A 57,671-nucleotide genomic window follows, 5' to 3' on the forward strand; every position below is an offset into this window, starting at 1 on the left:
AGGCGGACTCGATGATCTCACCGTCGCGCCAGTACAGCAGCTTGGCGCGCTCGTTGCTGGCGGGACGGAACACCTCGATGGTGCGCGGCTTGAGCCAGAACTCCATGTCCAGCAATTGGGCGTCGAAGATGTCGGGCGGCGGCTCGATCTCCCCCGAGCCCGAACCGAGGCCGGACGGCGCCGACTGCGACGACGCCGACGGCATGCCGGGCGCCGGCCGCGCCTGCGTGATGACGGCCGGGGCCGCCACGCGCGCCGCCGGCGGCTTGGCGGCCGCGCTGGTACTGGCTTTGCGCGCGCCGCTGTCCGACGCACATCCTATCAACGGTACGGACAACACCCCCGCCGCCGTCAACCCCAAGCCCTGCTGTAAAAACTCTCTGCGCGATGCCATAGCTATTCCGTAAAACTCGATAGGGATACTATAGCGTAAGCAGGGGGAAATGAAAAACACGGCAGCGCCGCCGCGTCAGCTCTCCTGGCTAGCGCACCGCCAGCCGCACCGCCCTTTCGGGCAGGACCACACCATTCGCCAGTGTCCGCTCGGGCACGACCATGGTCACCCAGCCGCTGACCCTCTCGTCGTCCAGCAGCTTGATCTCCATTTTCAATTGCCGGTCCAACGCCACGAAGGTATCCGGCGCGGCCACGACGATTCGATGCCACTGGCCGTCGTCGACGCGGGCATACATATGCATCCCCCTGGGCGCGATCGACAAGGTCTGGCCGTTCGACAGCGCATAGGCGCGCCGGTAGCCGTCGTAGTCCTGCGCCCACATGCTGCGATAGCGCTCCGGCATCTCGATGCGCGACTGGTCGCCGGCCTGGCTTGCCTTGTAGGGCACCGGGACCGACTGCTGTTCCGGCTGCGGGGGCTCGATTTGCTGCTGAGCCTGCACCGCCGACGCCACCGTCAATACCGCCGCCCCCATCGCTAACTTCACCACGTTCACCCGTTTCATGATGGCTCCTTTATATTAAATCCGAGGCTATATTTAAGCAGCCACACGGAAAACCGCAAATGCAAACTCGCTATCAGGCCTGCGGCGGCATCGGTATTTAATATGAGTCAGGGCCCAAGACGACACGGGATAAACGTATCGAAAGCCGGTGCCGCCGTTACGCGGCCACAGCCACCGGCTCCGGCTGGAGCAAGGCCGCGCGCGGCTCGTCGAGCAGATAGCCTTGCGCCAGCAGCGGCACGCCGGCGGCCTCGCCCAACTGCCGCAGCACCGTCAGCGTCTGCGGCGTTTCCACGCGCTTGAACAGCACCGACACGTTGGCCTCGGCCGAGCGCCGTAGCAAGCTGAGCAGATTCTCGGTGTCGTGCAGCTCGCGCGCGTCGAGCTTGAACACGTCGGGACGCAAACGGTCCAGCACCTGCAGGCCGTCCTGCGCGCCGGCCACATTGACGGCGAAACGGAAACCGTTGCGCCGGTAATTGTCGGACACGTAGTTCAACAGCCAGCCCTGCTGCGGCGTGGCCGCCGGCAGTTGCAACACGATGCGCGCCAACGGCAACTCCAGCGCGTCGAGGATGCGCCGGAACGCGTGTCCGTGGTTGCTGCTGACGGCGCTGAGCAGGCGGTCGTGCACGTTCAGGTACAGATCGGCGTCGGCGTTGGGCGCCGTGTCGGCCTGGCGGAAGAAATTTATCGAATGCAGCATGCGGCACAAGCGGTCGAGCTCGATCGACTCGTCGTCGCTGGCCGCGTGGTCGAGCAGCTTCCACAGCGACAGGCCCATGTCCTGCGCCGACACGCTGCGCGCCAGCCCCTCGTAGGCGTGGATGGCGCCGGTCTCGAGCTGACGGACCGGCTGGAAGGCGCTGCTCATGGTGCAATTGAAAAACCGCCCCTGCGCCTTGCCCTCGTGATCGAGCCAGATGCTGGTGGCGGCGCCGGTCGCGTCGGATAAACGCGCCAGATATTTTTGCAGAACGGGAAATGACATGGGTTCCTCGACGGATACAGGCAATGTCGACAGCGTATGCGGGCGCGGGGAAAAGCAGAACGAATGCTTTCACCTATGGATATGCCAAAACATTCCTTCCGCCGGCCCGGGGGCGCGGCTATTGTGGGGCATCGTCAACCACACCCCCTGACCCATGTGCCAACTACTCGCTATGAACAGCAGCAAGCCTGCCGCCGTGGATTTCTCGTTCGCGGGCTTTGCCGAACGGGGCGGCCGCACGGGCGAACACAAGGACGGTTGGGGCATCGCGCTCCACACCAGCACCGGCTGCCGCCTCTACACGGACTTCCTGCCGTCGATCGATTCGCCGTTGGCGGCGCAGTTCAAGCAAAACCCGATCAAGGCGAAAAACGTCGTGGCGCATATCCGCAAGGCCACGCAGGGCCGCATTTCGCTGGAAAACAGCCATCCGTTCACGCGCGAACTGTGGGGCCAGACCTGGTCGTTCGCCCACAACGGCGATCTGAAGCTGTTCAATCCCAACCCCAGCCTGTACGCGCCCTGGGGCGACACCGACAGCGAGCGGGCTTTCTGCCACCTGCTGTCGGGCCTGGCGCTGCGGTTCGAACAGGCGCCGCCGCGCCACCTGCTGTACCGGACGCTGGAAACGCTGGCCGGGGAGATCGCCGACTACGGCACCTTCAACTTCATTTTGTCGAACGGCGAACTGCTGTTCGCGCATTGCAGTACGGACCTGCATTTCGTGGTGAGGGAATATCCGTTTTCGGTGGCGAAACTGATCGATTGCGACCTCAGCATCGATTTCAGCAAGCACAACCACCTGGACGACCGCATCGCCGTCATCGCCACGCAGCCGCTGACGTCGAACGAAGCGTGGACCAGGCTGGCCCCGGGCGAGCTCAAGTTGTTCGTCGGTGGCGAGGAAGTGGGGTCGGCGCCCGCGAGGCGCGAGGAATGGCGGTTGGCCGTGTGCTGCTGAGGAGGCGGCGGCGAAGCATGCATGGCGGATTACGCCTTCGGCTAATCCGCCCTACGTGTCTCCGGGATAGGCATATTCCGTGGACATGGGCGTAATCCGGCCACAACAACCAACATAATCTGGAAACACGTAGGGCGGATTAGCGAAGCGTAATCCGCCATCGACGAGCCGCCAACGACGCACGCATGACGGATTACGCCGAATTACAATTACAAAACCGCTTACGCTTGGCCGCGTCCGGGGCGCCGGCCTCGTCAAGCTGCTTCCAGAAGAACACCGTCTCCACGCCATAAGGCGAGCGGACCTTGCCCGCATCCACATAGCCGCGCCGTGCGAAAAACGCCTGCCCGGTGGCCGTGCTATGCAGCTGCAAGGCTTTGACACCCCAGCTACAAGCCTGTTCCTCGACCCGCGCCAGCAGCGCCTTGCCGACGCCCAAGCCGCGCGCTTCCGGCAATAGATAGCACAAAGCCAACTTGCCCGCGCCGGTCAGCAAAGCAACGCCGACCACGACGCCTTCGCTGACCGCGACCAGCGAAAAATTGGTGGGCGAACTAAACCAGTTGGCCACCATCTGCGGAGTTTTGTTGCCCAACCAAGCGTCCAGGATCGCTGGATCGTTTTTATGGTCGAGCTCACAGCACTCCGTGATAGAACGGCGCAAAACGTTGCACGCCGCGTCCGCATCTGTCGAAACAGCAATACGAACTTCAAGACTCCGAATTTCAAGACTCATGTACGCTCACAAATATTCCCGATAGCAAAATGAAGCGTTCTAACGCCTTCTCAGTGCCTGATTCGACTATACACCAAGCTGCCAAAGCCGTTGCGGACGCACCAGGATTCAGTGTCGCGGCGCCGGTTTTCCCTATGACAGCCTAGTGGCTGGCCCTGCTTTTGCCCACGAATGTTTTCAAAAATCGTTATACGGTTTTTAACGAAAACTTTGCGCGATCCCTACGGTCTAAGCATATTACAAAAAATTCGTATCTTTTCCGGGCGAAATTTTACACCATGGGCGTCTGTTATTACGAAAGCTTATTATGACCAACAAAAATCCTGCTCGCCGTCTCGTTGTCACCTCGTTCCTGGCCGCATCGGCGCTTTTCATGGGCCTGCCGCTGCAAGCCAGCGCCGCCGAACCGGTGCTGCTGAACGCCTCGTACGACGTCGCGCGCGAATTATTCAAGGATATCAACCCCGTATTCGTGGCCGAGTGGAAGAAGACCACCGGCGAAACCGTCAGCGTCAACCAGTCGCACGGTGGCTCGTCCAAGCAGGCCCGCTCGGTCGCCGACGGCATGGAAGCGGCCGTTGTGAGCATGAACCAAGCCAATGACATCGATATGCTGGCCGATCGCGGGCTGGTGGTGCAGGACTGGGCCACGAAGTTCCCCAACAACGCCGCGCCGTTCTACTCGACCATGGTATACCTCGTCCGCAAGGGCAATCCGAAGCAGATCAAGGACTGGGCCGACCTGGCCAAGCCGGGTGTCAAAGTCGTCATCCCGAATCCCAAGACCGCCGGCAACGGCCGCTACACCTATCTGGCGGCCTGGGGCTCCGTGGTGAAAAAAGGCGGCACAGAGGCGCAAGCGCGCGACCTCGTCACCAAAATCTTCAAGAACGTGCCGGTGCTGGACGCTGGCGGACGCGGCGCCACCACCACCTTCACCCAGCGCGACATCGGCGACGTGCTGGTGACCTTCGAAAACGAGGTGAACATGGTGCGCGCCGAGTTCGGCGACAACTTCGAGGTGGTCTATCCGTCGATCTCCATCCTGGCCGAATCGCCGGTGGCGGTGGTCGACAAGGTGGTCGACCGTCGCGGCCTGCGCAAGCAGGCCACCGGCTACCTGAATTTCCTCTACACCGAGGCGGCGCAAGACATCATCGCCAAGCACTACTTCCGTCCGCGCTCGGAGAAAGCCTTCAAGAAGTACAGCGCCAACTTCCGTCAAATCAACATGTTCACGGTGGATGACGTCTTCGGCGGCTGGAAAGCGGCCCAGAAGAAGCACTTTGACGACGGCGGCGAATTCGACAAGATCTACCAGAACAAATAAGGTTATACGGATCGATTCGTTTGCAAAGGCCGTGAATGCCCGTAATCTGGACATGTAGTAACTAACCAGACAAAGGATGCACGATGGCCATTTCTGAAATTAACGTACGTAACCAGTTCCGCGGCAAAATCAAGGAAATCATCTTCGGACCGGTCGTGTCGGAAGTCGACGTCGAGACCCAGCACGGCATCGTCACCTCGGTGATCACGTCGCGCTCGATCCACGACCTGGACTTGAAAGTGGGCAGCGAAGTGATCGCCCTGGTCAAATCCACCGAGGTATCGATCGCCAAGATCAGCAGTTGAACCATCCAGGGCCGCAGCGCCCTGCGAGACCGGCCGCCGCCGCAGCCTGAAACCGATAAAAGCCCCGAGCGTTCCCCCGCCTCGGGGCTTTATTTCTGGCTGATACAAAATAATAGAATCCGTAGGTTACATACAATAGACGAGAAACCACTTTAATGTTATCGTCTATCCTTCGTATTGCCGCATAGCTAGACTTAGTTTTGCGTCGCGCCTTCTTCAGGCGCCCGTTTCACTCCTCACTCCCAAGAATACCTAACATGCTCAAGAAAATTGTCGCTGTATTGCTGAGTACGTTCACCGCGGCAGCGCTCGCAGTGCCGCTCGGCTCACAGTCCGTGCTGGTCGTCGAAGACGCTACCGGCAAGGTCCTGCTCGAAAAGAATTCCAACGTTCAAGTCCCGATCGCCTCGCTGACCAAGCTGATGACCGCGATGGTGGTGCTCGACTCCAAACCGGATATGAAAGAACCCATCAGCATCGACCAGTCCGACGTCGATATGCTGAAGCACAGCACCTCGCGCGTGCCGGTCGGCGCCGAGATCGCCCGTGGCGACGTGTTGCAGTTGGCGCTGATGTCGTCAGACAACCGCGCCGCCGCATCGCTGGCCCGCACCTATCCGGGCGGCCCGGCCGCGTTCAAAGCGGCGGTCAACGCCAAGATCCGCGCGCTGGGTTTGACCCAGACCGTGATCGAGGAGCCGACCGGTTTGTCGCCACATAACCGCTCGACCGCGACCGATCTGGTCAAAATGGCAAAGGCCGCTTCGGCCTATCCGGAGATCGCCCGCATCACTACCGACACCAAGGACATCATCAAGATCAAGGGTCGCCAGGTGGAATATCACAACACCAACCGCCTGGTCGGAGCGAAGGGTTGGGATGTGGGTTTGTCGAAGACCGGGTATACCGAAGAGGCTGGTCGCTGCCTGATCATGCGCTTTAAGTCTGGTGGGAAGAACAACACTTTGGTGTTGTTGAATGCGAAAGCAAATTCGGCGCGGTTGATGGATGCGTTTAATATCCGCCGCTTTATTTCGGGTCCGATTGAGAAACCAAAAGTATTAAAGGCTGCGGCGAAAACCAAGAAGAAAGTTATCAAGGCTAGCAAACGGAATCGTCGGGCTATGTGATTTTTTGCTGTTGTGGCACGTTGAAAACCGGACCTTGGGTCCGGTTTTTTTTCGTCTGGTGGACTGGCGCTTCGCGGCGGCGGTGTCGGCGGTGCTTGGCGGATTACCGCGTTCCGCCTAATCCGCCCTACGTGGATCCGTTGTTACGCGTCTTTCCCATGCCGGATTTTGGTGTTTTCGTGCTAATTTTTGGCTTAGCAAAGGCGGCAGAGCACTCTCAGCACTGGTTTCAGGCCTTCTAATTATCGAGGAGGTTGCGGAGGCCGCTGGCGCGTTGGGTGCGCTGGGCGATGGCGTCCAGCAGGACTTGGCCGTTGGGGGTAAGTAACGTAAAGTAGTCGCGGGCGCGGGTGATGCCGGTATAGATCAGCTCGCGGGCCAGCATGCCGCCGCTGTCTTTTGGCAGTACCAGCACGGTATGCCTGAACTCGGAACCTTGCGATTTATGCACCGTCATGGCGAACGCGGTTTCCACATTTCGCAGCCGCGTGGCGAGCACGCTGCGGACGTTTTCGCCTTCCGAAAAGTACACGCGCAGCGCGCCGGGACGCGCCGGATCCGGCAAAGTCAGGCCGATGTCGCCGTTGAAAACGCCGGTGCCGTAGTCGTTGCGGGTGACCATGACCGGGCGCCCGACGTACCATTCGCCGGTCCTCTTCAGCAATCCGGCCGATTGCAATCTTTTCTCGATGACTTCGTTCAGGCCGGTCACGCCCCACTCCCCTTCCCGCACCGCGCACAGAATGCGGAAGGTTTCGAAGCTATTCAGGACAGATTTCACCCAAGCAAGTCGTACGATCTCCTCGCCTTCCGGCGCACCCTCGGCGATCATTTTGAGGTAATCCTGATAACCACCGGCGGCCCCTCGGCGGCCCGCCAAAGCGAGTTGCAGCAGGTCCGCCGGTTGCGCGGGATCGATCCAGGCGACCTTTAGTTCTTCGCTCTCGCGCAGGACATGGACCGACGCGGCGGCGTCGCCGGCGTTGACAGCCAGCGCCAACGCGCCGATCGGACCACCAAAGCGGCGGCTTTCGCGCAACATCACCGTCTGCTGCGCGATCGGACCACCGTTGCCGGCGAAGCTGGCGGGCAATTCCTGTCCCGTGCTTTCTAGTACGTATGTCAACGTTTCGGCGCCGTAGGCGCCGGCTTCGGCGTTGTGGCACAGGTCGCCCAGCACCGCGCCGGCTTCGACGGAAGCGAGTTGGTCCTTATCACCCAGCAGTATCAAGGTAGCGTTCGGGGGAAGCGCGGCCAGCAGCGCCGACATCATCTCCAGGTGAATCATTGACGCTTCATCAACAATCAGCACGTCGACATCGAGCTGGTTGCCGGCGTGATGCTGGAACGCGCGCGTATCGGGCCGCGCGCCCAGCAAACTGTGCAAGGTTCGCGCCGCGCCCAGTTCACGCTCCGGCATCACCTCGCGCACCCGCTGGTCCAGGCCGGCCAGCGCGACGTCGATCGATTGTTTCAGCCGGGCCGCCGCCTTGCCGGTCGGCGCCGCCAGGGCGACGCGCAAGTCGGAATGCCTGCCGCCGCTGGTGGCGAACAGCAATGCCAACAAGCGGGCGACGGTGTAAGTCTTGCCCGTGCCGGGGCCGCCCGTGATGATGCCGAGCTTGCCACGCATGGCCACCGCGCACGCCACTTTTTGCCAATCGACGCCGCCGCCGCGCGCCGCGTGGGGGAAAAGGATGTCGAGCCAGCGGCGCACGCCGGCCACTTCGCTGTCGGCGTCGATGGCGATGACGCCGCCAAGCGCGCGGCTGCGCACCGCTTTGGCGACCAGCGTTTCGTCGCGCCAGTAGCGGCGCAGATACAGGCGTTCGCCGTCCAGTACCAGCGGCTGCTGGAAATCGAGGTCGCCGACCGGCCACACCTGGTCGCAACCGGCCAGCAGGGTCCGCCACGCTGAAGCATTTTTCGGCCAGGCGCCCACCGCTTCACGCAGATCGCGCCATTCATCGCCCGTCCAGCCCAGCAAGGCGGCAGGGTCGGCCGACAATTCATCCAGCAACAAGCAGCTGTGCCCGCGCCCTTCCAGCTCCGACAACAGCACGCAAGCGGCCATCAACTGGGGTGAACTGCTGCCAACGGAGGCGATAAAGCGTGCAAAAGCCCCACTCAGCCGGCGCAGGTGTCCGCTTTCGGTCAGCGCGTCGATTTGTGCGAACAACGGCGCGGAAGCGTCGTTTGCCGGCCGTGTTTCAATACTCATGTTGAGCCTCGCCATGCGCCGGACCGGAGTAGCCGAGCAATTGATCCAATCCGTCCAATAGCGCCGGGTCCGGCGCCATCCAGTAGCAGCCCCGTGTTTGCGTGTTGGCGATGCCGCGCAAGAACAGGAAAACCGCCCCGCCCAAATGTTCCGCCGGATCGTAGCGCCCGCCAAGGCGGCTTTGCAGCAACCGGTGCAGCGCCAACATATATATAGCGCCCTGGATATCGTAGCGATGCTCAGCGATCGCCGCGATCAGCGCCGGCTCGTGATAGGCGGCGTCACCCGCGCCCAAAGCGTTCGACTTGTAATCGAGTACCCAGAATTTTCCCTCGTGCTCGAACACCAGGTCGGCGAAGCCTTTCAGCATGCCGTGCAGCTGGCGCTCCGGCAGCGAGGGCCGTGCCGCGCCGTCCAGCAAATGGGCGACGCACAACTGGTCCAGCGCGCCGGTGTCGAGGCGCTCGCTCGGGAACCAGAATTCCATCTCCGGCAGCGGCGCCTCGATGCGGCTGAGCGGCGTATTCACATACGGCAGCTTGGTCGTTGCGATCTCGCGCAGCCAGGCCAGCGTGTCGCCAAGGCGGTTGCCCCAACCCGCGCGCTCCACCCTGCGCGTCAGGCGCGCCTCGAAGTTCTCCTGCTCGACGATGGCGAAGCCCTCCTCGCCCATCCATTCCAGCTGCTCGTGCAGGAAGTTACCCGGTACGGAACCGCGCGGGAAGCGATGCCACGGCGCGTCCTCGACCCGCACCGGCAGCACGATGCCCGGCACATCGCCGTCTTCGAGCAAGGTGGCCTGCGATCCGTCGCGCGGCACCGGCGCCGCGCCCACGTTGTCGGAGGAGCCGATCATGCCGGTCGGACCGGTGCGCCGCGCCAGCGAGCTGAAACTGCCGACCGACCAGTCACGCTCGAAACGGCCGGTGTAGTGCAGGGGCTCCAGCAATGGTGGGCGGTGTTCGATCCTGCTCAAACGCGTGGGCGGCTGCGGCGTCATGTCCAGGGTGACGATGCTGATCGCCGCGCAGCCTTTGCACGTATGCTCCCAACGCTCCATCACCAGATCGGACGGCAGCGCCTCGCCGCCGGTGAGCAGGTAGCCGAGCGCCGATTCGTGCAAGGTGTTGTCGCCGGCCTTGCGGCTGGCCTGCGCCGTCACGCCCAGCCACAGGAAGTGGCGCGCGCGCGTCAGCGCCACATACAGCAGGCGCAAATCCTCCTGCAGGCGCGCGCGCTCGACCAGCTCCATCGCCGTCTCGGTCAGCGCCATGTCGATCTTACGCACGCCGTCGTCGTCGCTGAATTCGAAGAAGCTGCGGTTGCGCCGCTCCACCTTGCGCGCCGTGACGGCGAACGGCAGGTACACCAGCGGATACTCCAGGCCTTTCGATTTGTGGACCGTGACGACCTTCACCAGTTCGGCGTCGCTTTCCAGGCGCAGCACGCGCTCGTCGCCGGCGCCCTCGCCGCCCTCGATCTGTTCGGCGAGCCAGCGTATCAGCGCCTGTTCGCCATCGAGCTGGCGGCTGGCCGATTGCAGCAACTCGGCCAGATGCAGCAGATTGGTCAGACGCCGCTCGCCGCCCGGCTGCCGCAGCAGCGCCGCCGGCAATTGCAGCTCGTGGATGAAACGGCGCAGCATCGCCAGCACGCCCTGGCGCTGCCAGACGATATGCAGCGCCTTCAACTGCTCGACGCGCTCCTCCCATGCCAGTTCGTCCGATGTCATCAGCGCCAGCTGCGCCAGTTCCAGTCCCGCCGTGCGGGTGGCGTAGGCCGCCCGCGCCAGCGCACCGTCCAGCGGATTGGCGACCGCCGACAGCCAGCGCAGCACGTCGGCCGCCTCCTCGCTGTCGGTCACCGAATCCTTGTCCGACAAATAGACGCTGGCGACCTGGCGCCGCTGCAGCGCGCGGCGTATCGCCGCCGCCTCCTTGCGGTCCCGAACCAGCACCGCGATGTCGGCCGGCTTCAGGCGCTCGAATCCATCCGGGCCGTCGAAGCCGGCGCGTTCGTCGTTCAGCTTCGCGACGATGTCTTCGGCGCAGTGGTGGGCGAAGAACTCGCGGTAGCTGTCGGCTTTCAGGTCCTGCGCGGCGCTGCACGCCACCACCAGCGCCGGCACGTCGCCGTCGGCGTCGACCATGCGCTCCTTGCGGCCTTTGGCGCCGACCGCCTCGAACGGCAGCGGATTGACGCGCGTGCCGGGATCGCGGAAGCGGAACGCGCCCCGTCCGAAGCCGCCCTGCGCCGGCCCGCCCTCGGCGATCATGAACAGATGGTTGACCGCGTCGACCACCGGCTTGGTGGAACGGTAGTTGGTGCCAAGCTGGTAATGACGCCCGGTCGTGGCCTTGCGGGCGGATAGATAGCTGTGGATGTCGGCGCCACGGAACCCGTAGATCGATTGCTTCGGATCGCCGATCAGGAACAGCCCCGTCTCCGGGTCGTTGTCCGCCACCCGGTACAGCAGATTGAAGATCTGGTACTGGTTCGGCGCCGTATCCTGGAACTCGTCGACCATCGCCACCGGATACTGCCCGGTGATGCGCTTGCGCAGCGCGTCCGCGTTCTCACCCTGCAACGCGGCGTTCAGGCGGTCCAGCATGTCGGCGAAACCGAACTGGCGGTTGCGTTTTTTCAGCTCGTCCATGCGGTTGGCGACCGACGCGGCGGCGTGACGGTACAGCGCATGCGCCATCGGTTCCAGTTCGTCGAGCGCCCGCTTCAGCACCTCGGTGGCGTCGAAGTCCTCCGGGATGGCGGCGCTGAAGCCTTTGGAGAAGGCGTCCTCGATGCCCCATGGCGTGAGCCGCTTCCAGGCCGTGTCGGTAATTTCGGGAAGGACCGCGCCGGGATCGAGCGCCCACGCGCGCAGGCCGTTGAACCAGCCGGCCAGCGAATCGGGCCGCATCTTGTTACCGTTGAAGCACTTGGGCGACATCTCGCGGTGCTGGGCGATCCACTGTTCCATGCGGTTGGCACGCTCGTTCCAGCCGGCCTTCAGACCGACCAATTGCGCCAGCTGCTCGCGCTGAACGGCGCCGATCAATGCCCCCAGCGACTGCGTCGCATCGACGTCGCCGATGATGTCGGCGCGTTTGACCAGCTCACGGATCGACTTCTTCATCACGCCAACATCGCCCCAGCAGGACAGCAGCGCTTCCAGCGACACGGCGTTGAGCGGATAGACTTGCTGCCGCCAGTAGTCGTGGGCGGCGTCCTCGAACAGCGCCTGCTCGTCGCTGACCAGTTCCTCGTCGAACAGGCTGCCGCTGTCGAAGGCGTGCTCGCGCAGCATGCGCTGGCACCAGGCGTCGATGGTGAAGATGGCCGCTTCGTCCATCGTCTCCGCCGCCAGCATCAGCCGGTGCGCGGCCTGCTGCCGCTCGGCGTGGCTCGGGTACGATTCGAGGATCGCGTCCAGGTAGTCGTCACGGGTGTCGCCGCCGTCCATGTCCTCGAAGCGGCGCACGTAGGCCGCGGCCTCCACCAGCCGCTCGCGCACCCGGTTCGACAACTCGCGCGTCGCGGCGCGGGTAAAGGTCATCACCAGGATATCGGCCGGCAGCAGCGGGCGGCGGTAGCCGTTCTCGCCGCCATGGCCCAGCACCAGCCGCACATACAGCGCGGCGATGGTCCAGGTCTTGCCGGTGCCGGCGCTGGCCTCGATCAGGCGCGAACCGTGCAGCGGGAAGGTCAGCGGAGCGAGTTGATTGGTTGACTGAAGCGCGTCGGTGCTCATGACTGGCTCCCGGCCTCGATGGCCTCGATCGTGATGTGGTGTTCCAGCCAGTTCGCCAACGGGCCGTATAAAGCCTCGGAGACATCGGCGAAATCCGGCTGCGCGCTCAGCGCCGCGAAGTCGGGCCACAACCGGGCGAGGCACAGCTCCTCGTTTTCGCCGGAGATTTCAAAGCCGCCGTCGTAGACCGCGCGCGGATCGCCGCCCTGCGCCAGCGCCAACGCGGTTTTGCAGGCGGTCGGCAACGGACGGTTCATGCCGTCGCGCCACAGGCATACCAGCTCGCGCAGCGCTTCCAGCGCCTCGTCGCGCGGCAGCGCTTTCATCGTCACGATGGCGTCGCGCGCCACCAGGTAGCCTGTCACCGGCATTCCCGCCGCCGCCGCGGCCAGCTGCCGCAGCCACATGGCGATCAATTTGTCGCCGCGCGGCTTGCCCTGCTTGTCCGTCACCTTGGACGACATCTGCGTCAACCATACCGTCTCCAGGCCATTGCTGCGCAGTTGGTCGATCCAGTCGTCCACGCGCACGCCGGCCAGCACCAGGCTCAATGCCACCTTGGCGGCGGGTTTCGGATAGTGCTCGCGCAAGGTGAGCCAGGCGCAGCGCACCGGCACCAGCGCCTCGACCAGTTGGCGCTGATACTGCTGGCCGATCAAACCGATGGGCAGCACGCCTTCGCGCGCCAGCCTTTCGGCGCGTTCGGTCAGCTTGTCGTAGACTTCCTCGATCTGTTCCGCGTCGGCGCCGTCGTCGAGCATCGTGTCTTCGAGCAGATAGCGTTCCAGCGCATTGAGCGAAAACGGTTCCTCGTCCTCGCCCACCAGCGCCGATACACCGAACATCACGCCCAGCCGCTGGCGAAAGAAGAAGCGCACCGGCTGACGCACAAAATTATTCAGGCTGATGAGTTTGAGGCTGAATTTATCGTCGATGTCGAACGGCGGCAGCTCGGACGATGCCGCCGCCCCCTCATCGCCGTCCTCTCCGGCCCTATGCGCCTCGCGCCACTCACGCGCATAGGTCAACAGGCCACCGGCCTCGAAATAGCGGCGACTGAACGGCTGCAACGCGTGCTCGGTGGTGCGCGCGTGCAGATCCAGCTGCCAGCCGCTAACCAGGTAATCGCGCAGCTGCGACACCAGCACCGACGCCGGCTGCTCGCTGTTGTCGCGCACATTGCGTCCGACCCAGCTGATATACAGCTTGTCGCGCGCCGCCAGCAACGCCTCCAGCATCAGGTAACGGTCATCGTCGCGGCGCGAGCGGTCGCCGGGACGCGCCATGCCAGGCTGCGCCAGCAGATCGAAATCGGCCTTCGGCGCCCGGCGCGGGAAGTCGCCATCGTTCATGCCGAGCAGGCACACCACGCGGAACGGCACGGCGCGCATCGGCATCAGGGTGCAGAAGGTCACGCCGCCGGAGACGAATTGGTGGTTCAGGGTCGGCTCGTCCATCAAACCTAGCCACGCCTCGCGCAGCACCGCCAGCGGCACCGCTTCGTCGAACTGCGCGCCCTCGCAGGTTTCCAGCCAGTTGTTGAGGGCATCGTCCAGCTGCGCCAGGGTCAGGCGGTCGCCCTCCTCGCCGGCGCTGAAGAACGCCGCCAGCAAGGCGCGGGCCTGCACGCCCCACTCGGCCGGCGAGCGTGCCTGCGCCAGCACCGCGCGCCAATACAGCAGCGCCTCGACCAGTTGCGCCAGCGAGCCGGCCAACGCGGCATCGAGACCGCCGACTTCAGAAAACGGCTCGATGCCGGCGAAGCTGGCGCCGATATCGCCTCCACCGCCACTCGCATAACCGAGCAGCATGCGGCGCACGCCGAAGATCCAGGCGTTCTGTTCACCCGCCGGGCCGAGTCCCAGGCCGCTGCGGTGCTCCTGGTCCAGTCCCCAGCGCACGCCGGCGCCTTCGATCCACAGCCCCAGTGTGGGCAAATCTTCCTCGCCCAGGCCGAAGCGCGAGGCCAGCGCCGGAACGTCCAGCAGGTCGCGGATTTCGCTTTGGCGGCAGCGCTGCTGCGGCAACCGCAACAGCCACTCCAGCGCCACCAGCAGCGGGTTGACGCTGCGGTCGTTGACGTCGCCGATCTCGAACGGAATGTAGCGCGGATCGCTGCGGCGGTGCTGCGCGAAGACCGCGTGGATGGCGGCCGAGAAGGTGTCGATGTCGGGCACCATCACCACCACGTCGCGCGGACGCAATGGCTGCTCGCCGTCCCCGGCGCCGGCGAACATCTTCAACAACTGGTCGTGCAGCACCTCCACCTCGCGCTGCACGCTGTGGGTGATGTGGAACTCGATCGAACGGTCGTCGTCCGATGGCGGAACATGCGGGTGCTCGGACAGCGGCAGCAGATCGCGCACGGCCGCCTGCACCTGGGACAACAGGGTCCCGCCATCGCCCTCGCTGAACAAGTCGATGCGCAGCGGCGCCACGTGGTCGTCGTCGCCGGACTCACTGGCAATGGCCGCCGCGCTGGCCGAGGCCTCGTCGAATTCATCGAGCATGCGGACGAAGTCCCGTCCCTGACGCCCCCAGCTGGCCAGCAGCGGATGGCTGTGCGCATGCAGTTCCTCGAGCGGGATCCGACCCAGATCCTGGCCGTTGCGCAGTTGCTGGCGGCGGTGCGCGGAGCGCAGCAGGTCGCGTCCCTCGATGATGTCGCCCCAGTAGAACTGGCAGGGATTGGGCACGGCCAACACCACTTGCGCGTAGCGCGCCAGCGACGCGAGCGCCTGCAGGCTCTGATACGGCAGCGCCGAGACGCCGAAAATGACGATGCGGCGCGGCAGGCGGCCCAGCGGGGCTTCGCCGGCGGCGCTGGCGCGCACGAATTCCGTGTGCACCGTCGCGCGGCCCAGGTCCCGCTCCTCCGGATCGACATCGGCGATCACCGCGCGCCACAACTGGCCCTGCCAGCGCTGGTCGTCCGGCAGCGGCACGGCTTCGTTGCGCGCGTTGCGCAATTGATCGCGGCCGTGCGCCCAGTCGTCCAGCCAGTCGGCGCGGTACACCTGGTACTGGTCGAACAAGTCGGCCAGCCGCTCGGCCAGCTGCAAGCGCCGCTCCGCCTCGCCGTCGGCAAGGAAGTGACGCAACGGCGTGAACACGGGATCGGCCAGCAAGGTGGGCAGCAGGCGCATCAGGCGCCAGGTCAGCGGGCCTTTGTCGAAGGCGGAACGGACCGGCACCCGTTCGCGCCCCAGCATGCCGCGATAGGTTTCCCAGAGAAACCGGGCCGGCAGCGCCACGCGGGTGGCGGCGCACACGCCCATTTCCTCGGCCAGCGCGATCTTCAGCCACTCGGCCACGCCGTTCGACTGCACCAGGAAGATATCCGATTCCAGCGCCCCGAGCGGGTGATTGCGCAGCCACTGGAACACAGCCGCGCGCAGCTGCTCCATTTGATTGCCGTGCAAAATCAACAAGCCGGGGGTGATGCTGGGTTGCATAAGACTCTTTATAGGGGACAAGGCGCGATCAACACGCCGCAGTCAAAACCCTATTATCGCTCATCTAGCCCGGCGCGTAGGCCATCAGCTCCTGTGCGATGTGCCGGTCCAGCACCACCAGCATGGCGTGCATCTGCGCCACCAGACGGCGCGCGTTGGCCGTATCGGGGTCGGCGCGCACCCGCTCCAGCGCCAGGCACAGATTGCCGAACTGCATCGCGCCCACCGCGCGCGCCGACGATTTGATGCGATGGCCCAGCTCCGACAGCGCCACCAGGTCGTCCTGCGCCAGCGCGGCGTCCACTTCCCGCATGCCGTCGCGCGCCGATTCGACGAACAACAGCGCATATTTGCGCATCTTGTCAGGCTTGCCGCCGAAGGTCTGCGCCAGCGCGGCCAGGTCGAACAACTCGCCTTCGACCAGTATCGGCTGTGGTTCCGGCTGCGGTTCCGGCTCCACGACCGGTGATATCGTTTGCAAACTTGTTTGCACGATGCCTTGGGCGCGGATTTCCACGTCCGCTTCCGTCATCGTCCGCACCGGCGGCTGCGGAGGCGCCAGTGCGCCGATCGCGTTGGACGCCGCCATCGCCACCGACGCCGTACCGTCGGCCATCGTGAAATACGACGGCGGCGGCGGCGACACCGGCCGCGCCACGCTGGTCGCGTTCCGGGCCCGTTGGCTCATCCACTTCGACAGCATGTTAAACAGCAGCTTGGGGGCGATCGGCTTGGTCACGAATTCGTCCATGCCCGCCTCCAGGCAGCGTTCCTGGTCGCCGCGCCCGGCGTTGGCCGTCATCGCGATGATCAGGGTGGCCGACAGCTTGGGATGCGCGCGGATCAGGCGCGTGGTCTCGTAGCCGTCCATCACCGGCATCTGCACGTCCATCAGCACGCAATCGAAGCGCTCCTTGAGCAGCAGGTCGATCGCCTCCTTGCCGTTGTTGGCCACGCAGACGGTGGCGCCGGCATCCTCCAGCAGTTCCTGGCCGACCTGCTGGCTGAAGATGTTGTCCTCGACCAGCAGGATGGACGCGCCGCGTATGCTGTCGAGCACCTCGGGCTGCACCGCCTCCACGCTCGGCTGCAGCAGTTGCGTGCCCTTGGCCAGCCGCGCGGTGAACCAGAAGGTGCTGCCCTCGCCCGGATGGCTGTCGACACCGACGCCGCCGCCCATCAGCTCCGCCAGCTGCTTGCTGATGACCAGTCCCAGGCCGGTGCCGCCGTAGCGCCGCGTGGTCGACGTGTCGGCCTGGTGGAACGACTGGAACAGCTGCGACATCTGCTCCGTCGTCATGCCGATGCCGCGGTCGGCGACTTCGAAGCGCACCAGGATATGGCAGTCGCTATCCTCCAACTGGCGCGCGCGCACGAAGACCTTGCCGTTCTCCGAGAATTTGATGGCATTGCTGGTGAAGTTGAGCAGCACCTGCTCGAGCCGCAGCGGATCGCCGCGCAACTGGCGCGACATGCCCGGGCTGACCTCGTACACCAGTTCCAGCCCCTTGGCGCGGGCGCTCTCGCCAAGCTGGCTGGTGATGTTGGCCAGCAGCGCGTCGAGCGTGAAGTCGAGCATCTCCAGATCCATCTTGCCCGCTTCGATCTTGGAGAAGTCCAGGATGTCGTTGATGATGCCCAGCAGGTGCTGGCCCGAGTGATAGATCTTCAACAGATAGTCGCGCTGCTTCGGATGCGTGACCGATTTCAGCGCAAGGTGGGCCATGCCGATGATACTGTTCATCGGCGTGCGGATCTCGTGGCTCATATTGGACAGGAAATCGCTCTTGGCCTGGTTGGCGGTATCGGCCTTTTCCTTGAGCTGGTGCAGCTCCGTGACGTCGGTCGACATGCCGATCACCGCCGTCACCGAGCGGCCGATCTCCACCGGCGCCCTGACCGTCCAGTGGTACTGCACCTCGCCGTCGGCGCCGACGAACTGGGTCTCGCCGGAGCGCTTGACGTTTTCCTGGAACACGGGCTGCTCCAGCGCCCACGCGGCGTCGGCGGCGGCTGCCGGCATCAACTCGCTATCGAGTTTGCCGACGATGTCCTGCACCGGCATGCCCAGGCTGTGCGCCATGCGGGCGTTGACATAGATGAAGCGGCGGTTCTGGTCCTTCATGTAGACGTGGGCGTCGACATTATTGAGCACCGTGTCGAGCAGCACCCGGTGCTTGACGGCGCGCCGGCGCGACGAGTACAGCACCGCCAGATAGCTATACAGCAGCAGGGTGCCGGCGAACCCCGTCAACCCGGCCAGCCACGGGAAGTAGACATCGAAGCCGGTCAGCAGCTGCGATTTCCGCACCTGGAAGTGCGCCTTCCACAGGCTGCCGTTGAAATCGATCGGCAGCACCGACTCCAGATAGTCGCCGCGCTCCGCCGCCGACAGCGGCGTGACCGTCGTCGCGCCGCTGTCGTTGAACAGCAGGCGGTCATGCTTTTCGATGACCAGGCGGCGCTGCTCGACATCGGTGCTGCCGTCCGCGTACAAGTTCAGATGGACCTGGCGCACCGTCATCTCGTCGATCGCGCCCTGCACCAGCTTGGCCACGCTGAATCCCAGCCCCACCGACCCCAGATAGGCGGCGCGGCGCTCGGTGACGTCGGCCAGCGGCATGTTGCGCCGATACACCGGCAAGCGCATGCCGAGCGCGACCTGCCGCTGCGGCTGTTCGATCACGAAGGGCTGGCCCGAGGCGCTGACCTGGCCGCTGTCGCGCGCCGCCGCGTTCAATTTCTCGACCACGGGGCTGGTCGCCAAATCGAGGCCGATTCTTTCGTCAAGCAAGTTGTTCGGTTCGACGTAGGTCAGCGGCGCGTAGACCGGACGGCGCCCGGCCGGCTTGATGTCGAAATCGGGATAGCCCCGCGGCGACAGGCTGCGGTCGGCGCGCACGGCGGCGACAAAGGCGTCACGCTCGGCGTCGGTGACGACCGGCGCCCAGCTCAGCATGGCGATGGCGGGAAACTGGCGCGGCAGATCGAGTCCCGACACGTACTGGTGGAACTGCTGGCGGCTCAGGTTATCGCTCGTCTGGAACAGCGCGACCAGGCCGCGCGTCAGGTCGGAATAGGACTTGATGCGCGCCGAGATCGCGTACTGCGTGCTGCGGGCCAGGTTCTCAAAACGCTGGCCGGCATCGGCCTCGACGATGCGCGTGGCGACCCCGTACAAGGTCGCGCCCATCGTCATCGCCAGGGTCCAGCCCGCCGCCCAGAACAGCGCGCGCGACCTGACGGCCGTCTTTCTGCTGTTAGCGGATTTAAGCATGCGCCATCACTCTATTCTTTCGGGATAGACAACAAATCATAAAAACTTTTGCATCACAGCAGCATACTATTAATGCCGTCGAGTAACCAGCGAAAGAATTCGATAGATTTGGTGAGAATTCAACGGAACCTTATGCCGTAACGGACGCTCTAATTGATGAGCCTGTAAAAATACTCATCGACGGAGCGCGTCATGCCTGCCACATCTGTTGTATCTGCAACTATTCTGACGATTTTTTGCTGCGCTTGCGTCGCCATGCCCTTGGGATGCCAAGCCTCGGAGTCGGACCATCGCGAATTCGAGGCCGTGCTGCAAGCGCCCTTTCATGCCGACACCAAGGGCATGCGGACCATTACACTGCATTTCAACTACCCGGATAGTGAGCAAACGCAACAAGTACGTTGGCGGCTGGAATTATTGCGCGACGATGGACGCGTACTCAAGCATTGGAAAGGACGGCGGGCGCTCGCCGCCGCACCGGTCAAGGTGGCGGTCCGCTTCATCACCGGCCGCAAGACGGCCAGGCTGCCGGCCGGCGTCTACCGGCTGCGCCTTCGCGCCGGTCTCGAATCCGGCATCGGCGACACTATCGACAACAATATTGATGTGGAACAAACTTGGGACGTGGCCGTGGGCCTACGCCGCCCCGCGCCGACCATCGCCCGTCCGCCCCCGTTCTCCACCGCACCGGCGCCGGCCGGCCCGCGCGCCACACCATACACGGCCTACCTCGGCAATCTGCACAGCCAGACCAACCACAGCGACGGCGGCGGCGCGCTGGCCCACTGCACCGGCTCGCAGGCGCCGCAGAGCGCGGCGCTCGGCCCGACCGAGGCCTACGGTTTCGCACAACGGCACGGCCTGGATTTTCTGATGACGTCCGAACACAACCACATGTTCGACGGTTCCAGCGGCACCAACGCCGGCGCCAACCCGGCGGCCGTCAAGGCGCTGTACCAGAGCGGCATCCATGCGGCCGGCAACTGGAATCTGGCGCATCCCGGTTTTCTCGGCATTTACGGACAGGAATGGGGCGTGATCGACAACGGCGGCCACTTGAACATTCTCAACAGCGGCGACCTGCTCGGCTGGGAGCGCAATGCCGCCGGCGAACTGCTGGCCGACACCGCCACTCCCAGGAGCGATTACGCCACGCTGTACGCGCTGATGCGCCAGCGTGGCTGGCTGGGCCAGTTCAACCACCCCAGGGCAGACCAGTTCGCCATTGGCGGCAAACCGCTGGCCTGGACGCCGGACGGCGACGCCGCCATGGTGTTATGCGAGGTCATGAACAGCAACGCCTTCTCGACCCGCACCGACGAATCCGAGCCGCAGCACAGCAACTACGAAGCGGGCTGCAACAAGCTGCTCGAGGCCGGCTACCACGTCGCCTTCAGCAGCAACCAGGACAACCACTGCGCCAACTGGGGCGCGTCGTCCGGCAACCGCACTGGCGTGCTGATCAAGCGCGGCGAACCGCTGGCCGCCGACACCTTCCTGGCCGCGCTCAAGGCCCGCCGGGTGTACGCGACCATGGACAAGAACGCCGAGCTGATCCTGACGGCCAACGGCCGCATGATGGGGGAACGCTTCGACAACAAAGGCAAGCTGACCTTGCAGGTGCGCTACACCGGCAAGCGCGGCCAGCGGCCCGCCGCCATCAATCTGTTTGCCGGCGTACCCGGACGATACGGCGCGGTGCAGGTCCTCAGCCGCAAAGCCAGGACCGTGCTCACCCCCACACCCGGCGCGCATTTTTACTACGCGAAGGTGACGCAAACCGATGGAAAAATGTTGTGGAGCGCGCCGATCTGGATCGACCAGCGGCGGCGATAAGGCACACGTTGTTGTGCGGCACAAACACATGCTAAGCGTGCGCGCGGGCACATATATTTCCTGTACTCTAAGAACCGGGTGAAAACGTTGCCAACTACCTTGTCAGATAGCTACAATAATCGAAACCGCCATGTTGCGGCATTGCACAATATTGCTTGACTCCCAGACACACAGGAGTATCTTTTATCTTCCAGACTGAATCCACCGGACCGTAACCTGACAACCATACAGCCCGCCGTGCAGATCCCAAAAGTTCTTCTCGTCAACGACGATCCGGCAAGCTTGTATGCGCTGGAAAGCTTGCTCACAAATGCGGTCGAACAGCAGATATACGAGCTGATCACCGCAGCGTCGGGCAAGGAGGCGCTACGCCATGTGCTGCTGCACGAGTTCGCCGTGATCTTGCTCGACGTCAGCATGCCGGGCATGGACGGTTTCGAGACGGCCGAGGCGATCCACTCGCATCCGCGCTCGGCCAGCGTGCCGATCATCTTCATCACCGCCCACTACGCCGACGAAATGAACCGGCTACGGGCCTACCAGGCCGGCGCCGCCGACTACCTGTTTACGCCGGTGATCCCGCAGATCCTGCAGGCCAAGGTCGCGGTGTTCGTCGACATGGCGGTGAAAAACATGCAGTTGCAAAGCAAGAGCGAGGAACTGGTGCGCCTGAACCAGGATTTGCGCGTGCAGCGCATGCAGGATCTGCAGCGCATCAATGGCGAGCTGGAACTGGAGATCAAGGAGCGCAAGGTCGCCGAGCAGCGCGCGCACGACCTGTCCACGCGCGACGTGCTGACCAATCTGGTCAACCGCCGCGCGCTGATCCAGCATCTCGAACACGCCGTCGCCGTCTCCGACCGCAACGGCATCGGCTTCGCCTTGCTGTTCCTGGACCTCGACAAGTTCAAGCAAATCAACGACAACTACGGCCATGAAGCCGGCGACGAACTGCTGCGCCAGGTGTCGGCGCGCTTGTCGGCGGCGGTGCGCGTGGCCGACATCGTCGCGCGCCTGGGCGGCGACGAATTCGTCGTGCTGATCGAAGGCCGCGCCGCCTCGGCCAACGCCGCCCGCGTGGCGCGCAAGATCGAGATGGCCTGCGCCCTGCCCTTCGAGATCGGCGGCCACCGTCTGAAAACGGCGGCCAGCATCGGCATCGCCCTGTACCCGCAGGACGGCGTCAACGCCCAACTGCTGATGAAACACGCCGACACCGCGATGTACCACGCCAAGCAGAATCCCGAGGCGCCGGTGCAGTTCTTCCACGAAGGCCTGAATGTGCGCGAGCGCGAACGCACGCAATGGACGGTGGAGCTGCGCCAGGCGATGAGCGGCGGCGAGCTGGAGCTGCGCTACCAGCCGCAGATCGAGATCCGCAGCGGCCGGACCGTCGCCGCCGAGGCGCTGCTGTACTGGCATCATCCCGAACGGGGAGTGCTGGAGGCGGCGCAGTTCCTGCCGCACGTGCAGGACCGCGTGCTGCTGGACCGGATCGATGTCTGGGTCATCGCCCAGGCATGTTCGCAGTCGGCGCTGTGGCAGCGGGCGGTGGCGGGCGACGAGGGCCAGCCGGCCGGTCCGCTGTGCATCTGGATCAACCTGGCCACGCCGCAGCTGCACGGCGAACTGCTACAGGTGCTGCTGCCGGCGATGCGCATGCACGGCCTGGCGCCGGGCAGCATCGGCGTCGAGCTCAATGAAAAACTGCTGCAGGGCGCCGCCGGACCGCTGGAGCAGGTGCTGGCGCAGCTGCAGGCGGCCGGCGTGCGCGGCGCGCTGGACGATTTCGGCAGCGCGCGCTCCTCGCTGGCCGCGTGCAAGCGCTGGCAGCTCGACGTGCTAAAGATAGATCCGGTGTTCATCCACGCCATCGGCAACGACCAGGGCGGCACCGACATCGTCGCCGCCGTGACCCACCTCGCGCGCGCCCTGTCGATGCGCGTCGTGGCGCTGGGCGTGGACCAGCGCCAGCAACTCGAAGTACTGCGCAAGCTGGGCTGCGACAACTGCCAGGGGGAGCTCTTTGCACCGCCGCAGCCGGCCGCCGACGTGCTGCGGCATGTCGCGCCGGGCGCGCCCTTCCCCCTTTCAACCCTTTCAACCACCACCCACTCCCTCCTGAACAACGAGGATTAAGCCGATGAATAATATGACCGACCTGGGCGAACAGCTGGATCTGAAGATCCTGCTGGCGACGCTGATGGCCCTAAAAAAAGGCGACTTCTCCGCCCGCATGCCCTCCGACTGGACCGGCATGTCCGGCAAAATAGCGGACACATTGAACGACATTATCGAGACCAAGGAAAAGATGGTCCACGTCGTCACCGACGTCAGTCGCGTGGTCGGCCGCGAAGGCCGGCTGACGCAGCGCGCGCAAGTACCCAACATGGCCGGCGGCTGGGCCACCATCATCAGCGCCGTCAACGCGCTGATCGACGATCTGGTGCGCCCGACCACGGAAATGGCGCGCGTCATCGGCGCCGTCGCCAAGGGCGACCTGTCGCAGACCATGGCGCTGGAGGTCGACGGCCATCCGCTCAAGGGCCAGTACCTGCGCGCGGCCACCACCGCCAACACGATGGTGGAACAATTGTCGTCGTTCTCCTCCGAGGTCACGCGCGTGGCGCGCGAGGTCGGCACCGAGGGCAAGCTGGGAGGCCAGGCGCAGGTGAAAGGCGTGGCCGGCACCTGGAAGGACTTGACCGACTCGGTCAACTCGATGGCGGGCAACCTGACCTCGCAGGTGCGTAACATCGCCGAGGTGACCACCGCCGTGGCCAACGGCGACTTGTCCAAGAAGATCACGGTCGACGTGCGCGGCGAGATCCTCCAACTGAAGGACACCATCAACGTCATGGTGGACCAGCTGCGCTCCTTCGCGTCGGAGGTGACGCGCGTGGCGCGCGAGGTCGGCACCGAGGGTAAGCTGGGCGGACAGGCCTACGTGCCGGGCGTCGGCGGCACCTGGAAGGACTTGACCGACAACGTCAACTTCATGGCGTCCAACCTGACGGGCCAGGTGCGCAACATCGCGGCGGTGACGACGGCGGTGGCCAACGGCGACTTGTCGAAGAAAATCACGGTGGACGTCAAGGGCGAGATCCTGGAACTGAAAAACACCATCAACGTGATGGTGGACCAATTGTCCTCGTTCGCGTCGGAGGTCACGCGGGTGGCGCGGGAGGTCGGCACCGAGGGCAAACTGGGCGGCCAGGCTCAGGTGAAAGGCGTGGCCGGCACCTGGAAGGACTTGACCGACTCGGTCAACTCGATGGCGGGTAACTTGACGGGCCAGGTGCGCAACATCGCCGACGTGACCACCGCCGTGGCCAACGGCGACTTGTCGAAAAAGATCACGGTGGACGTCAAGGGCGAGATCCTGGAATTGAAGAACACCATCAACGTGATGGTCGACCAATTGAACTCCTTCGCCTCGGAGGTGACCCGCGTGGCGCGCGAGGTCGGCACCGAGGGTAAGCTGGGCGGCCAGGCCAACGTGCCCGGCGTCGCCGGCACGTGGAAGGACTTGACCGACGGCGTGAACTCGATGGCGGGTAACCTCACGGGTCAGGTGCGTAACATCGCCGACGTGACCACCGCCGTGGCCAACGGCGACCTGTCGAAAAAGATCACGGTGGACGTCAAGGGCGAGATCCTGGAACTGAAAAACACCATCAACGTGATGGTGGACCAACTGTCCTCGTTCGCGTCCGAAGTGACGCGGGTTGCGCGGGAGGTCGGCACCGAGGGCAAGCTGGGTGGCCAGGCGTATGTGCCCGGCGTCGGCGGCACCTGGAAGGATTTGACCGACAACGTCAACTTCATGGCGTCGAACCTGACGGGCCAGGTGCGCAACATCGCGGCGGTGACCACCGCCGTGGCGCGCGGCGACCTGTCAAAGAAAATCACGGTGGACGTCAAGGGCGAGATCCTCGAGCTGAAAGACACCATCAACGTCATGGTGGACCAACTGTCGTCGTTCGCGTCGGAAGTGACGCGGGTGGCGCGCGAGGTCGGCACCGAGGGTAAGCTGGGCGGACAGGCAAACGTGTCCGGCGTGGCCGGTACGTGGAAAGACTTGACCGAGAACGTCAACCAGCTGGCGGCGAACCTGACCAACCAGGTGCGCGCGATCGCCGAGGTGGCGACGGCGGTGACGCGCGGCGACTTGTCCCGTTCGATCCAGGTGGAGGCGCGCGGCGAGGTGTCCTACCTGAAGGACAACATCAACGAGATGATCCGCAACCTGAAGGACACGACATTGAAGAACGCGCAGCAGGATTGGCTGAAAACCAACCTGGCGCGCTTCACCCGCCTGCTGCAGGGCCAGCGCGACTTGCAGGCCGTGACCAAGCTGATTCTGTCGGAGCTGGCGCCGCTGGTGTCGGCCCACCACGGCGTGTTCTACATGATGGACTCGCAGGAATCGGACGCCCGCCTGCGCATGATCGCCAGCTACGGCTACCGTTCCAGCCGCAAGCTGCCGACCTCCTTCCTGCCCGGCGAAGGCCTGGTGGGCCAGTGCGCGTTGGAGAAGGTGCGCATCTGGCTGACCGACGTGCCGCGCGATTACATCGTCGTCTCGTCGGGCCTGGGCGCGGCGCCGCCGACCAACATCGTCGTGCTGCCTATCCTGTTCGAGCAGCAGGTCAAGGCCGTCATCGAGATCGCGTCGCTGGACCGCTTCACCGAAACCCACCTGTCCTTCCTCGACCAGTTGATGGAATCGATCGGCGTGGTGCTCAACACCATCGAGGCGAACAGCCGCACCGAATCGCTGCTGACGCAATCGCAATCGCTGGCGCAGGAACTGCAACAGACCAACCAGGAACTGGCCGAAAAAGCCCGCCTGCTGTCGGAGCAGAACATCGAGGTGGAGCGCAAGAACCGCGAAGTGGAGCAGGCCAAGCTGGCGCTGGAGGAAAAGGCCACCCAGCTGGCGCTGTCGTCCAAGTACAAATCCGAGTTCCTGGCCAATATGTCGCACGAGCTGCGTACGCCATTGAATTCGCTGCTGATCCTGGCGCAGCAACTGGGCGACAACCCGGACGGCAACCTGTCGGGCAAGCAGGTGGAATTCGCCAAGACCATCCACGGCTCCGGCTCCGACCTGCTTACCCTGATTAACGACATTCTCGACCTGTCGAAGATCGAGTCGGGCACGGTGACCCTGGACGTCTCCGAGTATCGCTTCCAGAACCTGCGCAACTACGTCGACCGCACCTTCCGCCACATGGCCGAAGCCAAGCATCTCGGCTTCTCGGTCGACCTGCGCGAGAACCTGCCGACCGCGATGATGACCGACACCACGCGCCTGCAGCAGGTGCTGAAAAACCTGCTGTCGAACGCGTTCAAGTTCACCACGCACGGCCAGGTCTCGCTGGTCATCAGTCTTGTCAACAGCGGCTTCTCCAACGACCACCCGAACCTGATCCACGCCGACGCGGTGCTGGCCTTCGCCGTCAGCGACACCGGCGTCGGCATCGCCGCCGACAAACTGCAGCTGATTTTCGAGGCGTTCCAGCAGGCCGACGGTTCGACCGCCCGCAAATACGGCGGCACGGGCCTGGGGCTGTCGATCTCGCGCGAACTGGCGCGGCTCCTGGGCGGTGAGATCCGCGTCGAATCGGTGGTCGGCAACGGCTCCACGTTCACGCTGTTCCTGCCATACAACCGCGCGGGCTTCATCAACTACGACATGGGCCGCCAGCCGCAGGTGCGCCTGCCGATGCCGGCCATGCCGGCGCCCAACATCGTCTACTCCGCGCCGCACTACAGCGAACTGTCGATGCCGGAGCACGATGGCGCCGCCGCGGCCAGCGAGCTCGATGCCGACATCAGCGAATACAGCACCAGCGACGATCGCGGCCTGGTGGCGCCGGGCGACCCGTCGGTGCTGATCATCGAGGACGACGAGCGCTTCGCCAAGATCGTGCTGGGCTTCGCGCGCGAGAAGAACTTCAAGGGCGTCGTCACCATGCAGGGCGATTCCGCCCTGAGCCTGGCGCGCGACTACCTGCCGTCGGCGATCCTGCTTGACCTCGACCTGCCGGACATCGATGGCTTCACGGTGCTCGACCGTCTCAAACGCGACCCGAGCACGCGCCACATCCCCGTGCATGTGATGTCCAGCCTGCGCGAACGCGAGCGCGCGCTGCGCCTGGGCGCCATCTCCTACCTGAACAAACCGGTCAGCAAGGCGACGCTGCAGGAGGAATTCGCGCGGATACAGAAATTCCTGTTGGGCGGAAAACGCAGCCTGCTGGTGGTGGACGACGAACCGGCGCAGCGCGACTCCATCGTCGCGCTGATCGGCGACGCCGACCTCCACATCGTCGCCGTCGACACCGGCAAGGCCGCGCTGGAAGCGCTGCGCGAACAGCGCTTCGACTGCATGGTGCTCGACCTGACCTTGCCGGACATTTCCGGCTTCGACCTGCTCGACATTATCGGCAAGGACGAATCGCTGCGCGACCTGCCGATCGTCATCAACACCGCCAAGGACTTGAACCGCAAGGAAGTGGCCAAGCTCAAACGCTACGCCAAGACCATCGTCATCAAGGACGCGCGCTCGCCGGAACGCCTGCTCGACGAGACGGCGCTGTTCCTGCACCGCTCCCAGGCCAGCCTGCCGGAGGCGCAACGCCGCATGCTGGAGGAGATCCACGCGGCCGATGGCGGCCTGGCCGGGCGCAAGGTGCTGATCGTCGACGATGACCTGCGCAACATCTTCGCGCTGTCGTCGCTGCTGGAGCGCCAGCAGATGCAGGTATCGTTCGCCGAAAATGGCCGCGACGGCATCGAGGTGCTGGAAAAAGATCCGACCATCGAGATCGTCCTGATGGACATCATGATGCCGGAGATGGACGGCTACGACACCATGCGCGCGATCCGGCGCATCCCCAAGTTCAAATCGCTGCCGATCATCACGTTGACCGCCAAGGCGATGAAGGGCGACCGGGATAAGTGTATCGCCGCCGGCGCGTCCGACTACATCACCAAGCCGGTGGACGTGGCGCAACTGCTGTCGCTGATGCGGGTGTGGCTGCACTGATGGGCGACATGATGCCATCGGCGCGGCGCCACTCCCCGTCTTCGGTCGAGGAGTTGGAACTGGAGCTGTTATTGGAGGCGCTGTTCCAATGCCATGGCTACGACTACCGTGGCTATGGACGGGATCTGGTGCGCGGCAAGGTGCGGCAGCTCATGGCCGAACTGTCCGCGGACAGTATCTCGGCGCTGCAGGCCAGGGTGCTGCACGAGCCGGCCGCCCGCGACGCCTTCCTGAAGGCGATGTATGTCGAACCGGCGCGGATGTTCGACAACGCATCGGAAACCGCGCTGCTGCGCATGTCGCTGGGCGTGTGCCTGCACGGCGCCGCGTTGCCGCGCGTCTGGCTGGCCGATTGCGCCGGCGCCCAGCAGGCATGGACACTGGCGATCCTGCTGGAGCAGGAGCAACTGGGTCCACGAACGGAGATCTATGCCACCGTCGCCAGCGACGCGCTGCTGGACGAGGCGCTGCAAGCCAGCCTGCCGATGGCGCGGCTGGCTGAACTGCAGGGTAACTATATAAAGAGCGGTGGCGTCGGCCGCCTGATCGACTATTTCGAGGTGAACGCGGAAGGCACGCGCGCCGTGCCGCTGCCGCACCTGCGCAGCCGCATCACGTGGGCGCAATACAACCTGGTGACGGACGCCTCGTTCAACGAATTCCAGATGATCGTGGCCGATCGGGCGTTGCCGGACTTCGGCCCGCCGCTCAGGGAGCGCGTGATGCGGCTGTTCGACGACAGCCTGGCGCAATCGGGCATGCTGGTGCTGGACCGCCCGTTCGACGACAACGAACCGCTGGCGCGACAGTACAGACAGGTCTTCCCGCACCAGCCCTGGTACAAGCGGGTGGCTTGAAGGGGCGGCTTGGTGCGGTCGATTAAAACCGCACCGAGGCGCTGGGGCGCTCCGCGATGCGGTCGCGCCACGCCTGCAAATGCGGCATCCCCTCGGCGGAAGGCCGGAACTTCATCAACCCGCGCGCGAACTCCAGCGCGCAGAACGCCGTGATGTCGGCGATGGTGAAGCGCTGCCCGGCGACGAACGGCTGGTTGGAGAGCGTGCGGTCCAGCCAGCGCGCCGTCTCGCGCATCTTCTCGCCCTGCGACGCGCCGAAATCGGCGAACTGCGGCTGCTCCAGCATCGCCAGGCCGGGATGCGTGTGCCGCACGCAGTTGGCGATGCCGAAGAACAGATGCAGCTCCACCCGGCGGTCCGTCATCTCGATGAAAGCCCGCTCGTCATAGCCCTCCCCCATCAGATTGGGCTCCGGCGCGTAACCTTCCAGCCAGGTGCAAATGGCGCGCGTCTCGCTCAGCAAGCGGCCGTCGTCCAGTTCCAGCACCGGCACGCGGCCGAACGGATTCTTCTCGAGGAACTCGGCGCCCCGGTTCTGGCCCGTAGACAGATTGATCTGCACCTGCTCCACATCCGCCAGGCCTTTCTCGGCCATGAACATGGCGACCCGGCGCGGGTTGGGCGTGCGGCTCGACGTGTAGAACTTCATCTCACACACCCCCGGCGCGCGATTGGCCGGTCTCCAGCATCCTGCGCGCCTCGACCGCCATTTGCTCCAGCTCCTCGGGCGTGCTGCGCTCCACGCGCGGCGGCAGTATCAAGCCGCGCTTGACGGCGGGCCGTTCGCGGATCGCCGCCAGCCAGCGCTGCAAGTGCGGCAAATCGTCGACCGGAATGCCGGTCCAGTTGTGAATATTCACCCACGCGAAATTGGCGATGTCGGCGATCGAATAATCGCCGGCCAGGTATTCGTGGTCGGCCAGGTGGCCGTCGAGCACGCGGAACAGGCGCTTGCTCTCGCCCTGATAGCGGTCGATCGCCGGCTGGATCTTCTCGGCGAAGTAGCGGTAGAAGACGTTCGCCTGCCCCATCATCGGGCCGACGCCGCCCATCTGGAACATCAGCCATTGCAGCACCTTGGAGCGGCCCTTGAAATCGGAGGGCATCAACTCGCCGGTCTTCTCGGCCAGATAGATCAGGATGGCGCCCGATTCGAACACGGCGAAGTTGTCCTCCGAGCGGTCGATGATGGCCGGGATGCGGCCGTTCGGATTAATCGCCAGGAACCACGGCTGCTTCTGCTCATTGGTCGACAGCTCCAGCGCGTGCAGCGTGTAGGTCAGTTCCAGCTCTTCGAGCGCGATGGAGATCTTGTGGCCATTTGGAGTGGCGGCGGTGTAAAGGTCGATCATTTGTCTCTGCCTTTGAGTTTGTCTAAAGAGATGATAGCCCGATTCGAAAAATGGCGCCGCCATCAATGATAAAAAATAGATAACACCGGGAGCCCATGGCGCAAAAAAAAACCAGCGTCATCGTGAGATGAAACTGGTCGTAAAACGCTCGAGAGCGTGGGGATGGACGGTGTCCGGCGGCGATCGTGCCGCCTGAACGAAATTTGTGCCGGGCTGTAGGGGTCCGGCAACCGGGCGCTCGGCTGAACCGCGCGCTATGGGTAGTACTTTGCCAGTTATCGGCAAAGTCAGGCTTAGGACTTCATTAAGTTGAACCGGGGGAGGGAAACTTAGGTAGGATGGTGCCGGTGTTTCAGGCCACCGGCGAGCCTGCTGAGTCATGCTTTGTGAAATCCCGCACCTGCTTGGGTACGGCGACCAACTCGAGCACGCTGGGACCAGCGAACGCATAATAATCTTACAATATGACGGCCAAATGACGCACTCACAAATGACGCGCGCACCTCGCGCGCCGAAGACTTCATCGAAAACCGCGCCGTGCGGCCTGGCCGGCGCCGCGCTCCTGATCATGCTGGCGGCCTGCTCGCCGCTGCAAACTCCGGGCGCCTCCATCAACGCGCCATCCGCCCCGTCCACGACGGTACCGGCCGCTCCGGGGCCGGCCACGGCGCTCACGCAGAACGCGGCCGCCGTCCTGCACATCGACAGCGCCCGATCGCTGATCGCCGTCACCGTGCGGCGCGGCGGCGTGCTGGCGCGCCTGGGGCACGATCACGTGGTGGCAAGCCGCGCGGTCACCGGCACGGTGGCGCCGGCGCACAACCGCGCCGACTTCCAGTTCCGCCTCGACCAGATGACGGTGGACGAACCGGATCTGCGGCGTGCCGCCGGCCTCGACAAGCAGCCGTCCGTCGACGCCATCGACGGCACGCGGACCAATATGCTGACCAAGGTGCTCGACGCCGGGCGCTATCCCATCGTCTCGGTGCACGCAGAGCGTGGCGCTGCCGGCGAACCGCTGCGGGTGGCGATCACGCTGCACGGCGTCACGCGCGATTACGCCATCCCGGTCGATCTGCGCGAAGACGGCGGCGTCATGACGGTCAGCGGCAAGGTCGATCTGAACCAGACGGACTTCGGCTTGGTGCCGTTTTCGGTGATGGGCGGCGCCATGTCCGTACAGGACAAAATGGAGCTGCGCTTCTCGCTGGTAGCCAAATAAACTCCGGGGTCAGGTCCTAATGCCGCTAAGTTAAGGCGATTTTCGTAGGGCGGATTAGGCGGAACGCCGTAATCCGCCAGGAGCCGCCGACGGAGCTTGGCGGATTACGCTGCGCTAATCCGCCCTACGTGATTTAGATGAACGCTTAACTTAGCGGCATTAGGACCTGACCCCGGATAAAAAAAAGCCCGCGACAAGGAGCGCGGGCCGAAGGTTTTCAAATCGGGAGAGACTTGAAAGAGCAAGGCCAGTATGTCAACGCCGCATGACGACATGATGACAACCGCCCGCTGAACAAACTTTTTTTATCGGGCGATGATCAGCCGCAGTCCGAGACCGACAAAAATCGCTCCCGCCACCCGGTCCATCCACATGCCGGCGCCGGGATGGCGGTTGATCCACGCGCCCACCGTGCCCGAAAAATAACCCAGCAAGCCGAATACCAACACGCCCTGCGCCGTGAACAGCAAGCCCAGTTGCGCGGTTTGCCAACTGGCGTCGCCGCGCTCGGCCACCACGAACTGCGGCAGGAACGACAGGAAGAACAGCACCACCTTCGGATTGATCGCGTTGGCGAACAGCCCCTTGGCAAACAGCTTGCCCAGGCTTTCGTCGGGCACGCTTCCCTGCACGCGCGCGCCGCCACGGCTGCGCAGGGCGCCGATGCCGAGCCAGACCAGATACGCGCCGCCCACCAGCTTGAGCGCGCCGAAGGCCAGCGGCGACGCCTTGATCAGCGCGCTGACGCCCAACGCCGCCAACACCGTGTGGCTCAGGCAGCCGAGCGCGCACCCCAGTCCGAAAACCATGCCCTGCCGGCGTCCACGCGACATGCCGACGCTGAGCACCATCAAGTTGTCCGGCCCTGGCGAAATGGTGATCAGCAGCGCGGCGCTGAGAAAGCCGAAGAATTGTTCTGGAGTAATTAGCACTGGTCTTGTCCGGAGGCAAAAACAATCATGATAACCGCCTGTTATCTTCAGCTGCAATTCTTCAGCTGCAATATTGCCAACAAAGTTGCCTGCATTCACGGTCAAATTTTGTCTTAGGCAGACTTGTTCTCGTTTAAAATGATCAAAAAACTATCCTCCAGCGGCTTCGGAACACCAATGAGTCTTCGGAACACCAACGCAAGCAAGATGTCCCACGCGTTCACCGTACCGGCCAGCCATGCCGGACGCTACGCGTTGCTCTTGCTGCTGAGTGTGTTCTGCCTGTGGCACCTGGCGCAGTCAGTGGCCGTGGCCGCCGAAGCGCCCGCCGCCATCGCATTGGCCACCGCCACCAGTGGCAGCGGCGTGGACCTCGCCAAGGCCGGCAGGCTCTATGTGGACGAAGGCCAGCCCTACCCGGCCACCGCGGAAGGATTGCCGGCGCTGCTGGCCGGCCTCAAACCGGCCAGGGAAGTCGACCTGCTGGGCGGCGGCTATTGGCTGGTGGCCGAGCTGCGCAACGACAGCCGCCAGTCGGCCTGGGTGATCGATCCCAACGACACGCTGATCGACGTGGTCGACATCCAGATCTACGGCGAAGACGGCAGCGTGCGCCAAATGCTGACCGGCTACCGCCAGCCCCACTCGTACCTGCTGCACTACGGCAAGGACATCGACCTGCAACCGGGACGGCGCTACCACGTGCTGATCCGCTTCTCCAGCCCGTACTACGCGCGCACCCCGGTGTTCTCGGTGATGCCGCGCACCGCCTACCAGCAGTTGGTGGCGCGCGAAAACGTGCTGATCATCGGCTCCATCGGCGCCCTGCTCGCGCTGACCGTATTCAATTTCTTCATCTACTCGATCACGCGCGACCGCTCCTCCCTGTACTACTCGCTATACGTGCTGTGCTACGCGATCGCCTGGGGCATGACCTTCCACCTGTCGGCCGACCTGTTCAACTGGCACAACCTGCACTGGCATTACGTGCCGTTCTTCCTGTTGCCGGTGCTCAGCACGCTGTTCTACACCACCTTCCTGCGCCTGAAGGAGTACGCGCCGCGCCTGTATAAGCTCAGCCGCATCAACATCGTGCTGCCGCTGCTGACCCTGCCGAGCTGCTTCCTGGCCCTCAGCTACGCCCACACCATCGCTACCATCGTCATCACGATCTGGATGACGATGGCCCTCACCAGCGGCATCGTGGTATGGCGGCGCGGCTACCAGCCGGCGCGCTTCTTCGTGCTCGGCTTCGTCGCGCTGATGGTGCCCGGCCTGCTGATCCTGCCGGCCAACGTCGGCCTGATCCCGGCGATGGTCACCAACGCCCAGTTGTTCACCTTGCTGGGCGGCACGCTCGACGGCGTGCTGCTGGCCTTCGCGCTGGCCGACCAGATCCGGCTGCTGCGCAACACGCTGGAACAGCGCGTGCAGGAGCGCACCGCGCAGCTGACCGAGGCCAAGGAGCACGCCGAAGTGGTCAGCCGCCACCGCATCGACTTCCTGTCGGCGATGAGCCACGACATCCGCACGCCGCTGGCCGGCGTGATCGGCATGATCAAGTTCGCCATGCGCGACCAGTCGGTGCGCGGGCGGACCGAGGAATACCTGCGCATCGGCCTGCAAAACAGCGAATCGCTGCTGGCCATCCTCAACGACATCCTCGACTTTTCCAAGATCGACGCCGGCCGGCTGTCGATCGAGACGGTCGATTTCGACCTGATCGCGCTGATCGACGACGCCATCGGCATCCTGCAAGGCCAGGCCGACGCCAAGAGCTTGCTGCTGCGCAGCGACCTGGCGCTGGACCTGCCACGCTACGTCAGCGGCGATCCGACCCGGCTGCGCCAGATCCTGCTCAATTTGCTGGGCAACGCCATCAAGTTCACCGACCGGGGCGAGGTACGGCTCGACGTCTCCGCCAGGCTCGACGCCGCCGGCCGCGCGACGATCGGCTTCGACGTCACCGACACCGGCCCCGGCATCCCCGCCGACACCTTGCCGCGCCTGTTCCAGAAGTTCGAACAGGCCGACCACTCGACCACGCGCCGCTACGGCGGCACCGGCCTCGGCCTGGCCATCTGCAAGGAACTGGTCGAGCTGATGGGCGGCTCGATCGCCGCCGAAAGCCGGGTCGGCGCCGGCTCCACCTTCAGCGTGACGTTGCCGCTGGCGCTGGGCGCGGAACCGGCCATCGATCCCTTCAGCCTGCCGCGCAAGGAACATCACGCCTACCGCCTGCGCGTGCTGTGCGCCGAGGACGTGCGCACCAACCAGATCATCGTCAGCACGCTGCTGGAAAACATGGGCCACGACATCCGCATCGTCGAAAACGGCCTGCAGGCGCTGCACGCGCTCAGCTCGGCCGCCTACGACCTGGTGCTGATGGACGGGCGCATGCCGATGATGGACGGCGAACAGGCCGCGCGCCTGATCCGCAGCGGCGGCAGCGAGGACTACCGCGTGCTCGATCCGGGCATCCCGATCATCGCGCTGACGGCCAACGCCAGCGACCACGACCGGGCGCGCTATCTGGCGGTCGGCATGGACGGCTTCCTCAGCAAGCCGGTCGACGAGCGCCTGCTGTACGACCAGATCGAAAAAATCATCGCCCTGCATCTGAGCCGGGGACGGCCGCTGCGGGCCACCGACGCGGCGCGGCTGACGGCGGCGCGCACCGAAGCGCTGGACCAGCAGTTCGGCGTCGGCCCTGGCGCGGACAGTGGCTTGCCGCCGGACCCGGCGGCGGTGCAGATCATGCCGCTGGCGGGCATGTCGCACAAGCACATGCAGCGCATCACGCAAGCCTTCCTGGAGGAGGCGCCACGGCGCATGGAAACGGCGCGCGCCGCCGTCATCGCCGGCAATACCGGCGCGGCGGCGGCCGCCATCCACGCCCTCAAGGGCAGCGCCGGCTATCTGAGCTCGACGCACCTGCACACGCTGTGCAGCGAAATGGAGTCGGCGGCCACCGCCGGCCAGTTGGTCGAGGTGGCCGACATGCTGCCGGACGTCGAAGCGGCGCTGCACAAGGCTTGCAGCGACCTGCGCACCGCCGTCGACAACGCCAGGGCGTCGGACGTCAGCAGCGCGTAGGCGTAACTTTAGTCCTTCAACTCGGCGGGCACCTTGCCACCGTTTTCCGACAGCTTGATCATCACCTGCTTGTGCAACCAGATATTCATCGACGCCGAATCGTTTTTGTCGCCGGTGTAATGCAGCTCGTCGGCCAGTTCCTTGCGGGAGGCCAGGCTGCTGTCCAGGTTCAGCAGCTTGAGCAGGTCGACGATGGAGGTGCGCCAGTTCAGCTGCTGCGAATTCTGCTGCTGCATCGTGGTCAGGATCGCTTCGACATCGACCAATGGCGTCACCGGCGCGGCGGCGGCCGGCTGTGGCGCCGCGGCGGCCGGCGTGGCCGCGGGTGCCGCGGCGGCCGGGGCAGGCGCGGCGGCGGCTTGCGCCGCTTCAGGTTTCGAGCCCGGGAAAATCTTGTGGAAAATGTTGCTGAGTATGCCCATGGTAGATCCTTTCAAGGTTGATCAAAGATAGACCGCCTTCGCGGCCATCCGTTCCGTCCCGCTTTTTCATTCTTTCGGTATCACTTCGGCCGCGCCGGACGCACCCCGGCATCCGGCTTGGTCAAGGTGCCCGCGCGCAGCTGTCCCACCGCCGCAGCCACCGAGGCGGCCACGTTGCGCACCTCCTGCTGGAACAGCTCGTCGCGATCCAGCACCTGATGACTTTCCGCGTACGACTCATAGTAGCCGACATAGCGGTCCAGTGACGCCTGCTTGCCGGCGTCGATCAATCCCATCCAGTCGAGCCAGTCGGCCAGGCCGCGCCGCAAGCCCTCGATGCCGGCCACGTCGCCATGCACCACCAAGCCGTAGGCGCGGCCGGCCAGGTGCTTGGGATAGCCCCAGCCGGCCAGTTCCAGCGCCTTGGCCTCGACCGCCTTCTTGCCGTGCGTGGTGGTCGGATCGGGATTGCCGCCGTCAGCGCACACCAGCCGGTCGATCATCAGCTTCAGCACCGACGGCGCCTGATACCAATAGGTCGGCGTCAGGATGATCACGCCGTGCGCGGCCACCCATTGCTCGTATATCTCCGCCATCCAGTCGTTGGTCTGGCGCTCGCCGTGGTTCGGATAGCAGCTGCACGGCCAATGGCACAAGGGCATCGCCGTCGACGCGCAGCCCTTGCACGGATGGATGTGCAAATCGTAGCTGGACGTGAGCAGGCTCAGGTCCAGCACATCGCTGTCGATGCCGGATTCGGCCAGCGTCTCGCGCGCCCACTGCGTCATGCGGTGGGTTTTGGACATCTCGCCGGGACAGGTGCCGTCGTTGCGCGCCGAGCCATTGATGAGCAGCACCCTCGAACGGGTTTGCGGATCTTTCTGCGTCCGCTCGGCGGCCAGCAGGCGGTCGCGCGTGGCCTTCCACTCGACCGACAGATCGTAATCGGGATCGGCGAATTCGGCGCCGGCCTTTTGCGTCACAGGCGCCTTGCGTCCGTCATGATAGTTGCTCCAGGCGACCTCCTCGACCTGCGCCAGCGCCTCCGCCACCGGGCCGAAAGCGGGGTCGTAAAAGGAGCGCATGAAGCGCAGGCGGAACTCGTTGCGGCCCAGCGGCGGCGGCGCCTGGCCGGTGCGAACCTCTGGTGTTTTTTCTGTCATGAAAGTCTCCTGGCAATCACCCATCGTGTCACCGGACGAGGCAACTCGTCCGTGCGCGGACGAACGTTCTGTCCCGACATTGAGTGCGTGCCATGTCGATAGTTTCCCCCCGTGCACTCCTACATCGCCTCGGGCTGTGCGCCTACTCACTGAACAGTCAGGGCAGCTTAGGATATGAACTCAGGGAAGGACAGTGTCTTCCCTCTTTTCAAGGAGAAGCATCATGAGCCAACCTAACAAACCCAGCGAAAAAGGTTTCAAACCCGGCGCCAACATGCCCCACGACGGCTACGATCCCCAGCGGGACGGCATGTCGGAGAGCGGCAATCACGCCGTCGGGCATCCAGGCAACGACACGCCGCACGTGAACGAGCAACACGGCCGCGCGCCGGCCCGTTCCGAGCAGAGTCTGCGCCAGGGCAACCTGAGCCGGAGTTACCAGGACAGCAAACAGGATGCGGCGGCCGCCTCGGCGGAGACTACGCACCGGGACCGGGCCGCCGGCGCCAGGGGCGACAACAGCTCCGACACCAACCGCTAGCCGCTAGCCGCTAAGCGCCAACTTCCGGCAACATTACCGATTCCAGTTTACTGGACATGGATTTCCTGTAAAATGGAAATCCATGGATATCAACATATTGATTGCCCGCCGTGTGCGGGAATTGCGCGATGCGCAAAGCCTGTCGCTGGATACATTGGCGGCACGCAGCAACGTCAGCCGCTCGACGATCTCCTTGATCGAACGCGGCGAAAGCAGCCCCACCGCCGCCGTGCTGGATAAACTGGCCAGCGCGCTGGGTGTGGCGCTGGCCAGCCTGTTCGAGGACAAGGCCGGGCCGACGGAGCAACCGTCGCCGGTGGCGCGCGCCGCCGGGCAGCCGATATGGACCGATCCCGCCTCCGGCTACACCCGGCGCAGCCTCTCGCCCGCCGCCCCCTCCCCGATACAACTGGTCGACGTGACCTTCCCGCCAGGGCAGCGCGTCGCCTACGACAGCACGCCGCACGGCGCCGACATCCATCAGCAAATCTGGATCATCGAAGGCACGATGGAGATCGGCGTCGGCGACCAGCAATGGCGGCTGCAAGCGGGCGACACGCTCGCCATGCGGCTCGAACGCCACATCGTCTACTTCAACCCCACCGATGAGCGCGCGCGCTATCTGGTCGCGCTGACCTCCCAACCCGCGACGAGGAGAAACTGATGTCCGATTCAATCACCGTGCGCCGTATCGACGCAGACGAGGCGCGGGAGCGCGGCGAGGCGCTGGCGCTGGCGCTGGCCGATGTGCTGATCGATTGCGTGGAAGGCGGCGCCTCGGTCAGCTTCATGCTGCCGCTGGCGCGCGGGAAGGCGCTGGAATTCTGGCGCGGCGTGTTGGCAGGGGTGGCGCGCGCGGAGCGGGTGTTGCTGGTGGCGGAGACCGATGCCGGTCGGGTGGTCGGCACGGTGCAATTGATCACGGCGCTGCCGGACAACCAGCCGCACCGGGCGGACGTCGCCAAGATGCTGGTGCACCGCGACGTGCGCCGGCGTGGCGTGGCGGGATTATTGATGACGGCCGTCGACGACGCCGCGCGCGATGTCGGCAAAAGCGTGCTGGTGCTCGATACCGTCACCGGCGGCGACGCCGAGCGGCTGTACCAGCGCGCCGGCTGGCATAGCGCGGGCACGGTGCCGAAATACGCGTTGATGCCCGATGGCGCCTATTGCGCTACAACCTTCTTCTACAAGCACCTGGAGTAATCAAGCCTACCTCGACAGGAGCGGTCATGACAACTGCAAGCTTTATTGGTATCGCGGCGCTAGTGATTGCCGTCGCGGGCCCGATGTTGCTGGGCTTGGCTGGATGGTTCGAGACGCGCCGCGTGTCGACGGACGCGGGTCGCGCTATCGCTTGGGACTGGAAATTGACGATCGCGTCGTCGCTGCTCTATGTACTGGCGTTCAACCTCACCTTCCTCATCCAGGAACTGGCGTTGGTACTACCCAAGGCGTTCACGCCTGGACTGCGGCCCACCCTATTCCACAACAATCATAGCTGGGACGGCACACACCCGCTCGCGGCCCTGTTCCAGGGTACCGGCGCCCTCGCCACGCTGCTTACCGGCGTCGCGTGCGCGGTTTTATTGCGGCGTGACGCGGGCAAATCCACCGCACGCCGCCTGTTTCTGTTCTGGATGGCATACAGCGGCGTGTTCATGGCGCTTCCACAAGTGGTGATCGGGGCGCTCAGCGACCGCAGCGATGTTGGCATGGCCATGGGCTATGTCGAACTGGGAACCGCCGGCAAGACCATCGCCGCGCTCCTCGCACTGGCGGCCATTCCCCTCGCAGCCGCCTGGATCGGCAAGTTGTTGCACACTCACGTGGACGGCCAGGAACAGGCCGGTGATGCCAAGGGGCGCAACACCTTCATTTTTAGAAGCGCCACGCTTCCGGGGATGCTGGCGCTGCCGATGATCCTCTTGTTTCGCGTTCCGCGCGAATGGATAGAAGTGCTACTGGTGCCAACGGAGGTGACGGCGGTCGGACTCGCGTGGATACAAGCTGGCGCCTGGCGCGCCGGCACGCAGGCAACCGGAAACGAGGTGGCGATCGATTCGATTTCACGCCCGCTCGTCGCGGTCTTGTGCCTGCTGCTGATCTTCCAGGTTTTGCTAAGGCCAGGAATACACTTCTATTAAGAAGCCGGTAGCGCCTTTGCCGACTCAAACAGTCGTCAGATAAAGTCGGTCTCGCCATCGATCATCGTCGGATGGCCGCTGATCGCCCGCGACGTCTGCATGCCGGCCATGACCGCCGCCTCCACGCAGCCGGCGTTCAACCCCGTCTTGATCCAGTCGCCGGTCAGGAACAGGTTGTCGAAGCCCGATTGGTCGGTCTGCAAACGGTATTTGGTGCTGCCCACCACCGACATCACGTAGCGCTCGGACGGGTCGACATTCGCCCGCCAATATTGCGCATTGAAGCGCTGCACCCCGGTGCCCTCGCTGGCATCGGTCAGCCACTGCCACGGAAACGCCCCCGCAGGCCCGGCCGACGACCACAATGAGGCGATCTCCTGACTAAGCTGGTTGACCGCGCCCTTTTTCGCCAGCTCCGCCATCCGTTTCGGGAAGTCCGTATCGGTGGCCGGAGGATAGCTATCCACCGTCAACGCGCTGCAGAAGTAGGACGTGTTGCGCGGCTCCTGCCCGGCCGGCCAGTCCTCGCGCACCAGCAGCTGGTCCATCGGCGCCCACGTATCGTATGGCTCGGTGAAGCCGCTCAGCACCGGTTGCTGGCCGTTGGGCTGGATGCTCCAACCCATCTGCGCCAGGTCCTTGTCCAGCCAGACCTGGTAGGCTTGCGTCGCCACCGTCTTCACGTGCTCGGAGGTGGCCAGCAGCGCCGGGCTTTTCGCCAGCAATTGCGGACACAGGGCCGGCAGCGATCCGACCGAAATACCGAACACCACCTGGTCGAAATCGACGCCGCGCTTGAGCGTCAACGCCGGCAGCGGCTTGTCGAAGCGCTCCTGATACACGCGCGGCCAGTCGCTCCAGTAGGACTCCAGATTGATCTCCTTCTCCCGCAGCAGCACCGCCTGTTCGGGGTCGATCTGGTCGTAATTCGGCCGGCTCGGCCAGCACGCCAGGTCCTTGACGTCCACCAGCGGGTGATAGTCGTCGCCGGCCAGGTCGACCTGGCGCGTCATGCGGATGGCGCCGATCTCGCGCCCGTCCGGCACCAGCTCCTCGACCTTGTGAAAGAACTTGAACTTGACGCCGCGCTTGAGCAGCGCCTCGTACAACGGCGTGAAGACGGTGTCGCCCATCCCCGCCTGCATCTTGAACATGATGCCGCCCTTGTAGCAAAGGCCGATGCGCGCCATCGAGCGCAGCAAGGTGCCCGCCTCGGCGTTCGGCTTGGTGAAATCGCCGCCCTCGTACGCGAACACCAGATCGTAGAAGCCGCGCACCGGCGCCGAATTCACGCACAGGTCCTCGTCGCCGCCATGCTTGCGCAGCCAGTCGCGGAAATCGATATCGTTGATGACATCGAAACCATGTTTGAGCACGCCGTCGTCGAACACGCCCTTCATCACCGTGATGCCCAGATCGAGGCAGATGAACAGCCGGCGGATGTCGTCGAGGATGTCGCCGTCGGCGTGCGCGCGGTCGACCAGGCCGCGATAACGCGTGCGCAGGCGGCCACGCACGCCGCCCAGCACACCGGCCAGCGCGTGGTGCTCGACCTCCGTATGCACGCCGGTATCGGCCGACATGTTCGCGACCATCCCGGTCAGCGCGCTGGCGGCCAGGGTCAAGTCGTCGGCCAGCTCGTTGACGGTGTTGGCCACCCCCTCGGCCAGGCGGTGCAGCCAGTCCGGCAGCATGCCGCCGTGGCGAGGCTGCTCGTCCACTTCCAGCGTCGCCGTCAGCTCGTCGAGACAGTTGATCCATTGTTCGATCCAGCCCATCATCGCCACGGCCAGTTGCCACATCGAGATTTCCTGGTCGCCCTCGCCCGGCTCCCCGGGCAGCGATGGGAACACGATCGACCAGTTGTGCCAGCGGGCGCCGACCTGCTCCGACAAGGCCACGTAATCGTGCTGCTTGAAGGCGTCGCGCCACGTCGCCAGCGGCGCGCCGGGCGGCCGATCGAGGTTGGTGTAGGCGTCCTTGATCATCCTGAAGGCGTTGGTGTAGAAGCCGAACCAGATATGCAGGCCGTGCTCCTCGATGCGCTGGCCGTATTCGGCGTTGCGGCCGCTCGCACCCTTGCCGCCCAACCGCCAGCCTTGCTGATAGACGGTGATGTCGTAGTTGTTCTGCCACCCCGGCTGGTCGCTCAGATAGTAGGCCGCCGTCATCGAGCCGACGCCGCCGCCGAGGACCGCGATCTTCTTCGGCGCCACGCTCGAGTTGTCGATCAACTCCTCGCCCGGCTGCGCCGTGAAGTCGAAATTGAGTTTGTACGGCAGGATCGCCTGCTGCGGGCCCAGTTGCAGGCCGAGCGTCTCGTGCAGCGGGAAGCTGTCGAAGGCGTGCAGCACGCATTCGTATTCATAGCCGAGCAGCGAGCCGCCGTGGATCTTCTCGATCGTGGCCGGCGCGGCAAGGATCGCCTGGTACACCGCCTTCAATCCCGCGCTGTCCGGGAACTGCTTGAGGAAGATTTGATCGATGCGCGGATTGCGCAGCAGCGAGATGATGTCGTCCCAGCCGGCGGCATCGAGGTTGAAGAAATCGGGGATCGACAAGAACAGCTTGATGGCCTCCTCGATCAGATCGAACAGGCTGTGGACCGGCGTATCGATGCCGGTCTTCTCGGTCGCGTTCACCTCCAGCAGCGGGCGCATGGCGATTTTGGTCTCCGGCGAGAACGGGTGGAAGCCCTTCGCCGAGACGGCGCAGCGCAGCGGCTCGGCGCCGGCGGCGGGGATCTCGTACTCGCACAGGTATTTCGGATAGCCGAACAGCTCGCGGCCGTTGATCAGCGCCATGGCGTCGTCGACGAAGATGTGCGCGGGATAGTAATAGATGTGGGCCAGTTCGCCCTCCTCGTCCATCGCCCCCACCATGATCCAGGTGACGATGTCGATCTCGGTGATCCAGCCCTTGTTCTGATCGACCGCCACCGCCGAATCGGCGTGGTTGACGCGGGTAAACGTCAGCAGCACGTACGGCGAGATGGCCTTGAAGCGCATGCGCCGGCCGGCCACCTGGTTGAGCGTGCCGTCGAGTGTGGCCTGCAACTTGGCCAGATCGCCCCGCACGAAGTAGCCGTACATCTCGGCGTTTTTCAATTGCAGCGGTGAATGCATCATCACCGAGCCACCCTGATAGATATATGAAGGACGCGTCGCCATGGCTTGATTAATGTCAAAAGGTGAACAGTTTTTTAGTGTATGACAAACCGTTCATGTTGCCTAAAGATAATTCATCTTCCAGGGTGTACGATGGCGTCTACGCCACAGAAAAGGGAATTCGATGGGCCGCGACGATCACCGGAATCACCCGAGCCGCGCCTGGGTGCGCATGCCGTCGGAACGGCGGCTGGATTTGCTCGACCCCACACCGTTCGACTGGGACGACTCCGACCTGGCGCTGGGGCTGGCGCGCACTTACCGCTGGGGCGGCCATTCGGCATGGCCGCGTCCGCTATCGGTGGCGCAGCACTCGCTCACCGTCATGCATCTGCGCGCGGCCGCGTGCAAGGCGGTCGGCGTGGAACTGGCGCCGCTAGCCGCGCTGCGCGAACTGTTGCACGACGCCGAGGAAGGCCTGCTGGGCTTCGACTGCGTATCGCCGCTCAAACCGTTTCTCGGGGAAGGTTTCCGCGCGCTGACGGTGCGGCTGGAGGCCGCCGTCTTCCTGCGCTACGGCCTGCCGCACTGGACGGACAAGGAGCACGCCGCCCACAAGCTGGCGGACCGGCTCGCCGCCGCCAGCGAGGCGGTGCACGTGGTCGGCTGGTCGGCCAAGGAGGTGTTGCACACGCTGAAGATCACCGTGCCGCCGCTCAACGACGACCCGCTGCACGCGGTCTACGGCGGCACGGCCTGGGAGCCGTGGGCGCCGCAACTGGCCGCCGAGCGTTTTCTGGATGAACTGGACCGGCTGAAGGCGCTGAGCGCCTGAGCGTGGTCGCAACGGATGGCGTGGCTCATACCTTGACAACGTCCGTCGATGGCGATGGCGATGGCGCTCTCTTGCGCGCGGCATGCACCATCGCCACCGGCACCGCCGCGTGCAGCACGATCAGCCACCAGAGATTGCCGCTAACGGCGTAGCCGATGGTGAAGGCGAAGGAGGCCGCGATGGAACCGAAAAATTGCTTGGGGTCCTTATAGCCATGTCCCGCGCCATAGGACACCGCCGCCAGCGCAATCGCCAGCGGCAGGCCCGTGACCGGCGTCAGGACCAGCAACAGATATCCCCGGAAAAGAAGTTCCCAGGCGGCTGTCATGCCGACCATCGTGACCAGACAGGCCAGGGTTTCGGTTCGCGTGCGCGGTACCGGGAACGGCAGATTCCGCAGTTTGTCATCAAGTTTGACGCGCTCTTCCGGCGTAATCTTGCGTTCATGACGCTTGCCTAGTAGATGCACCACCAGCAGCAGACAGCCGACCGCCGCCAGTCCCCGCAGCCCGCCCGGCGACAGCGGAGGACCAAGTCCCAGCTCGGCGGCGCTGTGGCCGCCGAGCCACGCGACCGGCATGAACACGCAGAGAAGCAAGAGAACGTAGCGTCCCTCGCGCCAATAGCTCCGCAGTGGGGCCAAGGACGGCTTCGACGACGCCGGATGACGGCTGCGCCAGAGACTGCTGAGCGGGAAGTACACCAGCAGGTAGAGCGTGAACAAGATGTCGGCGATCGGGTACGGTGAGGAGAAGGACGTCATGCCACGACAGCCGATGCACGCGGGTAAATCATATCAATCCGATAAATGGCGAAAGAGGCAGTGTAGCGCAATGCTCCGCGCCAAAATTCACGGATTGTCACCAATACCACCGGCAATGAACAATTCATCCCTACGGCAATTTCAGAATTTCCTGATGCCAAACCACCTCCCAGCGCTGTAAATTCCTTGTTTGCAACATTGGAAATACGTCCACGTTGTCAACGTGTACTACTTTATGCAACATCCTTACAGGGAGTTTAGTTGATGAGATCCAGCAAAGTTTTGATCGCCTTGGCGGTCGCGGGAACGACCAACGCCTGGGCGGCCGACGCCGCCGTCGCCACGCAATGGGGCACGGTGGCCGAACCGGCCTACCCGACCGCCATTTGCGGCGCGCCGCTAGCGGCGACCTTGAAGCCGGTAAACGGCTCGGCCGACACGCTCGACAGCGATCCGTCCCGCTCGCAACCGGACACGGCGCGCATCCAGGCCGCCATCGACGCCTGCCCGATCGGCCAGGCCGTCAAGCTGGTCAAGGGCGCCGCCGGCGAAAGCGGTTTCATCAGCGGCCCGCTGAAACTCAAGTCCCAGGTGACCTTGTGGGTCGACACCGGCGTGACCTTGTTCGCCTCGCGCAATCCCAAGGACTACGACACCGGCACCGGCAACTGCGGCACGGCCGGCTCGTCCAGCGCCAAGCTGTGCAAGCCGCTGATCGTTGCCGACAAGACGGCCAAGAGCGGCATCGTCGGCGGCGGCATCATCGACGGCCGTGGCGGCAGCCTGCTCACCGGCGGCGCCAACGCCAACGCCCGCAGCTGGTGGGACGTGGCCTACCAAAAACGCTCGCAAAACCTGACCCCGCAAACTTTCCGCATCCTGCAAATCCAGAACGGCACCGATTTCACCCTGCACGGCATCACGCTGCAGAACTCGCCCAACTTCCACGTCTGGGGCTACGGCGTGACCGGACTGACGGCCTGGGGCATCAAGCTGCTGACGCCGAGCCTGGCCTACACCCGCGACGGCTACCAGTGCCCGGCCGGCACCACGCCCGACGTCGTCACGCCGGCCACGTGCTTCACCCCGGACACCGCGCTCAACACCGACGGCTTCGACACCGGCTACTCCAGCAAGGTGCTGCTGGCGCATTCCTACATCAGCGTGGGCGACGACCATGTCGCCATCAAATCGAGTTCCGGCGCCGGCGCGCACCAGCACACCTACGCCCACAACCACTTCTACTACGGCCACGCGCTGTCGATCGGCAGCGAGACCAACGCCGGCGTGAGCGACATCGCCGTCACCGACCTGTCGATCGACGGCTACGACAGCGGCACCAGCGGCGGCCTGCGCATCAAGTCGGATTCTTCGGTCGGCGGCAACGTGTCCAACGTCAGCTACAGCGGCGTCTGCTCGCGCAACATCAGCCATCCGCTGACCTTCGACTCGTTCTACAGCGGCTCCAAGGGCACCAAGTACCCGAACTTCACCGGCGTGACGGTGCGCGACTTCCACCACCTGGGCAGCACCAAGTACAAGGGCGGCACGCTGACCTTCGCCGGCTACGCGCTCAACGGACAAAACAATCCGCTGACGATCACCCTGGACAACGTGGTGTTCGACGGCACCCAGCCGACCTACACCGCCGGCCACAACGGACAGTCGCTCAATCCGTATGCGACGCACTTCACCTTGGGCGCCGGACCGGTCAGCTTCGCCTCGTCGATCGTGGCCGCCTCCGCCAGCGGCGTGACGATCACCGGCAACGGCTCGGGCAGCGGCACGCCAAGAAGTTGCGGCGCGGCGTTCGTGCCGCTCAAATCGGTGTTGCCGAGCTCGCCGATTTGACGAGGGCGATCGGCCGCCGCGACCCGAAACTTGCCGGGCGCGCGGCGGCCATCGATGAATAGCCGGCCTGTTGCCTCCGTTGCCGGCAGGCCGGCCCGGCTCAAGTGCCCAGGCCGCCGGCCACGTCGTGCACGCCGCCGGTCATGTAGCCACCGTGCGGCCCGGCCAGGAAGCAGACCAGCGCCGAGACCTCTTCCAAGGTGGCGATGCGGCGGATCGGGTGCAGGCTCATCAGCGCCTCGGGGACGCCGTCGCCCAGCACTCCGGCGGACATGTCGGTCGGCATCACGCCCGGCTGGACCACGTTGACCGTGATATCGCGGCCGCCCAGATCGCGCGCCACGCCCCGGGCGTAGCCGGCGATCGCCGCCTTGGTGCCCGAATAGTCGGCGGCGCCGGCGAACGGCACGCGGGTGCCGAGCAGCGAGCCGATGAAGATGATCCGGCCGCCGTTCGACAGCACCGGCGCCGCCGCGCGCGTGGTCGCCACCACGCCCATGACGTTGACCTGCCACTGGCGATCGAGGTTGACCGTGTCGAGTTCGGGATCGTCCACCGTCTTGCCCTGCACCGCGATCGCCGCGTTGTTGACCAGGATGTCGAGCTTGCCGAACTGTGCCAACACCTTGTCGACCAACGGCTTGGCGGCGGCCATGTCGGCTTGGTCGCTCTGGATCGCGATGGCGCGCACGCCCTTGGCCTTCAGCTTCTCGACCACGGCTTCCGCCTTGCCGGCCGAGGACACATAGCTGATCGCGACATCGGCGCCCTGGTCGGCGAGCGCCTCCGCCGTGGCGGCGCCCAGTCCGCGCGAGCCACCTGTAACAAGAGCTACCTTACCCGTCAAAGTTTTCAGCATAAAAATCCCTATTGGTTGTTGAACATTATCAGTAACGATCGTTACGATAACGACTAGTATATAATTTCGTGATGCACTGTCAAGCAATTTCATAACAGTCGTTATTTTAAATGTGAGGTGATCTGATGGGACGCCATCGCGAATACGATGAGGACAAGGTGCTCGATGCGACGCTGTGCGTTTTCTGGCGCAAGGGTTACGAGGGCACATCCTATGCCGACCTGACCGAGGCCGCCGGCGTGGAGCGCCCTGCCCTGTATTCCGCGTTCGGCAACAAGGAAGCGCTGTTTCGCCGCGTGCTTGAGCGCTACCAGCAACGGTTCATGAACCACATCCCGGAAGCGCTGGCAATGCCGACCGCGCGCGAGGTGGCCAGGCACATCTTGTTCAGTTCAGTCGAACTGAACACGCGCTCTCCCGAGCAGGCGGGATGTCTCGGCATTAACGGGTCGGTGGCGGGATCGGACGATTCGGAGCCCGTGCGGCAGGCGTTGATCGACTTCCGCGCGGCGGGCGAAATACAGTTGCGGGAACGTTTTGTACGGGCGAAGGCCGAGGGCGACCTGCCGCCGACCGCCAACCCGGAGGCGCTGGCGGCCTTCCTGATGGCCGTGATGCACGGCATGGCGGTGCAGGCGAAAGCCGGCTTCAGCCGCGAGATGCTGGAAGCCGTGGCCGAACAAGCGTTGTCGGCCGTGCCTGGCGGCGGCGCCGCGCCTGCCTGAAATTCCAGCGGGCGGGTCGCGCCAGGCGCGCCGATTTATTGCACGTCGAGCAGTTCGACGTCGAAGATCAGGTTGGCGTTGGGCGGAATCGGGCCCGCGCCGCTGTCGCCGTAACCCATCACCGCCGGAATGATCAACGTGCGCTTGCCGCCGACCTTCATGCCCTGCACGCCCTCGTCCCAACCCTTGATGACCTGACCGCCGCCGAGCTGGAAGCTGAACGGCGAGCGGCCGCTCGACGAGTCGAACTGGGCGCCGTGCTGTTGCGGGGAATTCGGCTCGTACAGCCAGCCGGTGTAATGGACCACGGCGGTGGCGCCGGCCACCGCGTCCTTGCCGGTGCCGGCCACGGTATCGATCTTTTGCAAGGTCACGGGGGCGACGTTGGCGGCGTTTGGCACGGCCTCGGTGGTGGCGGGCTGCGGCGGCTTGGTCTTGTCACAGGCGGCCAGCGCCAAGGTGAGCGTCAATCCGATGGCGCAGGTGGAAAACAGCTTGTTCATGTGAATCTTTCGTGTTGGTTGTCGTAGCGGGATGGCGCAGCATACATGGCGCGCGGGCGGATGCCAACACCCAAACCCGCGCGCGGCTACGGATGGCGGCGACAGCCTACACCGCCGACTTAGCTCGGTGGTTGGGCCTCGGCCGCCTCCTGCGCCATTTGTCGATCGCCGACTTCGCGTCTGATCGTTCCCGGCGCGTCAAGCTCGCGCCGCGCCAGCGCCTTCAGCTCATCCGAATCGAGCCCGGCCACCAGCGCCGCACCCAGCACATCGGCCTTGCCGTTATCTCCCGTGCCCCGTAAAACCGCCATGCCGATTCGCACATCACGAACGAGATTGCTCAACTCGGCGGCCAGTCTAGGCGCCTGACGTGGCGGTGGATACAACGGGAGCGCGCGCGCTGTGTCGTTCACCATATCAAGCCACTTCAACGGCTCATCGCGATATCGATCGGCCAATTCGAAGTGTCCTTCCGCCACCAAGGCTGGAAGTGCCGCCCAGGCATATCGCCGCGCCAACTCGGCATGACCGCTATCGAGCTGCGAGAATACTTCGCACGTTGACGCGTCGTCCTTCAAAATGTGGTTGATTTCGACGATCAGCGAAAAGCGTCGGATGCGGCGATACTCTTCGACGGCCGGCTCGCCATCGAGACCAAAGTGGATATCTCCGGCAAGTAGACGCTCTGCTTGCGTAGCACGTATGCTTCGCAAAAAACCGCGCGCCGGCTCGTATTGTTCGGCCAGCAGTTGCAATTGAAACATCGTCTTGAAAATATCCGGCTGGGTCGGCGCCACGGCAAGCTCGGCATTTTTAAACAATTGTTCAAGCACGGACAGCGCCTCGTGCGACGCGCCTTCCTGCATCAGTTTTATCACGCGGCTATGATCGATATCGGACACGGCATTTCCAGTGATGAATGAGAAATTTTTAAACAAGGCAATGAAGGGTCGCCCGACTTCTTAGCAGGAGCTTGTATTTTTCGCCTCGGTGTTAACTAGAGGATTGACCGTTTTTATCGTACGACTCGCCTTCATCGCCTTGGACTTTAGCAAATAGCACTTGAGCGACCGCCCACATCTTCTTTAAAATTTCGGCATCCGGATTTTTCTTGATCGTGATTCTGCCGGCGACATCTTAGCTCGCGGAACCGATCCCGGCGGCGGAAACCGACGCCGGGAACCTACAGTCTTACACGCCCACCATCGACACAGCCTTGGTGTTCAGATACGACTCCAGCGCCTCCGGACCACCCTCCGAGCCGTAGCCCGAATCCTTGACGCCGCCAAACGGCAACTCGGCGCTCGGCGTGGCCGGCTGGTTAATCCACAACATGCCGACTTCGACGTTGTGCATCAGCTGGTGCGCGTTCTTGATCGAGCGCGTGAACGCGTAACCGGCCAGCCCGAACGGCAGACGGTTCGATTCGGCGATCGCCTCCTCCAGCGTGTCGAAGCCGCGCACCGCCGCGATCGGACCGAACGGTTCGTCGTTGAACACCATGGCGTTGAGCGGCACGTCGGCCAGAATCGTCGGCGCGAAGAAGTTGCCGGCGGTGCCGACGCGCTGGCCGCCGGTGGCCACCTCGGCCCCCTTGCTGCGCGCGTCCTCCACCACCTGGCTCATCGCGGCCACGCGGCGCGCGTTGGCCAATGGACCGAGCGTGGTGCCGTCATCCATGCCGTCGCCCAGCTTCAGGCTCTCGGCGTGCGCCACCAGCGCGCGGGTGAACTCGGCCTTGATGCTGTTGTGAACCAGGAAACGCGTCGGCGCGATGCAAATCTGGCCGGCATTGCGGAACTTGGCGCCGCCGCTGGCCGCGACGGCCAACGCGACATCGGCATCCTCGGCCACGATGACCGGCGCGTGGCCGCCCAGCTCCATCGTCGCCCGCTTCATGTGCGCGCCGGCCAGCGCGGCCAGCTGTTTGCCGACCGGCGTCGAGCCGGTGAAGGTGACTTTGCGGATGACCGGATGCGGAATCAGGTAGCCGGAAATTTCGGCCGGGTCGCCGAACACCAGACCGACGGTTCCAGGCGGCACGCCGGCGTCGACGAAGCATTGCATCAGGGCGGCGGGCGACGCCGGCGTCTCTTCCGGCGCCTTGCACAGGAACGAGCAGCCGGTGGTCAGCGCGGCCGCCAGCTTGCGCACGATCTGGTTGATCGGGAAGTTCCACGGCGTGAAGGCGGCCACCGGGCCGACCGGCTCCTTCAATACCAGTTGCTGCGCGGCGGGGTTGCGCGACGGTACGATGCGGCCGTACACGCGCATGCCTTCGGCGGCGAACCAGTCGATGATGTCGGCGCCTGCCAGCGCCTCGGCGCGCGCTTGCGCCAGCGGCTTGCCCTGCTCCTGCGTCAGCAGGCGGGCGATGTCGTCGGCGCGTTCGCGCAGCAGGCTGGCGGCGCGGCGCATGGTGGCGGTGCGCTCGAAGGCCGAGATCTTGCGCCAGGCGTCGAAGCCGCGCTGCGCCGCCGCCAGCGCGTGATCGAGGTCGGCGATGCTGGCGTGGGCGACGGTGCCGATGGCCTGGCCCGTGGCCGGATTCAACACCGGAATGGTCTTGCCGCCGGAGGCTTCGCGCCATTCGTTGTCGATCAGAAGGCGGACGTCGGGATAGCTTGCGTTGGTCATTGAAAATCTCCAATCAGGTGGTGAAATAAGTGCGGCGGTCGCCCGCTCCATCCTCTACTTTGCCAGAAATACGACAACTCGGTATCCCGACGCCTGTCATTCCGATTCCGGTGGACCGTGCGGGTATCCTTGGCGCAAAATGGAGCCATCGCGTGAAAGGACCTTCCCACCATGAACTCGAATGTTGCGACATTGAAATTATCTGCCGTTCCGGCCCTCAGCCGCGCCGAGGAATCCCTCGCGAGCCTGCGCGAATGGCAGCGCGCCGGGACCCTGCTCTCTTTCGTCTATGCGCGCTCCCTGGGCGGCCTGCTGCAAACGGGACACGGGCGCATCGTCGCGCTGAGCGACACGGGCCTCACGCTGGACGCCGGCGGCTCGTCGCTGTTCGTGGTGCTGCTCGACGCCCGCTACGACGACAGCCCGCAGATTTTCTTCACGGCGACCTTGAGCGGCCACTTCCAGGTACCGGGCGTGAACATCACGCTGGGCAACCAAGACTGGCTGTTCTTCTCGGCCGACCAGGTTCCGAAAGGCGCCATGCTGTCGCGCGACAACGTGCCCAAGCTCAGATAGCCGCTCCGGTTCAGATCGGATCGAACATCTTGCGGTCGACATAGCACCAGCCCCACGTCTCGCCCGGCTCCTTCGAGCGGATGATGGGGTGCCTCGTCTCCGCGAAATGTTTGCTCGCGTGCTTGTTTTTCGAATCGTCGCAGCAACCCGTCTTGCCGCAGATCATGCATACCCGCAGGTGTACCCAGCTGTCGCCGGTTTTCAGGCATTCCTCGCAGCCGGCCGTGTTGGCGCCGCGTGTGTGGATCAGGGTCAGGTGTGCACAGCTGTTGCTCATGGTGTCCTCCTTAAGATGGGCCATCTTACCGCGTGGCGGCGCTCCCGCCTGCTGGTCTTTTGGCGGGCACCATACCAAGGTATAACTATCGGCGCCGCGCAATGTTGCGCAAAATGAGCTCATCAACAACACAGAGGAGCTCGACATGAACACTTCCGCATCCATCGTCATCGCCGACGTTCATCCGCTGATCCGCGCCGGCATGGCGTCGCTGATCGAATCGGAGGACAACTTCAAACTGTTGGGCCAGGCCAGCAGCGGCAGCCAGGCCGTTGAAATGTGCGAGCGCTTGCAGCCCGACCTGCTGCTGATCGACCTGAACATGCCGGACTGCGACGGCATCGAAGCCATCGGCCGCATCAGCGCGCGCCGCCCGGACGCCAAGATCATCATCCTCAGCGGCCACGAGCGCGAAGAGGACGCCGACCGCGGCATGCGCGCCGGCGCCAGCGCCTACATGCTCAAAAGCGCCCCGCTCGACGACTTGATGGCCTGCATCCACACCGTGCTGTCCGGTAAAAAATACATGATGCCGGAACTGGCGCTCAAGCTGGCCAGCCGCATCCACGGCAACCAGCTGACGCCGCGCGAGCGCGACATCCTCGGCCACCTCGCCACCGGCATGAGCAACAAGGTCATCGCGCGCGCGGCCGGCATCGGTGTCGGCACCGTCAAATTCCACGTCAAAAGCATCATGTCCAAGCTGAACGTCTGCACCCGCACCGAGGCCGCCATGGTCGCCGCGCGTCGCGGACTCGTGCATTTGGCGTGATCGGATAGACTGACTACTCAACCACTAGGAGGCACCATGATAGATCGTCACGCGGCAACTTATATTCCGGTCAGCACGGAGCGGACCAAGGCCGTCGTCAAGGAATTGCGGCCCGGCATGCGCGAAAAAATCGACGTGGCCAGCCTGGCCGATCCGCACAAACGCGCCGAAGTCGACGCCTGGATCGTCGCCGACGAGGACGGGCCGGTGCACTTCATGTACGAGGACGGCCCCGGCGGCCACGAGGTGCAGTTCGGCTTCGCCGACGAGGTGCGCGAAACCATCGCCGAGGCGGAAACCGACCTGTAAGCCGGGCGCGAAGACGCGCCCAAACCCGTGATAAAATAATCAATTTTTCAGGGAAGAAAATGGCTGGTCGGATCGAAGTACGATTGGCGCACACCGCCGAGCGCCTGGTGGTACGCCACATGATGGAGCTCTATCAGCACGACTTTTCGGAGTTCGACGGCACCGACCTCGACGAGCACGGCCAATACGGCTACTACGACCTCGACTGCTTCTGGATCAATCCGAATTTCTCCGCGTTCGTCATCAAGGTCGACGAAAAATGGGCGGGATTCGTTCTGGTAAACGACGAGGTTATAGATCCCGACAACTCGGCGACGATCGTCGAGTTTTTCGTGCTGCGAAAATACCGTCGCCACGGTGTGGGACGACACGCCGCGCAAGCGATCCTGGGCGCCCATCCCGGCCGCTGGGAAATCAAGGTCATAAAAGAAAATCCGGCGGCGTTCATCTTCTGGGAAAAAGTCATCAAGTCGACCTGGCCCGGCCAAGAGCACGCGGTCATGGCGGATGACGAGCAATGGCGCGGCCCGGTTTTCACCGTGACAACCCGAATCGAAAGCCTGGGGGCGCAATGAACTCCGTCGCAACATACCAAATGATAGGCCATCACATCTACAGGTACCAGCGCGTCAAGCTACACCTCGAGCTCCTGCTGACGGCGATCAACCCCAGGACGGAGCAAGAAATCCTGCAAGCCGACGCAGACATTTTGATCCCCCGAATAACCGCGGAGCTGAGCGACCGGGGAACGGAAACCAAGCGGCAATTCCTGGATATCGGCGCCGAGATATACGCGCTTAAAAATGCGCGTGACCGCAACATGCTGCCGGGGCACGTCCCCGACGAACACCAGACCCGCGATTTTCTAGCCCGATGCGAGGACGTGCTCGCGAAGCTTGCCGCACTTAAAACAATTCTCGCCCAGCACCAATAGCAGTTTTTTTCAACATGCATATTTATGTCCATGACCAAATTGCCGCTCCCAGCCTTCGTCGCCACCGCCCTCCTGTTCGCGGCCGCCGGCAGCCTTGCGGCGCCGCCAGCAGGACAGGATGCCCTCGCCGGCCCCAAGATCAAGGTCGATGTCGGCGGGCGCAAACTGAATATGTATTGTGTCGGCAAGGGGGCGCCGACGGTGCTGTTTGAAGCCGATGCCGGTCGCGCAGGATGGGATTGGTCGGCGGTGTTGCCGGAGGTGGCGCAACGCACCCGCGCCTGCGTCTACGACCGCGCCGGGCTGGGCTCAAGCGATCCGATCATCCGCGCCTCGACGGTGGCCAACGCCAGCAAGGACTTGAACTTTCTGGTCAAGAACGCGCGGCTCGAGGCGCCCTTCGTGGTGGTGGGCGCCGGCTATGGCGCCATGGTGGCGCAACATTTCGCGCTGCGCTCGCGTGGCGCGGCCGTCACCGGACTGGTCCTGGTACAGCCGATGCATGAAGATGCGCTGCCGGCGGACCGCGCCGCCCAGCTCGATACGGCGCTGGCCTGCCTGGGCGCGGCGGAACAGGGCAAGGCCGATGCCTCCTGCGCCTATCCAAGCACCACCATCAACGGCGAAATCGGACCGGCGCTGGCGGCCGCCCAGGCCGCGCAAGCGGCCAAACCCGTCTATTGGCGCGCCCGCGCCTCCGAGTGGGACAGCCTTGAGACCAGCGCCGGCCAGCTGCGTACCGCCCGCAAGCCCTTCGGCGACATCAAGGTGGTCGAAGTGAAGGAAGGCCAACCGGCGGCAATCATCGACGCGGTGATGGGCTTGCTTGACGCGCCGGGCGCGAGCCGCCAGTAACGGCAAACCGAAGCCGGCGCGGCAGCGGGGGCGAAAAGACCCAGATCGAACCCTGCACTAAGACAGGGGCAGCACGGCTTGTGTTCCGCTAGCATCAACGCATCCATCGTTGATACAGGAACACTCCCCCATGAACCGCAAAACACTTCTGGCCGCCACCCTGGCCGTGGCCTGCGCCTTGCTGGCGCCGGCCGGCCACGCCGCCGCGCCACTGGTCGGCACCCAAGCCCCCGGCTACTACCGCATGATGCTGGGCGACTACGAAATCACCGCCCTCTCCGACGGCAGCCACGTCTTCCCCATCGACACCGTGATGACGCACATCGCGCCGGCCGCGATCAAACAGGACCTGGCCGACGCCGACCTGGCGCAGCCGGTGCAAGGCTCGATCAACGCCTTCCTGATCAACACCGGCAAAAAGCTGATCCTGGTCGACGCCGGCGCCGGGGCCCTGTACGGCGATTGCTGCGGCAAGCTGCTGGCCAACCTGCGCGCCGCCGGCTACCGGCCGGAACAGGTCGACGAGCTGCTGATCACCCATCTGCACAAGGACCACGCCGGCGGCATCATGGCGCAGGGCGCGGCGGCGTTCCCCAACGCGGTGCTGCGGTTGTCGCAAGCCGAGGCCGACTATTGGCTGACGCCGGCCAACAAGGCCAAGGCCCCGGACTTCCTGTCGACCTTCTTCGACGCCGCCAAGGCCGCCGTCGCGCCCTACCAGGCCGCCGGCCGCTACCAGCCCTACGGCAAGTTCGGCCAGCTCGAACCCGGCATCGAGGCGCTGCCCGCGCCCGGCCATACCCCCGGGCACGCAATGTATCTGGTGCAAAACAAAAACCAGCAACTGCTGATCTGGGGCGACATCGTCCACGTCTCCGCCATCCAGCTGCCGAATCCGGAGGCGACCGTCAAATACGACAGCAGCGAGGACGATGCGCACAATACACGCGTGCGCCTGTTGCAAATGGCCGCCAGCAAGCACATGATCGTAGGCGCGGCGCATATCGCCTTCCCCGGCCTCGGCCACATCCGCCAGCGCGACGGCAGCTATGACTGGTTGCCCGTGAACTACGACGGCGCGCCTGCATCCAACGCGGTGACACAATGAGCGCAGAAAAGCGCCACCTGAAAGGACAACCATGAGCAAGTCAAACGCATCGCCTGCCCCATCCCCCGCCACCCCGGCGCCGGTCGACACGCCGGCCGCCCACGAGGAAGACGTGCTCGACGAGGCGCTGGAGGAGACCTTCCCCTCCAGCGATCCGATCGCCGTCACCATCACCAAGGAGGAACGCCCACCCAAACGCTGAGCCGCGGACTGGCCTTTTGGCAGGAGCTTAACTTTGGTGCGCTGACTACACTGCTATGGCAGCATCCACCAACCCATCAAGGAGCTTCAAATGTCTAACAGCAAACTCTCAGTCGACAGCGTCATCACCGAAGACGGCACCCGCATCCATTTCAAGGATTGGGGCACCGGCCCGGCCGTGGTCTTCAGCCACGGCTGGCCGCTGCAAGGCGACGCCTGGGAAGACCAGATGATCTTCCTGGCCAGCAACGGCTACCGCGTCATCGCCCATGACCGCCGCGGCCACGGCCTGTCGAGCCAGCCATGGAACGGCAACGACATGGACACCTACGCCGACGACCTGGCCACCCTGATCAACGCGCTGGACCTGAAGGATGCGACGCTGGTGGGCCACTCCACCGGCGGCGGCGAAGTGGCGCGCTACATCGGCCGCCACGGCACCGGCCGCGTCGCCAAGGCGGTGCTGGTGGGCGCCGTGCCGCCGCAGATGGTCAAGTCGGACAACAACCCGAACGGCTTGCCGATGTCGGTGTTCGACGGCATCCGCAGCGCCGTGCTGGCCGACCGCTCGCAGTTCTTCAAGGACTTGACGACGCCCTTCTACGGCTACAACCGCGACGGCGCCAAGCCTTCGCAGGGCGTGCGCGATACCTTCTGGGCACAAGGCATGCACTGTGGCATCAAGAACGCCTATGACTGCATCAAGCAATTCTCGGAAACCGACTTCACCGAAGACCTGAAGAAAATCGACGTGCCGACCCTGTTCGTGCACGGCAGCGACGACCAGATCGTCCCGATCGACGCCGCCGCCAAGGCCGCCGTCAAGCTGGTCAAGAACGGCACGCTGAAGATCTACGAAGGCGCGCCGCACGGCTTGCCGACCACCCACAAGGACAAGCTCAACGCCGACCTGCTGGAATTCCTCAAGTCCTGATAGCACCCGGCTAACCCTAAGGGGTTAGCCACTCCCCTCCCCTATGAACGTTCCGAATCACTCTTTCGGATATGGGACGATCCGGCCATGCGCCGGATAATGAAACCACTGAACGAATACCTCGCAACACTTCGGAATACTCGGGATACCCCGCGAACACGTAGGGCGGATTAGGCGGAACGCCGTAATCCGCCAATACATGAGCTGTCGAAACGCTTGCACTGGCGGATTACGCTGCGCTAATCCGCCCTACGTGATTTAGACGACGTCAGCATTCCGTATATTGCAAACGTGATTTAGACCACCAGAATTCAGACTATTGAAAGCACATCATGAGCAACGAAAAATCCTCCGACATCCTGCAAGACTTCGGCGCGCTGGCCAACGTGCGCATCGGCCTGAGCGCGGAAGTGCGCTCGCAAGGCGTGCGCGCGCTGAACCGCCTGCTGGCCCACACCATGGCCATGCGCGATGCCTACAAGAAGGCACACTGGCAAACCTCTGGCGCCACCTTCCATCAGCTGCACCTGCTGTTCGACAAGCACTACACCGAACAGGTCGCGATCATGGACGCCATCGCCGAGCGCGTGCAGACCCTGGGCGGCGTGACCTTCGCGCTGGCGCAGGACATCGCCGACGAGTCGACCATCTCGCGCACCGCGCCGCGCGGCCGCGAATCGGCCC

47 protein-coding genes (2 of these 47 cut by a window edge) are annotated in these 57,671 nt (G+C 64.3%); 27 read left to right on the forward strand and 20 right to left on the reverse strand.

From position 1 onward, the window contains the following. From AC07P1_RS19150 to AC07P1_RS19160, 3 genes are all read right to left on the reverse strand, one after another. Positions 1–394 carry the 5' portion of a YcbK family protein gene (locus AC07P1_RS19150; protein ID WP_494697302.1) on the reverse strand. 380 nt of this gene lie to the left of the window's left edge, so only the first 394 of its 774 coding nucleotides appear in the window; the start codon lies at positions 392–394; its stop codon lies beyond the left edge, outside the window. 88 nt (positions 395–482) lie between these two features. Continuing rightward, entirely contained in the window at positions 483–962 is a 480-nt protein-coding gene (locus AC07P1_RS19155) for a hypothetical protein (protein WP_494697303.1), read from the reverse strand. A 157-nt stretch (positions 963–1,119) separates the two neighbouring features. After that, complete coding sequence (locus AC07P1_RS19160; RefSeq protein ID WP_494697304.1) at positions 1,120–1,953, reverse strand: EAL domain-containing protein; 834 nt, start codon at positions 1,951–1,953, stop codon at positions 1,120–1,122. Between the two features lie 154 nt (positions 1,954–2,107). Here AC07P1_RS19160 and AC07P1_RS19165 point away from each other — a divergent pair, with 154 nt between their 5' ends. Next, positions 2,108–2,914: a class II glutamine amidotransferase gene (locus tag AC07P1_RS19165; protein ID WP_494697305.1), complete on the forward strand. Its 807-nt coding sequence runs from the start codon at positions 2,108–2,110 to the stop codon at positions 2,912–2,914. A gap of 193 nt (positions 2,915–3,107) precedes the next feature. On the opposite strand, the gene AC07P1_RS19170 is transcribed toward AC07P1_RS19165, so the two are convergent. Then, positions 3,108–3,650: a GNAT family N-acetyltransferase gene (locus AC07P1_RS19170; RefSeq protein WP_494697306.1), complete on the reverse strand. Its 543-nt coding sequence runs from the start codon at positions 3,648–3,650 to the stop codon at positions 3,108–3,110. Positions 3,651–3,957: 307 nt separating this feature from the next. Between AC07P1_RS19170 and AC07P1_RS19175 the strand changes: the two genes are divergently transcribed. The 3 genes from AC07P1_RS19175 (at position 3,958) to AC07P1_RS19185 (ending at position 6,415) form a co-directional block, all read left to right on the forward strand. After that, positions 3,958–4,980 carry a sulfate ABC transporter substrate-binding protein gene (locus AC07P1_RS19175; RefSeq protein WP_494697307.1) on the forward strand — a complete coding sequence of 341 codons (1,023 nt, stop codon included), beginning with the start codon at positions 3,958–3,960 and terminating at the stop codon, positions 4,978–4,980. Positions 4,981–5,063: 83 nt separating this feature from the next. Beyond that, complete coding sequence (locus AC07P1_RS19180; protein WP_019919846.1) at positions 5,064–5,285, forward strand: TOBE domain-containing protein; 222 nt, start codon at positions 5,064–5,066, stop codon at positions 5,283–5,285. A gap of 257 nt (positions 5,286–5,542) precedes the next feature. Further along, the gene (locus tag AC07P1_RS19185; protein WP_494697308.1) at positions 5,543–6,415 is read left to right on the forward strand and encodes a serine hydrolase; all 873 of its coding nucleotides are present in this window, start codon (positions 5,543–5,545) and stop codon (positions 6,413–6,415) included. Positions 6,416–6,653: 238 nt separating this feature from the next. Here AC07P1_RS19185 and recD read toward each other — a convergent pair whose 3' ends face one another. From recD to AC07P1_RS19205, 4 genes are all read right to left on the reverse strand, one after another. After that, a complete protein-coding gene (gene recD / locus AC07P1_RS19190; protein WP_494697309.1) occupies positions 6,654–8,636 on the reverse strand; it encodes an exodeoxyribonuclease V subunit alpha in 1,983 nt (660 codons plus the stop codon). Next, positions 8,626–12,384, reverse strand: coding sequence for an exodeoxyribonuclease V subunit beta (gene recB / locus AC07P1_RS19195; protein WP_494697310.1), 3,759 nt, complete (start codon positions 12,382–12,384; stop codon positions 8,626–8,628). The genes recD and recB overlap by 11 nt, the downstream gene beginning before the upstream one ends. Next, the gene (gene recC / locus AC07P1_RS19200; protein ID WP_494697311.1) at positions 12,381–15,839 is read right to left on the reverse strand and encodes an exodeoxyribonuclease V subunit gamma; all 3,459 of its coding nucleotides are present in this window, start codon (positions 15,837–15,839) and stop codon (positions 12,381–12,383) included. The genes recB and recC overlap by 4 nt, the downstream gene beginning before the upstream one ends. Positions 15,840–15,903: 64 nt before the next feature. Then, on the reverse strand, positions 15,904–19,116 hold the full coding sequence (locus tag AC07P1_RS19205; protein WP_494697312.1) for a CHASE domain-containing protein: 3,213 nt from the start codon (positions 19,114–19,116) through the stop codon (positions 15,904–15,906). A 255-nt stretch (positions 19,117–19,371) separates the two neighbouring features. Between AC07P1_RS19205 and AC07P1_RS19210 the strand changes: the two genes are divergently transcribed. From AC07P1_RS19210 to AC07P1_RS19225, 4 genes are all read left to right on the forward strand, one after another. Then, positions 19,372–20,952 (forward strand): CehA/McbA family metallohydrolase, encoded by a 1,581-nt coding sequence (locus AC07P1_RS19210; RefSeq protein ID WP_494697313.1) that lies wholly within the window; start codon positions 19,372–19,374, stop codon positions 20,950–20,952. A gap of 237 nt (positions 20,953–21,189) precedes the next feature. Then, positions 21,190–23,091: a putative bifunctional diguanylate cyclase/phosphodiesterase gene (locus AC07P1_RS19215; RefSeq protein WP_494697314.1), complete on the forward strand. Its 1,902-nt coding sequence runs from the start codon at positions 21,190–21,192 to the stop codon at positions 23,089–23,091. A gap of 4 nt (positions 23,092–23,095) precedes the next feature. Then, a complete protein-coding gene (locus tag AC07P1_RS19220) occupies positions 23,096–28,009 on the forward strand; it encodes a hybrid sensor histidine kinase/response regulator (protein WP_494697315.1) in 4,914 nt (1,637 codons plus the stop codon). Continuing rightward, positions 27,997–28,866 carry a CheR family methyltransferase gene (locus AC07P1_RS19225; protein ID WP_494697316.1) on the forward strand — a complete coding sequence of 290 codons (870 nt, stop codon included), beginning with the start codon at positions 27,997–27,999 and terminating at the stop codon, positions 28,864–28,866. Before AC07P1_RS19220 ends, AC07P1_RS19225 begins: the two co-directional genes overlap by 13 nt. 22 nt (positions 28,867–28,888) lie before the next feature. Here AC07P1_RS19225 and AC07P1_RS19230 read toward each other — a convergent pair whose 3' ends face one another. Next, entirely contained in the window at positions 28,889–29,515 is a 627-nt protein-coding gene (locus tag AC07P1_RS19230) for a glutathione S-transferase family protein (protein ID WP_494697317.1), read from the reverse strand. Position 29,516: 1 nt separating this feature from the next. After that, the gene (locus tag AC07P1_RS19235; protein WP_494697318.1) at positions 29,517–30,218 is read right to left on the reverse strand and encodes a glutathione S-transferase family protein; all 702 of its coding nucleotides are present in this window, start codon (positions 30,216–30,218) and stop codon (positions 29,517–29,519) included. A gap of 490 nt (positions 30,219–30,708) precedes the next feature. On the opposite strand from AC07P1_RS19235, the gene AC07P1_RS19240 reads away from it, so the two are divergent. Continuing rightward, positions 30,709–31,440, forward strand: coding sequence for a YceI family protein (locus AC07P1_RS19240; RefSeq protein ID WP_494697319.1), 732 nt, complete (start codon positions 30,709–30,711; stop codon positions 31,438–31,440). Positions 31,441–31,745: 305 nt separating this feature from the next. Here the strand turns inward: AC07P1_RS19240 and AC07P1_RS19245 are convergent, their stop codons facing one another. After that, entirely contained in the window at positions 31,746–32,372 is a 627-nt protein-coding gene (locus AC07P1_RS19245) for a LysE family translocator (protein ID WP_494697320.1), read from the reverse strand. Positions 32,373–32,549: 177 nt separating this feature from the next. On the opposite strand from AC07P1_RS19245, the gene AC07P1_RS19250 reads away from it, so the two are divergent. After that, positions 32,550–35,468 (forward strand): hybrid sensor histidine kinase/response regulator, encoded by a 2,919-nt coding sequence (locus tag AC07P1_RS19250; RefSeq protein ID WP_494697321.1) that lies wholly within the window; start codon positions 32,550–32,552, stop codon positions 35,466–35,468. An 8-nt stretch (positions 35,469–35,476) separates the two neighbouring features. Here the strand turns inward: AC07P1_RS19250 and AC07P1_RS19255 are convergent, their stop codons facing one another. Next, a complete protein-coding gene (locus AC07P1_RS19255) occupies positions 35,477–35,890 on the reverse strand; it encodes a DUF3597 domain-containing protein (protein WP_494697322.1) in 414 nt (137 codons plus the stop codon). Positions 35,891–35,970: 80 nt separating this feature from the next. Beyond that, positions 35,971–37,053 carry a flavodoxin family protein gene (locus AC07P1_RS19260; RefSeq protein ID WP_494697323.1) on the reverse strand — a complete coding sequence of 361 codons (1,083 nt, stop codon included), beginning with the start codon at positions 37,051–37,053 and terminating at the stop codon, positions 35,971–35,973. Between the two features lie 223 nt (positions 37,054–37,276). Between AC07P1_RS19260 and AC07P1_RS19265 the strand changes: the two genes are divergently transcribed. The 4 genes from AC07P1_RS19265 (at position 37,277) to AC07P1_RS19280 (ending at position 39,741) form a co-directional block, all read left to right on the forward strand. Further along, the gene (locus AC07P1_RS19265; protein WP_494697324.1) at positions 37,277–37,594 is read left to right on the forward strand and encodes a hypothetical protein; all 318 of its coding nucleotides are present in this window, start codon (positions 37,277–37,279) and stop codon (positions 37,592–37,594) included. An 82-nt stretch (positions 37,595–37,676) separates the two neighbouring features. Then, on the forward strand, positions 37,677–38,258 hold the full coding sequence (locus AC07P1_RS19270) for a helix-turn-helix domain-containing protein (RefSeq protein ID WP_494697325.1): 582 nt from the start codon (positions 37,677–37,679) through the stop codon (positions 38,256–38,258). Then, positions 38,258–38,800: a GNAT family N-acetyltransferase gene (locus tag AC07P1_RS19275; protein ID WP_494697326.1), complete on the forward strand. Its 543-nt coding sequence runs from the start codon at positions 38,258–38,260 to the stop codon at positions 38,798–38,800. Before AC07P1_RS19270 ends, AC07P1_RS19275 begins: the two co-directional genes overlap by 1 nt. A gap of 26 nt (positions 38,801–38,826) precedes the next feature. Further along, positions 38,827–39,741, forward strand: a complete 915-nt coding sequence (locus AC07P1_RS19280; RefSeq protein ID WP_494697327.1) for a hypothetical protein — start codon at positions 38,827–38,829, stop codon at positions 39,739–39,741. 35 nt (positions 39,742–39,776) lie between these two features. Here AC07P1_RS19280 and AC07P1_RS19285 read toward each other — a convergent pair whose 3' ends face one another. Continuing rightward, entirely contained in the window at positions 39,777–42,869 is a 3,093-nt protein-coding gene (locus tag AC07P1_RS19285) for an NAD(P)-binding protein (RefSeq protein WP_494697328.1), read from the reverse strand. Between the two features lie 163 nt (positions 42,870–43,032). On the opposite strand from AC07P1_RS19285, the gene AC07P1_RS19290 reads away from it, so the two are divergent. Next, positions 43,033–43,683 (forward strand): phosphohydrolase, encoded by a 651-nt coding sequence (locus AC07P1_RS19290; protein WP_494697329.1) that lies wholly within the window; start codon positions 43,033–43,035, stop codon positions 43,681–43,683. A gap of 25 nt (positions 43,684–43,708) precedes the next feature. On the opposite strand, the gene AC07P1_RS19295 is transcribed toward AC07P1_RS19290, so the two are convergent. Next, on the reverse strand, positions 43,709–44,446 hold the full coding sequence (locus AC07P1_RS19295; protein WP_494697330.1) for a CPBP family intramembrane glutamic endopeptidase: 738 nt from the start codon (positions 44,444–44,446) through the stop codon (positions 43,709–43,711). A 264-nt stretch (positions 44,447–44,710) separates the two neighbouring features. Between AC07P1_RS19295 and AC07P1_RS19300 the strand changes: the two genes are divergently transcribed. Further along, positions 44,711–46,297 (forward strand): glycoside hydrolase family 28 protein, encoded by a 1,587-nt coding sequence (locus AC07P1_RS19300; protein ID WP_494697331.1) that lies wholly within the window; start codon positions 44,711–44,713, stop codon positions 46,295–46,297. A gap of 100 nt (positions 46,298–46,397) precedes the next feature. Here the strand turns inward: AC07P1_RS19300 and AC07P1_RS19305 are convergent, their stop codons facing one another. After that, entirely contained in the window at positions 46,398–47,156 is a 759-nt protein-coding gene (locus AC07P1_RS19305) for an SDR family NAD(P)-dependent oxidoreductase (RefSeq protein ID WP_494697332.1), read from the reverse strand. A 125-nt stretch (positions 47,157–47,281) separates the two neighbouring features. Between AC07P1_RS19305 and AC07P1_RS19310 the strand changes: the two genes are divergently transcribed. Continuing rightward, a complete protein-coding gene (locus AC07P1_RS19310; protein ID WP_494697333.1) occupies positions 47,282–47,881 on the forward strand; it encodes a TetR/AcrR family transcriptional regulator in 600 nt (199 codons plus the stop codon). A gap of 35 nt (positions 47,882–47,916) precedes the next feature. On the opposite strand, the gene AC07P1_RS19315 is transcribed toward AC07P1_RS19310, so the two are convergent. The 3 genes from AC07P1_RS19315 to AC07P1_RS19325 form a co-directional block, all read right to left on the reverse strand. Beyond that, positions 47,917–48,384 carry an FKBP-type peptidyl-prolyl cis-trans isomerase gene (locus AC07P1_RS19315; protein ID WP_494697334.1) on the reverse strand — a complete coding sequence of 156 codons (468 nt, stop codon included), beginning with the start codon at positions 48,382–48,384 and terminating at the stop codon, positions 47,917–47,919. Positions 48,385–48,503: 119 nt separating this feature from the next. Beyond that, a complete protein-coding gene (locus tag AC07P1_RS19320; protein ID WP_494697335.1) occupies positions 48,504–49,286 on the reverse strand; it encodes a hypothetical protein in 783 nt (260 codons plus the stop codon). Between the two features lie 289 nt (positions 49,287–49,575). Then, a complete protein-coding gene (locus AC07P1_RS19325; RefSeq protein WP_494697336.1) occupies positions 49,576–51,021 on the reverse strand; it encodes an NAD-dependent succinate-semialdehyde dehydrogenase in 1,446 nt (481 codons plus the stop codon). A 171-nt stretch (positions 51,022–51,192) separates the two neighbouring features. On the opposite strand from AC07P1_RS19325, the gene AC07P1_RS19330 reads away from it, so the two are divergent. After that, positions 51,193–51,597 (forward strand): hypothetical protein, encoded by a 405-nt coding sequence (locus tag AC07P1_RS19330; RefSeq protein ID WP_494697337.1) that lies wholly within the window; start codon positions 51,193–51,195, stop codon positions 51,595–51,597. A gap of 10 nt (positions 51,598–51,607) precedes the next feature. Here AC07P1_RS19330 and AC07P1_RS19335 read toward each other — a convergent pair whose 3' ends face one another. Beyond that, positions 51,608–51,874 (reverse strand): UBP-type zinc finger domain-containing protein, encoded by a 267-nt coding sequence (locus AC07P1_RS19335; protein WP_494697338.1) that lies wholly within the window; start codon positions 51,872–51,874, stop codon positions 51,608–51,610. A 145-nt stretch (positions 51,875–52,019) separates the two neighbouring features. Between AC07P1_RS19335 and AC07P1_RS19340 the strand changes: the two genes are divergently transcribed. From AC07P1_RS19340 to AC07P1_RS19380, 9 genes are all read left to right on the forward strand, one after another. Beyond that, complete coding sequence (locus AC07P1_RS19340) at positions 52,020–52,646, forward strand: response regulator (protein WP_315217501.1); 627 nt, start codon at positions 52,020–52,022, stop codon at positions 52,644–52,646. 36 nt (positions 52,647–52,682) lie between these two features. Further along, entirely contained in the window at positions 52,683–52,955 is a 273-nt protein-coding gene (locus tag AC07P1_RS19345; RefSeq protein WP_494697339.1) for a hypothetical protein, read from the forward strand. 83 nt (positions 52,956–53,038) lie between these two features. Then, positions 53,039–53,530 (forward strand): GNAT family N-acetyltransferase, encoded by a 492-nt coding sequence (locus AC07P1_RS19350; RefSeq protein WP_494697340.1) that lies wholly within the window; start codon positions 53,039–53,041, stop codon positions 53,528–53,530. After that, a complete protein-coding gene (locus tag AC07P1_RS19355; protein ID WP_494697341.1) occupies positions 53,527–53,889 on the forward strand; it encodes a hypothetical protein in 363 nt (120 codons plus the stop codon). Before AC07P1_RS19350 ends, AC07P1_RS19355 begins: the two co-directional genes overlap by 4 nt. A 24-nt stretch (positions 53,890–53,913) precedes the next feature. After that, positions 53,914–54,744, forward strand: coding sequence for an alpha/beta fold hydrolase (locus tag AC07P1_RS19360; protein ID WP_494697342.1), 831 nt, complete (start codon positions 53,914–53,916; stop codon positions 54,742–54,744). A gap of 130 nt (positions 54,745–54,874) precedes the next feature. Beyond that, positions 54,875–55,852, forward strand: a complete 978-nt coding sequence (locus tag AC07P1_RS19365; protein ID WP_494697343.1) for an MBL fold metallo-hydrolase — start codon at positions 54,875–54,877, stop codon at positions 55,850–55,852. Between the two features lie 31 nt (positions 55,853–55,883). Beyond that, on the forward strand, positions 55,884–56,054 hold the full coding sequence (locus AC07P1_RS19370) for a hypothetical protein (protein WP_494697344.1): 171 nt from the start codon (positions 55,884–55,886) through the stop codon (positions 56,052–56,054). A 90-nt stretch (positions 56,055–56,144) separates the two neighbouring features. Further along, entirely contained in the window at positions 56,145–56,987 is an 843-nt protein-coding gene (locus AC07P1_RS19375; RefSeq protein WP_494697345.1) for an alpha/beta fold hydrolase, read from the forward strand. Between the two features lie 332 nt (positions 56,988–57,319). After that, a protein-coding gene (locus AC07P1_RS19380) for a Dps family protein (protein WP_363503156.1) crosses the window boundary here: on the forward strand, positions 57,320–57,671 show its 5' portion. The gene runs 194 nt beyond the window's last position; the window shows 352 of its 546 coding nt (coding positions 1–352); the start codon lies at positions 57,320–57,322; its stop codon lies off the right edge, out of view.

This window comes from Duganella sp. GW821-FHT07F09, assembly GCF_059418705.1.

What these genes read in the sequence shown, in the direction of transcription:
- AC07P1_RS19255 (WP_494697322.1), bottom strand. Translation starts at nt 35,890, where the DNA reads ATGGGCATACTCAGCAACATTTTCCACAAGATTTTCCCGGGCTCGAAA.
- AC07P1_RS19290 (WP_494697329.1), top strand. Translation starts at nt 43,033, where the DNA reads ATGGGCCGCGACGATCACCGGAATCACCCGAGCCGCGCCTGGGTGCGC.
- AC07P1_RS19210 (WP_494697313.1), top strand. Translation starts at nt 19,372, where the DNA reads ATGCCCTTGGGATGCCAAGCCTCGGAGTCGGACCATCGCGAATTCGAG.
- AC07P1_RS19330 (WP_494697337.1), top strand. Translation starts at nt 51,193, where the DNA reads ATGAACTCGAATGTTGCGACATTGAAATTATCTGCCGTTCCGGCCCTC.
- AC07P1_RS19240 (WP_494697319.1), top strand. Translation starts at nt 30,709, where the DNA reads ATGACGCGCGCACCTCGCGCGCCGAAGACTTCATCGAAAACCGCGCCG.
- AC07P1_RS19265 (WP_494697324.1), top strand. Translation starts at nt 37,277, where the DNA reads ATGAGCCAACCTAACAAACCCAGCGAAAAAGGTTTCAAACCCGGCGCC.
- AC07P1_RS19340 (WP_315217501.1), top strand. Translation starts at nt 52,020, where the DNA reads ATGAACACTTCCGCATCCATCGTCATCGCCGACGTTCATCCGCTGATC.
- recB (WP_494697310.1), bottom strand. Translation starts at nt 12,384, where the DNA reads ATGAGCACCGACGCGCTTCAGTCAACCAATCAACTCGCTCCGCTGACC.
- AC07P1_RS19155 (WP_494697303.1), bottom strand. Translation starts at nt 962, where the DNA reads ATGAAACGGGTGAACGTGGTGAAGTTAGCGATGGGGGCGGCGGTATTG.
- AC07P1_RS19285 (WP_494697328.1), bottom strand. Translation starts at nt 42,869, where the DNA reads ATGATGCATTCACCGCTGCAATTGAAAAACGCCGAGATGTACGGCTAC.
- AC07P1_RS19270 (WP_494697325.1), top strand. Translation starts at nt 37,677, where the DNA reads ATGGATATCAACATATTGATTGCCCGCCGTGTGCGGGAATTGCGCGAT.
- AC07P1_RS19345 (WP_494697339.1), top strand. Translation starts at nt 52,683, where the DNA reads ATGATAGATCGTCACGCGGCAACTTATATTCCGGTCAGCACGGAGCGG.
- AC07P1_RS19250 (WP_494697321.1), top strand. Translation starts at nt 32,550, where the DNA reads ATGAGTCTTCGGAACACCAACGCAAGCAAGATGTCCCACGCGTTCACC.
- AC07P1_RS19235 (WP_494697318.1), bottom strand. Translation starts at nt 30,218, where the DNA reads ATGATCGACCTTTACACCGCCGCCACTCCAAATGGCCACAAGATCTCC.
- AC07P1_RS19180 (WP_019919846.1), top strand. Translation starts at nt 5,064, where the DNA reads ATGGCCATTTCTGAAATTAACGTACGTAACCAGTTCCGCGGCAAAATC.
- AC07P1_RS19370 (WP_494697344.1), top strand. Translation starts at nt 55,884, where the DNA reads ATGAGCAAGTCAAACGCATCGCCTGCCCCATCCCCCGCCACCCCGGCG.
- AC07P1_RS19275 (WP_494697326.1), top strand. Translation starts at nt 38,258, where the DNA reads ATGTCCGATTCAATCACCGTGCGCCGTATCGACGCAGACGAGGCGCGG.
- recD (WP_494697309.1), bottom strand. Translation starts at nt 8,636, where the DNA reads ATGAGTATTGAAACACGGCCGGCAAACGACGCTTCCGCGCCGTTGTTC.
- AC07P1_RS19375 (WP_494697345.1), top strand. Translation starts at nt 56,145, where the DNA reads ATGTCTAACAGCAAACTCTCAGTCGACAGCGTCATCACCGAAGACGGC.
- AC07P1_RS19325 (WP_494697336.1), bottom strand. Translation starts at nt 51,021, where the DNA reads ATGACCAACGCAAGCTATCCCGACGTCCGCCTTCTGATCGACAACGAA.
- AC07P1_RS19335 (WP_494697338.1), bottom strand. Translation starts at nt 51,874, where the DNA reads ATGAGCAACAGCTGTGCACACCTGACCCTGATCCACACACGCGGCGCC.
- AC07P1_RS19165 (WP_494697305.1), top strand. Translation starts at nt 2,108, where the DNA reads ATGTGCCAACTACTCGCTATGAACAGCAGCAAGCCTGCCGCCGTGGAT.
- AC07P1_RS19295 (WP_494697330.1), bottom strand. Translation starts at nt 44,446, where the DNA reads ATGACGTCCTTCTCCTCACCGTACCCGATCGCCGACATCTTGTTCACG.
- AC07P1_RS19310 (WP_494697333.1), top strand. Translation starts at nt 47,282, where the DNA reads ATGGGACGCCATCGCGAATACGATGAGGACAAGGTGCTCGATGCGACG.
- AC07P1_RS19315 (WP_494697334.1), bottom strand. Translation starts at nt 48,384, where the DNA reads ATGAACAAGCTGTTTTCCACCTGCGCCATCGGATTGACGCTCACCTTG.
- AC07P1_RS19355 (WP_494697341.1), top strand. Translation starts at nt 53,527, where the DNA reads ATGAACTCCGTCGCAACATACCAAATGATAGGCCATCACATCTACAGG.
- AC07P1_RS19175 (WP_494697307.1), top strand. Translation starts at nt 3,958, where the DNA reads ATGACCAACAAAAATCCTGCTCGCCGTCTCGTTGTCACCTCGTTCCTG.
- AC07P1_RS19260 (WP_494697323.1), bottom strand. Translation starts at nt 37,053, where the DNA reads ATGACAGAAAAAACACCAGAGGTTCGCACCGGCCAGGCGCCGCCGCCG.
- AC07P1_RS19170 (WP_494697306.1), bottom strand. Translation starts at nt 3,650, where the DNA reads ATGAGTCTTGAAATTCGGAGTCTTGAAGTTCGTATTGCTGTTTCGACA.
- AC07P1_RS19360 (WP_494697342.1), top strand. Translation starts at nt 53,914, where the DNA reads ATGTCCATGACCAAATTGCCGCTCCCAGCCTTCGTCGCCACCGCCCTC.
- AC07P1_RS19220 (WP_494697315.1), top strand. Translation starts at nt 23,096, where the DNA reads ATGAATAATATGACCGACCTGGGCGAACAGCTGGATCTGAAGATCCTG.
- AC07P1_RS19205 (WP_494697312.1), bottom strand. Translation starts at nt 19,116, where the DNA reads ATGCTTAAATCCGCTAACAGCAGAAAGACGGCCGTCAGGTCGCGCGCG.
- AC07P1_RS19300 (WP_494697331.1), top strand. Translation starts at nt 44,711, where the DNA reads ATGAGATCCAGCAAAGTTTTGATCGCCTTGGCGGTCGCGGGAACGACC.
- AC07P1_RS19185 (WP_494697308.1), top strand. Translation starts at nt 5,543, where the DNA reads ATGCTCAAGAAAATTGTCGCTGTATTGCTGAGTACGTTCACCGCGGCA.
- AC07P1_RS19230 (WP_494697317.1), bottom strand. Translation starts at nt 29,515, where the DNA reads ATGAAGTTCTACACGTCGAGCCGCACGCCCAACCCGCGCCGGGTCGCC.
- AC07P1_RS19160 (WP_494697304.1), bottom strand. Translation starts at nt 1,953, where the DNA reads ATGTCATTTCCCGTTCTGCAAAAATATCTGGCGCGTTTATCCGACGCG.
- AC07P1_RS19305 (WP_494697332.1), bottom strand. Translation starts at nt 47,156, where the DNA reads ATGCTGAAAACTTTGACGGGTAAGGTAGCTCTTGTTACAGGTGGCTCG.
- AC07P1_RS19280 (WP_494697327.1), top strand. Translation starts at nt 38,827, where the DNA reads ATGACAACTGCAAGCTTTATTGGTATCGCGGCGCTAGTGATTGCCGTC.
- AC07P1_RS19365 (WP_494697343.1), top strand. Translation starts at nt 54,875, where the DNA reads ATGAACCGCAAAACACTTCTGGCCGCCACCCTGGCCGTGGCCTGCGCC.
- recC (WP_494697311.1), bottom strand. Translation starts at nt 15,839, where the DNA reads ATGCAACCCAGCATCACCCCCGGCTTGTTGATTTTGCACGGCAATCAA.